General features: G+C 71.7%; 39 protein-coding genes and 1 tRNA gene (1 of these 40 cut by a window edge). 15 read left to right on the top strand and 25 right to left on the bottom strand.

All coding sequences use genetic code 11. The annotated features are described in order from the left end of the window. Positions 1-1112, top strand: partial view of an amidohydrolase family protein gene (locus LUM46_RS21995; protein WP_274997004.1) — the 3' portion only. It extends 538 nt beyond the left edge of the window; only the last 1112 of its 1650 coding nucleotides appear in the window; the start codon falls outside the window, past its left edge; it ends in the stop codon at positions 1110-1112. A 75-nt stretch (positions 1113-1187) separates the two neighbouring features. Here the strand turns inward: LUM46_RS21995 and pth are convergent, their stop codons facing one another. The 6 genes from pth to LUM46_RS22025 all read right to left on the bottom strand — a co-directional run bounded on the left by pth (position 1188) and on the right by LUM46_RS22025 (position 6871). After that, a complete protein-coding gene (gene pth, locus LUM46_RS22000) occupies positions 1188-1796 on the bottom strand; it encodes an aminoacyl-tRNA hydrolase (RefSeq protein ID WP_274997008.1) in 609 nt (202 codons plus the stop codon). 205 nt (positions 1797-2001) lie between these two features. Next, entirely contained in the window at positions 2002-2607 is a 606-nt protein-coding gene (locus tag LUM46_RS22005; protein ID WP_274997012.1) for a 50S ribosomal protein L25/general stress protein Ctc, read from the bottom strand. Between the two features lie 220 nt (positions 2608-2827). Next, a complete protein-coding gene (locus LUM46_RS22010) occupies positions 2828-4033 on the bottom strand; it encodes a glycosyltransferase (protein ID WP_274997015.1) in 1206 nt (401 codons plus the stop codon). Positions 4034-4138: 105 nt separating this feature from the next. After that, complete coding sequence (locus tag LUM46_RS22015; protein ID WP_274997017.1) at positions 4139-5122, bottom strand: ribose-phosphate diphosphokinase; 984 nt, start codon at positions 5120-5122, stop codon at positions 4139-4141. Then, positions 5122-6702 carry a bifunctional UDP-N-acetylglucosamine diphosphorylase/glucosamine-1-phosphate N-acetyltransferase GlmU gene (gene glmU, locus LUM46_RS22020; RefSeq protein ID WP_374727017.1) on the bottom strand — a complete coding sequence of 527 codons (1581 nt, stop codon included), beginning with the start codon at positions 6700-6702 and terminating at the stop codon, positions 5122-5124. The genes LUM46_RS22015 and glmU overlap by 1 nt, the downstream gene beginning before the upstream one ends. A gap of 94 nt (positions 6703-6796) precedes the next feature. Further along, a tRNA-Gln gene (locus LUM46_RS22025) sits at positions 6797-6871 on the bottom strand. Between the two features lie 277 nt (positions 6872-7148). Between LUM46_RS22025 and LUM46_RS22030 the strand changes: the two genes are divergently transcribed. Next, complete coding sequence (locus LUM46_RS22030) at positions 7149-7751, top strand: TetR/AcrR family transcriptional regulator (RefSeq protein WP_274997022.1); 603 nt, start codon at positions 7149-7151, stop codon at positions 7749-7751. A gap of 590 nt (positions 7752-8341) precedes the next feature. Continuing rightward, a complete protein-coding gene (locus LUM46_RS22035; protein WP_274997025.1) occupies positions 8342-8995 on the top strand; it encodes a class I SAM-dependent DNA methyltransferase in 654 nt (217 codons plus the stop codon). Positions 8996-9007: 12 nt separating this feature from the next. Here the strand turns inward: LUM46_RS22035 and LUM46_RS22040 are convergent, their stop codons facing one another. Continuing rightward, on the bottom strand, positions 9008-10051 hold the full coding sequence (locus LUM46_RS22040) for a maleylacetate reductase (protein ID WP_274997028.1): 1044 nt from the start codon (positions 10049-10051) through the stop codon (positions 9008-9010). A 103-nt stretch (positions 10052-10154) separates the two neighbouring features. Here LUM46_RS22040 and LUM46_RS22045 point away from each other — a divergent pair, with 103 nt between their 5' ends. Next, a complete protein-coding gene (locus LUM46_RS22045) occupies positions 10155-10658 on the top strand; it encodes a MarR family winged helix-turn-helix transcriptional regulator (RefSeq protein WP_274997031.1) in 504 nt (167 codons plus the stop codon). A gap of 22 nt (positions 10659-10680) precedes the next feature. Here LUM46_RS22045 and LUM46_RS22050 read toward each other — a convergent pair whose 3' ends face one another. Then, a complete protein-coding gene (locus LUM46_RS22050; RefSeq protein ID WP_274997036.1) occupies positions 10681-11121 on the bottom strand; it encodes a hypothetical protein in 441 nt (146 codons plus the stop codon). A 159-nt stretch (positions 11122-11280) separates the two neighbouring features. Between LUM46_RS22050 and LUM46_RS22055 the strand changes: the two genes are divergently transcribed. Both LUM46_RS22055 and lat read left to right on the top strand, forming a co-directional pair. Further along, complete coding sequence (locus LUM46_RS22055; protein ID WP_274997038.1) at positions 11281-12585, top strand: MFS transporter; 1305 nt, start codon at positions 11281-11283, stop codon at positions 12583-12585. A gap of 56 nt (positions 12586-12641) precedes the next feature. Further along, complete coding sequence (gene lat, locus LUM46_RS22060; RefSeq protein ID WP_274997041.1) at positions 12642-13949, top strand: L-lysine 6-transaminase; 1308 nt, start codon at positions 12642-12644, stop codon at positions 13947-13949. An 82-nt stretch (positions 13950-14031) separates the two neighbouring features. On the opposite strand, the gene LUM46_RS22065 is transcribed toward lat, so the two are convergent. After that, positions 14032-14715 (bottom strand): hypothetical protein, encoded by a 684-nt coding sequence (locus tag LUM46_RS22065; protein ID WP_274997044.1) that lies wholly within the window; start codon positions 14713-14715, stop codon positions 14032-14034. A gap of 1 nt (position 14716) precedes the next feature. Then, positions 14717-15247, bottom strand: a complete 531-nt coding sequence (locus LUM46_RS22070; protein ID WP_274997046.1) for a peptidoglycan-binding domain-containing protein — start codon at positions 15245-15247, stop codon at positions 14717-14719. A 282-nt stretch (positions 15248-15529) separates the two neighbouring features. On the opposite strand from LUM46_RS22070, the gene LUM46_RS22075 reads away from it, so the two are divergent. Further along, positions 15530-16441, top strand: coding sequence for a S66 peptidase family protein (locus tag LUM46_RS22075; RefSeq protein ID WP_274997047.1), 912 nt, complete (start codon positions 15530-15532; stop codon positions 16439-16441). Between the two features lie 36 nt (positions 16442-16477). Here LUM46_RS22075 and LUM46_RS22080 read toward each other — a convergent pair whose 3' ends face one another. Continuing rightward, on the bottom strand, positions 16478-16945 hold the full coding sequence (locus LUM46_RS22080) for an Lrp/AsnC family transcriptional regulator (protein ID WP_274997050.1): 468 nt from the start codon (positions 16943-16945) through the stop codon (positions 16478-16480). Beyond that, the gene (locus LUM46_RS22085; RefSeq protein WP_274997053.1) at positions 16942-18813 is read right to left on the bottom strand and encodes an ABC-F family ATP-binding cassette domain-containing protein; all 1872 of its coding nucleotides are present in this window, start codon (positions 18811-18813) and stop codon (positions 16942-16944) included. The genes LUM46_RS22080 and LUM46_RS22085 overlap by 4 nt, the downstream gene beginning before the upstream one ends. A gap of 214 nt (positions 18814-19027) precedes the next feature. Here LUM46_RS22085 and LUM46_RS22090 point away from each other — a divergent pair, with 214 nt between their 5' ends. Next, positions 19028-20017, top strand: coding sequence for an acetylxylan esterase (locus LUM46_RS22090; RefSeq protein WP_274997055.1), 990 nt, complete (start codon positions 19028-19030; stop codon positions 20015-20017). Positions 20018-20105: 88 nt separating this feature from the next. Then, positions 20106-20915 (top strand): acetylxylan esterase, encoded by an 810-nt coding sequence (locus LUM46_RS22095; protein ID WP_274997058.1) that lies wholly within the window; start codon positions 20106-20108, stop codon positions 20913-20915. Between the two features lie 54 nt (positions 20916-20969). Here the strand turns inward: LUM46_RS22095 and LUM46_RS22100 are convergent, their stop codons facing one another. From LUM46_RS22100 to metG, 7 genes are all read right to left on the bottom strand, one after another. Beyond that, a complete protein-coding gene (locus LUM46_RS22100; protein WP_274997059.1) occupies positions 20970-21923 on the bottom strand; it encodes a 4-(cytidine 5'-diphospho)-2-C-methyl-D-erythritol kinase in 954 nt (317 codons plus the stop codon). After that, entirely contained in the window at positions 21920-22789 is an 870-nt protein-coding gene (gene rsmA / locus LUM46_RS22105) for a 16S rRNA (adenine(1518)-N(6)/adenine(1519)-N(6))-dimethyltransferase RsmA (protein ID WP_274997062.1), read from the bottom strand. Before rsmA ends, LUM46_RS22100 begins: the two co-directional genes overlap by 4 nt. A 197-nt stretch (positions 22790-22986) precedes the next feature. Then, positions 22987-24348, bottom strand: coding sequence for an aggregation-promoting factor C-terminal-like domain-containing protein (locus LUM46_RS22110; protein WP_274997064.1), 1362 nt, complete (start codon positions 24346-24348; stop codon positions 22987-22989). A 370-nt stretch (positions 24349-24718) separates the two neighbouring features. Then, positions 24719-26161, bottom strand: coding sequence for a resuscitation-promoting factor (locus LUM46_RS22115; protein ID WP_274997066.1), 1443 nt, complete (start codon positions 26159-26161; stop codon positions 24719-24721). Between the two features lie 344 nt (positions 26162-26505). Next, positions 26506-27675 carry an aggregation-promoting factor C-terminal-like domain-containing protein gene (locus tag LUM46_RS22120; protein ID WP_274997068.1) on the bottom strand — a complete coding sequence of 390 codons (1170 nt, stop codon included), beginning with the start codon at positions 27673-27675 and terminating at the stop codon, positions 26506-26508. A 90-nt stretch (positions 27676-27765) separates the two neighbouring features. Then, positions 27766-28728 carry a TatD family hydrolase gene (locus tag LUM46_RS22125; RefSeq protein ID WP_274997070.1) on the bottom strand — a complete coding sequence of 321 codons (963 nt, stop codon included), beginning with the start codon at positions 28726-28728 and terminating at the stop codon, positions 27766-27768. A gap of 11 nt (positions 28729-28739) precedes the next feature. Next, the gene (metG, locus tag LUM46_RS22130) at positions 28740-30365 is read right to left on the bottom strand and encodes a methionine--tRNA ligase (RefSeq protein ID WP_274997072.1); all 1626 of its coding nucleotides are present in this window, start codon (positions 30363-30365) and stop codon (positions 28740-28742) included. A 160-nt stretch (positions 30366-30525) separates the two neighbouring features. Between metG and LUM46_RS22135 the strand changes: the two genes are divergently transcribed. Further along, positions 30526-31128 carry an isochorismatase family protein gene (locus LUM46_RS22135; protein ID WP_274997073.1) on the top strand — a complete coding sequence of 201 codons (603 nt, stop codon included), beginning with the start codon at positions 30526-30528 and terminating at the stop codon, positions 31126-31128. A 6-nt stretch (positions 31129-31134) separates the two neighbouring features. Here the strand turns inward: LUM46_RS22135 and LUM46_RS22140 are convergent, their stop codons facing one another. Continuing rightward, positions 31135-32916 carry a dolichyl-phosphate-mannose--protein mannosyltransferase gene (locus LUM46_RS22140; protein ID WP_274997075.1) on the bottom strand — a complete coding sequence of 594 codons (1782 nt, stop codon included), beginning with the start codon at positions 32914-32916 and terminating at the stop codon, positions 31135-31137. 33 nt (positions 32917-32949) lie between these two features. On the opposite strand from LUM46_RS22140, the gene rsmI reads away from it, so the two are divergent. Beyond that, positions 32950-33825: a 16S rRNA (cytidine(1402)-2'-O)-methyltransferase gene (gene rsmI / locus LUM46_RS22145; RefSeq protein ID WP_274997077.1), complete on the top strand. Its 876-nt coding sequence runs from the start codon at positions 32950-32952 to the stop codon at positions 33823-33825. A 70-nt stretch (positions 33826-33895) separates the two neighbouring features. Here rsmI and LUM46_RS22150 read toward each other — a convergent pair whose 3' ends face one another. After that, positions 33896-35479 (bottom strand): family 20 glycosylhydrolase, encoded by a 1584-nt coding sequence (locus LUM46_RS22150; RefSeq protein WP_274997079.1) that lies wholly within the window; start codon positions 35477-35479, stop codon positions 33896-33898. 48 nt (positions 35480-35527) lie between these two features. Then, entirely contained in the window at positions 35528-37147 is a 1620-nt protein-coding gene (locus LUM46_RS22155) for a hypothetical protein (protein WP_274997080.1), read from the bottom strand. A gap of 184 nt (positions 37148-37331) precedes the next feature. Here LUM46_RS22155 and LUM46_RS22160 point away from each other — a divergent pair, with 184 nt between their 5' ends. The 3 genes from LUM46_RS22160 to LUM46_RS22170 all read left to right on the top strand — a co-directional run bounded on the left by LUM46_RS22160 (position 37332) and on the right by LUM46_RS22170 (position 39856). Then, positions 37332-37922: a TetR/AcrR family transcriptional regulator gene (locus LUM46_RS22160; protein WP_274997082.1), complete on the top strand. Its 591-nt coding sequence runs from the start codon at positions 37332-37334 to the stop codon at positions 37920-37922. Between the two features lie 211 nt (positions 37923-38133). Beyond that, on the top strand, positions 38134-38562 hold the full coding sequence (locus tag LUM46_RS22165; protein WP_274997084.1) for an organic hydroperoxide resistance protein: 429 nt from the start codon (positions 38134-38136) through the stop codon (positions 38560-38562). A 181-nt stretch (positions 38563-38743) separates the two neighbouring features. Beyond that, positions 38744-39856 carry a DNA alkylation repair protein gene (locus LUM46_RS22170; RefSeq protein ID WP_274997086.1) on the top strand — a complete coding sequence of 371 codons (1113 nt, stop codon included), beginning with the start codon at positions 38744-38746 and terminating at the stop codon, positions 39854-39856. 42 nt (positions 39857-39898) lie between these two features. Here the strand turns inward: LUM46_RS22170 and LUM46_RS22175 are convergent, their stop codons facing one another. After that, a complete protein-coding gene (locus LUM46_RS22175; RefSeq protein WP_274997088.1) occupies positions 39899-41707 on the bottom strand; it encodes a cytochrome c biogenesis protein CcdA in 1809 nt (602 codons plus the stop codon). Between the two features lie 186 nt (positions 41708-41893). On the opposite strand from LUM46_RS22175, the gene LUM46_RS22180 reads away from it, so the two are divergent. After that, positions 41894-42571, top strand: a complete 678-nt coding sequence (locus LUM46_RS22180) for a fasciclin domain-containing protein (protein WP_274997089.1) — start codon at positions 41894-41896, stop codon at positions 42569-42571. 218 nt (positions 42572-42789) lie between these two features. Here the strand turns inward: LUM46_RS22180 and LUM46_RS22185 are convergent, their stop codons facing one another. Then, entirely contained in the window at positions 42790-43617 is an 828-nt protein-coding gene (locus tag LUM46_RS22185; RefSeq protein ID WP_274997092.1) for an anti-sigma factor, read from the bottom strand. Then, a partial coding sequence (sigK, locus tag LUM46_RS22190; protein ID WP_274997094.1) for an ECF RNA polymerase sigma factor SigK occupies positions 43610-44160 on the bottom strand: 551 nt, incomplete at its 5' end. The genes sigK and LUM46_RS22185, both read right to left, overlap by 8 nt.

Raw genomic sequence — 44160 nt, forward strand, 5'->3', positions numbered from 1 at the left:
AGAGCTGTGACGAGATGACGGCGATCCGGCGCCAGGCGCAGGACACCTACGACCTGCAGGCCTACGTCGACGCACAGTACGGCGGGCCGGGCAGGGGCTGGTTCCGGATCGTGACGAGCAGCGAGCAGGCACGCCAGGTGATCGAGGAGGGCAAGCTCGCCGTCGTGCTCGGCGTCGAGACGTCGGAGCCGTTCGGGTGCAAGCAGACCCTGCGGATCCCACGGTGCTCCCGGGCCGACATCGACGCCGGCCTCGACGAGCTGTACGACCTGGGTGTCCGCTCGATGTACCTGTGCCACAAGTTCGACAACGCGCTGTGCGGCGTGCGGTTCGACGAGGGGTCCATGGGCGCGATCATCAACGCCGGCCAGTTCCTCTCCACGGGCACGTGGTGGGACGCGCGCTCCTGCCCCGCGGACCAGCCGCACGACCACAACCCGGGCAACGGGGAGCTCCCGCCGGAGCTGGAGGACGACCTCCCGCCGGTCCTGCCCCTCTACCCGCCGGGAACGCTCTGCAACACGCGTGGCCTGACGGGGCTGGGCGCGTACGCGGTCCGCGGCCTGGTCGAGCGCAACATGATGATCGAGATCGACCACATGAGCGCCAAGGCCGCCGACCAGACGCTCGACATCCTGGAGGCGGAGGACTACCCGGGCGTCCTGTCCACGCACTCCTGGATGGACGAGCGGTATCTCGACCGGCTCTACGCCCTCGGCGGGTTCGCCACGATCTACGGGCATGCCGCCCACGAGTTCGTCGCGGAGTACGAGCGCACGGCGCCCGTCCGCGACCGGTACGGCGCGGGCATCGGGTTCGGCTTCGACATGAACGGGTTCGGCGGTACCCCACCGCCCCGGGGTGACGCGGCGGCGAACCCGGTCACGTACCCGTTCCGGTCGTTCGACGGCGGGACGGTGCTCGACCGCCAGACCACCGGCGAGCGCACCTGGGACGTCAACGTGGACGGCGTCGCGCACTACGGTCTGGTGCCCGACTACGTCGAGGACCTGCGCCTCGTGGGCGGGCAGGAGGTCGTCGACGACCTGGCGCGGGGCCCGGAGAGCTACCTGACGACATGGGCAGGAGCAGAAGCCGCCACGCCGAGGTAGTCATCTGGCGAGGTAGTCATGCAGCGGGTAGTCAACTGGGTGACTGTCTCGCTGCATGACTACCTCGCCGGATGACTACCTCGGCGTAGCCGTGTGGAACTTTCCCTGGGCGGCGAGCAGACCCTCGGTGACCAGCAGCTCGACGGCGTCGGCGGCGTCGTCCACCAGGATCGGCAGGTCCTTCTTCTCCGTGGCGGAGAAGTCCTTGAGCACGTGGTCCGCGGTGTCCATCCGGCCCGGCGGGCGACCGACGCCGACCCGCACCCGGTGGTAGTCCTTGGTCCCCAGCGCCTTGGTGGTGTCGCGCAGCCCGTTGTGACCGCCCTCGCCCCCGCCGATCTTGAGCTTGATCGTGTCGAAGGGGATGTCCACCTCGTCGTGCACCATGACCACCTGCTCGGGGGCGATGTCGTAGTACTTCGCGAGCGCGCTGACCGGGCCGCCCGACGTGTTCATGTACGTGGTCGGCTTCGCGAGGACCACCCGTGGCCCCGGCGCCCCGCCGGGGAGCACCCCGAGCCGCGCCTCGGCGACGACGGCCTGCGCGCGGGGGTGCTTGGAGAAGCGCGCGCCCGTGCGCTCGGCGAGCAGGTCGAGCACCATCTGCCCCACGTTGTGCCGGTTGCCGGCGTACTTGGGGCCCGGATTGCCGAGCCCGACGACGAGCCAGGGCCGGTCACTCATGTCGCGTCCTTTCAAGACAACGGACTTGCCAACAGCAGACGTCTCACGGCAGAGGTTCTCCTGCCGCAGCCGCTACGAGCGGAAACAGGTCGGGCCGAGGCAGAACCCGCGCCGCGCACGATCTTCTCGTGCGCGCGCCTGAAGGCTCTACCTCGGCCCGGTGCGCTCCGGCTCACGCCGGGTCGCTCTGGGTGCTGCCGGGGACTCAGCCCACCGAGGAGGCCTCGGCGGGCGACTCGGCGGACGCGGCGGACTCCTCGTCGTCGCCGGCCTCGCCGCGCGGCTCGGTGACGAGCACGACGACGGCCTTCGGGTCGGTGAGCAGCGTCGAGCCCTCGGGCAGGGGGACGTCCTCGGCGTGGATCTGCGCGCCGGACTCGAGACCCTCGATGGAGACGTCGACGAACTCGGGCAGGTGCGTGGCCTCGGCCTCGACCGAGAGCGTCTGCTCCTCGACCAGGTGGATGGTACCGGGGGCCGACTCGCCCACGATGTTCACGGAGATGTCGACGGTGATCTTCTCGCCGGCGCGCACGACCTGGAGGTCGATGTGCTCGATGGTGTTCTTCACCGGGTCGCGCTGGACGTCCTTGGCGACGGCCAGCTGGCCCTTGCCGTCCACGTCGATGTTGAGCAGCACGTTGGTCTGGCGCAGCGCCAGCATCGACTCGTGGCCGGGCAGCGTGACGTGCACCGGGTCGCCGCCGTGCCCGTAGAGGACGGCGGGGATCTTGTTGTCGCGGCGGATGCGGCGGGCCGCACCCTTGCCGAACTCGGTACGGGGCTCAGCGGCGAGCTTGATCTCGGCCATGGGAATTCACTCCTGGAAGGTCTGTGTGTGCAACTCGGTCGGCGGCTGCGTCGGCGCGGGACACGTGACGGGCGCGGAGCGGGCACGTGGGACGGAGTGCTGGAGGGAACTCCACCCAGGGGCCGCCGACGGCCGCCCAGTCGATCACGGACGCCGTCCGGGTGCTAGCGGGATCGAGTCCCGCCGCGGCCGTCAAGCGTCCCTCGCCGAGGCAACCTGACTACTGTACCCGCTCGTCGAGGCGGTCCGCACCGATAGGCGGTGTGACGCCGATCGGCGGCTGCGTGCGGCGCGGCCGGTAGACCACCTGGACGTGGAACACGAACCGCAGCAGGAACGCCACGACGAGCGTCACCGCCTGCACGAGCACCGGCCACATGCCCGTGAACTCGACCAGCCACCACAGCACGGGCAGGCGGATCGCCGCCTCGGTGCCGTTGAACGCGAACGAGTGCGCGAACCTCGACCAGACGCCGCGGCCCTCGCTCCGCAGGTCCCGGAACACGAACCGCTCCTGCAGCAGGAAGTTCGTCAGGATCGTCACGACGGCGGAGATCACCGCGCCCGCCACGTAGTGGACGCCCAGCCCGGTCAGGGCCCACAGGATGAGGATGTTGAGCACCGCGCCGAAGCCGCCGATGATCGCGAACCGCGACATCCGCCCGAACCGCAGGGCCGCGAGCTGCTCGAGGTAGCGCAGGCCCGTCGTGAAGGTCGCCTTGGAGTGTCCGGCGTACCGCTCGCCGAACACGAACGGCTCCTCCCCCACGGCCAGCGTGTTGCGGGTGAGGAGCTCCAGCAGGATCTTGAAGCCGCGCGGGTGCAGCGAGTCCAGGTCCAGCCGGTCCACCCGCGTGGCGAAGAACCCGGTCAGCGGGTCGGTCACGTTGCGCAGCCGCACCGGGAACATCGACCGCGCGAGCAGCGCCGAGGCGATCGACACACCGTGCCGCCACCAGCCGTCCAGGCCCCCGGCGTCGCCGTCGCCCGTGTACCGGGAGGCGACGACGAGGTCCAGCCCCGACTCCCGTCCGCGCGTGACGAGCGCGGGCACGAGCTCCGGCGGGTGCTGCAGGTCGCCGTCCATGACCACTGCCCACTCGGTGGTCACGGTCCGCAGCCCGTCCACGACGGCACCGCTGAGCCCGCCCTGCGGCGTCTCGCGGTGCAGCAGGCGCACCGGGACGGGCGCGGTGGCCGCGACCTCACGGATCAGGTCGGGGGTGTCGTCCGTCGAGTCGTCGACGAAGAGGATCTCCGACAGACCGGGCGCCCCGACGGGAGCCGGGCCGCCCTCGGGGCCGTGCACGGCGCCCGAGGTGCGACCGTCGTCGGGCAGCACACCGAAGGCGGCGCACAGCCGCTCCGTGAGCACCCGGACGTTGGGCCCCTCGTTGAACGTGGGCACCACGACGGTGACGGTCACTGACCCTCCCAGATCGTTGTCAAGACACGGTCCTCCGTTGACCGTATCTGAGTCAAGAGTCAGACCGTATACCCAGACGGGTGCCCGGACGGACGCCCCGGCAGATCAGGAGTTGCCGTCGAAGAGCGACGTCACCGAGCCGTCCGAGTGGACCTCGTTGATCGCGGACGCGAGCAGCGGTGCGATGGAGAGCACCTTGAGGTTCGGGAACCGGCGGTCGTCCTCGATCGGGAGGGTGTCGGTCACGACGACCTCGCGCGCCCCGCACTCCGTGAGCCGCTGCGCGGCCGGGCCGGACAGCACGCCGTGCGTCGCCGCGACGGTCACGGACTTGGCCCCGGCGGCCATGATGACCTTGACCGCCTCGGCGATGGTGCCGCCGGTGTCGATCAGGTCGTCCACCAGCACGCAGTCGCGGCCCTCGACGTCGCCCACCACGCGGTTGGCCACCGACTGGTTGGGCCGCGTGACGTCGCGCGTCTTGTGCACGAACGCCAGCGGGCCGCCGCCCAGCTTGGAGGCCCAGATCTCGGCGACGCGGATGCGGCCGGCGTCCGGCGAGACGACGGTGACGTTCTCGACGTCCACGCGGGTGCGCACGTAGTCGACGAGGATCGGCATGGCCCACAGGTGGTCCACCGGCCCGTCGAAGAAGCCCTGGATCTGCGCGGTGTGCAGGTCCACGCTCATCAGGCGGTCCGCACCCGCCGTCTTGAACATGTCGGCGATGAGGCGGGCCGAGATCGGCTCACGGCCACGGCTCTTCTTGTCCTGCCGCGCGTAGCCGAAGAACGGCGCGACGACGGTGACGGAGTGCGCCGAGGCCCGCTTGGCGGCGTCGACCATGAGCAGCTGCTCCATGATCCACTGGTTGACCGGCATCGTGTGCGACTGCAGCAGGAACAGGTCCATGCCGCGCACCGAGTCGCTGAAGCGGACGTAGGTCTCGCTGTTCGCGAAGTCGTACGCGGACACGCCGAGCAGATCGATGCCCAGCTCCTTCGCGACGTTCCGCGCCAGCTCGGGGTGTGCCCGTCCCGATGCGAGGACGAGCGGATGACGGTTCGGGCCGGGAGCGATGCTGGACATCAGTGGGACTTTCCTTCCTTGTCGGCCCCGGGTACGGGGGCCAGGTCGGCCGGCTCGGCCTGGGTGGCCGCGGCCTGCGGGGCCACAGGGGCCCCGGCAGCATTCTGCTGGGCAAGCTGACGCTGTGCCTGATCACCGAGACCGGCCACCCGTCCGTGGGCGTTCGCTGCGGCGTCCGCCGCGGCCGTCCCCGGCCGACGACGAGCGACCCAGCCCTCGATGTTCCGCTGCTGCCCGGCCGTGACGCCGAGGGCGCCCGCGGGCACGTCCCGACGGATCACGGAGCCGGCGGCGGTGTACGCGCCGTCGCCCACCGTCACGGGTGCCACGAACATGTTGTCCGCACCCGTGCGAGCGTGCGAGCCGATCACCGTACGGTGCTTGTGCACGCCGTCGTAGTTGACGGTCACCGACGCGGCACCGATGTTGGAGTGCTCGCCGATCGTGGCGTCACCCACGTAGGACAGGTGCGGCACCTTGCTGCCCGCACCGATCTCGGCGTTCTTCGTCTCGACGAACGTGCCGATCTTGCCCTTGCGGCCCAGGCTGGTCCCGGGACGCAGGTACGCGAACGGGCCGACGGACGCGCCCTCACCGATGACCGCGAGCGAGCCGTGCGTGCGGACGACCGTCGCGCCCACGCCCACCTCGACGTCGGTCAGCGTGGTGTCCGGGCCGATGGTGGCGCCCGTGCCGACCACGGTGGCGCCCTGGAGCTGCGTGTTCGGCAGGAGCGTGACGTCGGGAGCGAGCTCGACGTCGACGTCGATCCACGTCGTCGCCGGGTCCTGCACCGTCACGCCCGCGCGCTGCCACTCCTCGACGATGCGCCGGTTCATCTCGCGTGCCAGGACCGAGAGGGCCACCCGGTCGTTGACGCCCTCGACCAGCATCGGGTCGTCGGCGAGCAGCGCCCGCACGTGCAGGCCCTCGGTACGCGCGAACGCGATGACGTCGGTCAGGTAGACCTCGCCCTGCGCGTTGCGGCTGTCGAGACCACCCAGACCGCGGCGCAGCGTGGCGGCGTCGAACACGTAGACCGACGAGTTGATCTCGCGGATCTCGAGCTGGTCCGCGCTCGCGTCCTTGTGCTCCACGATCTCGAGCACGTCGCCGCTGTCCGGCTCGCGGACGATCCGGCCGTACCCGGTGGCGTCGGCGACCTCGGTGGTGAGGACGGTCACCGCGTTGCCGTCGGCGTGGTGCGCCGCGAGCAGCTGGCCGAGGGTGGCGCCGTCGAGCAGCGGGACGTCGCCCGCCACCACGACGACGGCGCCGTCGACGCCGTCGCCCACGGTCTCGCCGTCAGCGATGCCCGCGGCGGCCACGGCCGCCTGCGCCTTGGAGTCGAGCGCCGCGAGGGCGCACTGCACCGCTCGGCCGGTGCCGGGGATGTCGTCCTGGTCCACGAGGACCGCCCCGGGGTCGAGCTGCCCGACCGCCTCGGCGACCAGCTGACGCTCGTGCCGGACCACCACGGCCACCTGCAACGGCTCGAGCTCACGAGCGGCCGTCAGCGCGTGCCCGACCATCGGCTTGCCGCCGAGCGGGTGCAGGATCTTCGGCAACGCTGACTTCATGCGGGTGCCCTGGCCAGCGGCAAGAACGATGACTGCTGCCGGCTGAGGTGTCTCGGTCACGAGTGCTCCGATCGGTGGGTTCGTCAGATCCGGATGGCTCCGCCCCCAGGATTCGAACCTGGACTAAAGGCACCAAAAACCTCTGTGCTGCCGATTACACCAAGGCGGACCGGGCGCGCGGGGGGCTCCGTCGTGACCCGAAGCGGGCGTGTGCCACCGTCGCACGTCCGTGAACAGTCTGCCAGGTCCCGGGGCATGCCCTCGCCCGCGCCCCGCGAGTCGTCAGCCACATCCGCGTCCGGCCGAGCGCACCGCACCGACGCGTTCCGGACATGTCCCGAGCCGACCCGGACCCGTCCGGAACTGCCCCTCGGGCACTCCGGAACTGCCCCTCGGGCACAATGAACACCATGGCCGCCGACAACCGACGCACCCACCGACCTCGCATGACGGCCAGTCAGCGCCGTGAGCAGCTCCTCGCGGTGAGCCGCGGGCTGTTCGCCGGGAAAGGCTTCGAAGGCACGAGCGTCGAGGAGATCGCGGCGCGTGCCGAGGTCTCCAAGCCCGTCGTCTACGAGCACTTCGGCGGCAAGGAGGGCATCTACGCCGTCGTCGTGGACCGCGAGGTGCAGGCACTGACCACGGCGCTGACCGGGGCGCTCGGTTCGGGTGGCCACCCGAAGGTGCTCCTGGAGCGCACGGCGCTCGCCCTCCTGGACTACATCGAGTCGTCCGAGGACGGTTTCCGCATCCTCGTGCGCGACTCCCCCGTGGCGCAGGCGACCGGCACGTTCTCGAGCCTGATCGGAGACGTCGCCACCCAGGTCGAGGCGATCCTGGAGCCGCAGCTCCGGCAGAACGGCCTCGAGACCAAGGCCGCCCCGCTCTACGCGCAGATGCTGGTCGGCATGATCGCGCTCACCGGCCAGTACTGGCTGGACGCGCGCAGCCCCCGGAAGACCGAGGTAGCGGCTCACCTCGTCAACCTGGCGTGGAACGGCCTGCACAACATGGAAAAGAAGCCGGCGCTGACCAAGCACTCGCGCTGAGGCGGAGAGCGCGAACAGGCTGATGTGCCGTCAATACCGGCACCACTGCCACCCCGCGCCCGAAATGTCCTTGCAAGAGCATGCAAGTGTGCGTGGGGCGCATCTATTCTTGCGTGAGAGCAAAAAGAGTGCGCTCTGCATTTATATAACGAACACCCCTCGCGAAAAGTCGCGAGGGGTGTTCGTTCAGCTGGGGATGCTACTTGTGCCGCTGCGGCATATCGCTAACGGCGTTGCTGCAGGTCAGAGACCCAGCAGGCAGAGGATCTGCTCGACGGTGTAGCCAAGGTTGTGCAGCAGGTCCGAGAGAATGTCGACAACAGTCATGGTGCTATTCCTTCCAGAAAACGGGAATCACAGGATGATCACCTGCGAGCGGAACAGTGTTCGCGTTCCATACATTAAGCACACGACACGGACTCTGCAACGGGAAATGGATATTCACCTTTAATGCGCGCCTTGTTTCACCCTGTGATAGTGGGTCAGGAATCGAAGCACGGTTCGCCCCAAAGCGGACATATCCTTGAACGGAGGTCAGCCCGGGAGGACGCCGGCCGAGGTTCCCCGACGTCGCACCTAGGCTGCGCCACGTGACGTCTTCCGAACATCTCGCGATCGTCCGCACCGACTACGACGACATGGCCGACGCCTATACGGCGTTCGTCGGGGAAGCGTTCGCCAGCCGGCCGCTGAACCACGTCATGGTCCAGGCCTTCGCCGACCTGGTCCGGCAGGCCGGCGGCGGAGCGGTCGCCGACGTCGGCTGCGGGCCCGGGCACGTCACCGCGTACCTGCGGGACCGCGGCGTCGACGCGTTCGGCATCGACCTCTCGCCGCAGCTCGTGGCGATCGCTCGTGCGGCCCACCCCGGTATCCGCTTCGACGTCGGCGACATGGGTGCGCTCGAGGCCGCCCCGGGAAGTCTCGCCGGGGTGCTGGCGAACTACTCGATCATCCACACGCCGCCCGCCGTGCTGCCGACGACGCTGGCCGGGCTGAGCCGGGTCCTGGCGCCCGGCGGTCATCTCCTGGTGTCGTTCCAGGCGCTGGTCGGTGCCGGACCGGCTGCCGAGGCGTTCGACCACAAGGTGTCGCCCGCCTGGCGGTACTCGCCCGACCACGTCGCCGGGCTGTTGCGGGAGAACGGCGCGGACGAGGTGGCCCGCCTCGTGATCGCGCCGGACGAGGACCCGGTGCGCGGCTTCCCGCAGACGCATCTCCTCGCCCGCACGGCGGGCGGCTGACGCTCGCCAGGCTCACCAGGCGGCGACCAGCAGCTCCTCCACGCCGTCGGCCGTCACGGGCCGGGGGTTCGGGTACGGGTCGTCCGCCACCCGCTCCGCCACCTCGCGCAGGGCGGTGCGCGGCACGCCGAGCGCGCCGAGCGTCGTCGGGCCCTCGTGCCTCGCGGCGAGGGAGGCGACGGCGAGCGTCGGGTCGCCACCGGCGACGCGCGCCAGTCGCGCGGCGGTGTCCGGCGTCGCGACCAGGTTGAACCGCATGACGTGCGCCAGGAGCAGCGCGTGCAGCTCCGCGTGCGGCAGGCCGAAGGTCCCGCCGAGCGCGTGCGCGAGCTGGTGGTGCAGGCCCATCTGGGCCTGCGCCAGGCAGGCGCCCCCCAGCCACGCCGCCTCCTGCAACCGGCCACGGGCGACGACGTCGGACGGGCGGTCCAGCACCACGGGGAGCGCCGCCAGGATGCCGTCGGCGGACTCGACCGCGTACGCCCGGGTCGCCGCGCTCGCCCCGGTGTCCCACAGGGCCTCGACGGCGTGCGCCAGGGCATTGAGGGCCGAGGTCAGCGTCAGGCCGCGCGGCAGCGACAGCGTGAGCTCCGGGTCGTACACGACGGTGCCGGGAGCGAAGGCCGGGTCGCGCCGCGTCGTCTTGACGCCGTTCTCCGTCTCGCCGAGCACCGGCGTGGCCTCCGAGCCCGCGTAGGTGGTCGGTACCGCCACCTGGGGCATGCCGGTCCGGATGGCCAGCGCCTTCGACAGCCCGATGGCGGAGCCGCCGCCGATCGCGACGATCGCGTCGGCCCGGACCTCCCCGGCCAGTGCGAGCGCCTCGGCGGTCACCTCGACCGGCGTGTGCTGGGCCGGGCGCCCGAAGGTCGCGGCGTACCGCTCCCCCAGGGCTGCGGCCAGGTCCCGGGCCACCTCGGCCGACGACGGCGCCGCCACCAGCAGCACCCGCTGCGACCCGAGCCGCTCGACCTCGTCGGGCACGAGGAACCGTGCGCCCGGACCGTGCAGCACTCGACCGGCGAAGACCTGGTGCACCCTGATATCTGTTCCCACGAGGGCTGAGCCTACGGTCGCCGCGGCCCCGCTGATCACGAACGACATCGGACGGACCTGCTATCGAGATTCTTGATGTCGAGACATCCGGTAGCCTCTCGTCATGGAGCACACAGGTCCCGCCGACGAGGTCGACCGCATCGTCGCCGCGTGGCACCACGTGCGCCCGGACCTCGCGCTCGAACCTCTCACGGTGTTCAGCCGCGTCTCCCGGCTCGCCCGGCACCTCGATCTCGCGCGGCGCACGGCCTTCGCGCGGCACAGCCTCGAGACCTGGGAGTTCGACGTGCTCTCCGCGCTGCGCCGCGCAGGTGAGCCGTTCCGGCTCTCGCCCGGCACGCTCGTCACGCAGACCCTGGTCACCAGCGGCACCATGACGAACCGGATAGACCGCCTGGAGTCGCGCGGGTTCGTGCAGCGGCACCGCTCCCCCGACGACCGCCGGGGGGTGCTGGTCCAGCTCACCGAGGAAGGGCTGGCACGGGTCGATGCGGCGATGAGCGACCTGCTGGACATCGAGGCCAAGGTACTGGCCGCCCTGTCCCCCGCGGAGCGCCCGCAGCTCGCGAACCTGCTGCGCACGGTCACGGCCCAGTTCGACGAGTGACCTCGACGGCTGCCGCTCGCGCTCAGCGGCTCCGGCTCCGGCTCCGGCTCACCACGATCTTCTCGCGCCCGAGCTGGTCGGGCAGGAAGAAGAGGTCGTCGGCGTCGGCGACGTAGAGGGGTAGCTCGCCCAGCTTCGCCGGCATGCCGTCGGCGTCGGTGACGGTCAGCTCGACGTGGTCGGCGGAGCTCTTCGAGTCGTACTTCCAGGTGCCCTCGATCTCGGCCGGGGCTTCGTCGACCGCGCCGCCCGCCACGTTGTCGAGCACCTCGTCCGGGACCCCGACGGCCGTGAACGTCCTGTCCTCACCGAGCGCGACGACGGTCGCTGCGCCGTCGCCCACGTACGAACCGACGAACTCGGGCTCCGTGTAGTCGAGCTTCCCGATGTCCAACCCGCATCCCGACAGCATGAGTACGCCGACGAGTGCTCCGACACCGCGGAAGACCTGCCGCTGCTTCATTCGCACCTCTGTTGTTCCAGATCTGCTGATCGGTCGCCCAATCTAACGGGAAAGCCGCAATCCCTCCTGGGGAGCGGAGCCGAGGACCAGCACGCCGTGTGGGGATGCGATGGACGCCCGGCACAACCAACTGACCCCGTCACGCACAATGACAGCATCATGAGCAACATCCGCACAGCGGCCGGCGGCTCCGCGCTGCTCGTCGCGGTCCTTGTCTTCGCCCTGAACCTGCGCACCCCCATCACATCCCTCCCGCCGGTCATGGCCGACGTCGCGACAGGACTCGGGCTGGACCAGACCCTGGCCGGCCTGCTGGTGGGGATCCCCGCGCTCTGCTTCAGCGTGGTGGCGCCGGCGGCCTCGGCCCTGATCGCGCGGGTGGGGCCGTACTCCGCGGTCACCGTCGCCCTGGTCGGGGTGATCGTCGGGACGCTCGTCCGGTCGGCCGGTACCGGAACCGCAGGCGTGGTCGCGGCCTTCACGGGCACGGTGGTGCTGGGGTGCGCGATCACCGTGGGCAACGTGGTGGTGCCGGTCATCATCGCGCGGGACTTCCCGACGCGGACGGCCCTGGCGACCGGCCTGTACTCGTCGACGATGAACCTCGGCTCCGTCTTCGCGACGTCGCTCACGGCGCCGTTCGCCGCCCTCATGGGCTGGCAGGGCGCCATCGCCTCCTGGTCGGTCGTCGCGATGGTGGCCCTGGTCGTGTGGCTCGTCACCACCAGGAGGCTGAGCAGACGGACGCCCGACGGCGGCGGGCACGCGGGAACCCCCACCGGTACGCCCGTCCAGACCCAGGTCGACGGCCCCACCGGGGTGCCCGCGGACGCTCCCGCCGGACCGGTCCCCGCGCCGCGCACCGAGCGGCCCGACGAGACGTGGGGCGGCGTCCTGCGCCGCCCGATCACCTGGGCGCTGACGGTGGCGTTCGCCGGGCAGTCCTTCTCGTACTTCGCGGTCACCGGCTGGCTGCCCGAGCTGCTGCGCGAGCTGCTGGACGTGTCGGTGACCACCGCGGGCAACGCGGCGGCGCCCTTCCAGGGCCTTGCGATCGCGGGCAGCGTGCTGGTGCCGCTCGCGCTCGCCGCCCGGGTGCCGATGCGCGGCGCCGCGGTGACGATGGGCCTGCTGTGGGCCTCGCTGCCGGCGGGTCTCCTGCTCATGCCGCAGTGGTGGCTGCTGTGGGTGAGCCTCGCCGGGATAGCCCAGGGCGGGAACTTCGTCGTGATCTTCACCATCGTCGCGCAGCGGTGCCGCACGGTGGCCCAGACGCGGCGGACGGTGGCGGCCGTGCAGGCGTTCGGCTACGCCGTGGCGGCCACCGCGCCCGCCGTGATCGGCGCGGTGCACGCGGCGTCAGGCGGCTGGACGGCGGCACTCCTGGTGCTGCTCGGGTCCACGCTCGCGCTCGGCACCGCCGAGCTGCTGGCCACCCGACGACCCAAGGATATGCGCCCCTGACAGGAAGTTTTCCATAGTCATTGAAACTTGGCAGGATCATTGCCTACCTTTCCAGCATGACGACACACCTTGAGCCCACCGCAGTGCTCCCCACCCTTCGCGAGCACCTCCTGGTCGACGGGTTCGACCTCGTCCTCGACCTCACCCGGTCGCACGGGTCCACGCTGGTCGACGCGCGCGACGGTCGCGAGTGGCTCGACCTGTTCACCTTCTTCGCCTCCTCACCGCTGGGCATGAACCATCCCGCCCTTGCCGACGACGCGGCGTTCCGCGAGGAGCTCGCCACCGCCGCGATCAACAAGCCGTCCAACTCCGACATCTACACCGTCGAGATGGCGCGCTTCGCCGACACGTTCGCGCGCGTCCTCGGCGACCCCGCGCTGCCGCACCTGTTCTTCATCGACGGCGGCGCGCTCGCCGTGGAGAACGCGCTCAAGGTCGCGTTCGACTGGAAGTCCCGCCACAACGAGGCGAACGGCCGCTCGCCCGAGCTCGGCACCCAGGTGATGCACCTGGAGCACGCGTTCCACGGCCGTTCCGGGTACACGATGTCGCTCACCAACACCGAGCCGGGCAAGGTGGCGCGGTTCCCCAAGTTCGGCTGGCCCCGCATCCCCTCCCCGTACATCGCCGAGGGCAAGGACATGGACGCGGCGGAGGCGGCCGCGCTCGGCGCCGCACGTGCGGCGTTCGAGGCCGACCCGCACGACATCGCCGCGTTCATCATGGAGCCCATCCAGGGCGAGGGCGGCGACCACCACTTCCGCACCTCGTTCCTGCAGGGCATGCAGGACCTGTGCCGGGAGTTCGACGCGCTGTTCATCGTGGACGAGGTCCAGACCGGCGCGGGGATCACCGGGACGACCTGGGCGTACCAGCAGCTCGGTATCACTCCCGACGTCGTCGCCTTCGGCAAGAAGACGCAGGTCTGCGGCATCATGGCCGGCGGGCGCGTCGACGAGGTCCCGGACAACGCGTTCGCCGTCTCCTCACGCATCAACTCCACGTGGGGCGGCAACCTCACCGACATGGTGCGCTCGCGCCGGATCCTCGAGACCTACGAGGCAGAGGGCCTGGTGGACCGGGCACGCGCCATGGGCAAGCGGCTCAACGACGAGCTGGTCGCGCTCGCGGGGCGGCACGACGGCGTGACCGACGTCCGCGGCCGGGGCCTCATGTGCGCGCTGACGCTCCCCTCGCGCGAGGTCCGCGACCGCGTGCTGGCCGCGCTCACCGAGCGGAGCGTGCTCCTGCTGGGCTGCGGCGAGCGGTCGGTCCGGTTCCGTCCGGCGCTGACTGTGCCGGCCGAGGCCCTGGAGGCCGGCGTCAAGGCACTGGACGAGGTCCTGACGGAAACCCTCTGACTCTCTCCGCCGGTCACTCGCGCTGGTCGAGCGTGTCGGGACCCGGGTCTCGCCACGCTCGACCGGCGCGCCGCCGCTCCGCTCACTCGTCCTCGGCCGCGACGCTGTCCGCGATCCTGACGAGCTCGGCCACCGTCGGCCCCGAACCGCCCGTGGGCGTGCGGCCCATGGTGCCGAGCAGCAGGTAGGAGCCGGCGTCGTCGGACCACTCGACCCGGACGGGGCCGAACCCGTTGTTGTCCACGCGGGTGACCCGGGCCTCCAGGCCCGACTCCGCGAGGTCCATCCACTCGACCATCACGTTGTCGCCGGACAGCTCGTCGGACAGCTCCGCAGAACCCGGGTACGCCACGTAGGTGATGGCCGAAGCCGGATGGTAGGCACCGGAGCGGACCTCGTCCTCGGGCCAGGCCAGGCCAGGGCCACCCCGGAACGTCTCGCTGTTCTCCTCGCCGTCCAGCGGGTAGACGATCCACGTGCCGAGGTGGTCCTCCGCCGTCGTGCGGCCGATGCCTGCCGAGATGTCCGCCGGGCACTCGACCACCGCGCTCCGGACGGACTCCGGCACCCAGTGCGGCTGGCGCAGGTCCTCGGCGCAGGTGCCGGCGGTGAGCTCCGTGGCATCGGCGGGCGTGACGACAGGCTCCTCCTCGCCCGATCCCAGCACGAGCGTGACCACGATGATGACGATCGCACCGAGCAGCGTCACCGCCCCGCCGAGCAACCACTCCAGCCGGATCCTCGGCTCCTCGATGGAAGTGACCACGTCAGCCCTCGCACTCGATCTCGACGACCGCGTCCCGCGAGAGAGCCATGATCTTGGTGGACGTGACCGGGGTGTGCGCCACGCCCGGCAGCACGTAGGAGCCCCAGTCGCAGTCGTTGTCGGCGAAGTAGGCCTCCCGGGCGCCGCGCGGCGCGGCCCAGCGCACGCGGTGGTCGGGACCGCGGCAGTCGAACTCCGGGTCGCACAGGGAGACGACGTACGCGCGCATGGTGACCCAGGTGCCGGTGTCGACGCAGCCGTTGACCGGCAGACCGTTGTAGGCCTGGAACGCCTTGGTCGCGACCTCCGACTCGGCGTCCCACGACCCGTCGACGGGCTGCAGCCCGGTGCTCGCCGACAGCACGTTCTGAGCCGCGACCACCGCGCCGCCCGACGTCTGGCCGCACTCGCCGACCGGCTCGTTGGACACCCACATCGCGCTCGAGTTCATCGCCTGCACCACGGCGGCGAAGATCAGGGCGGCGGCCACCGTGCCACCGCCCGCCTGCAGCCAGGTTCGGGTGGTGGGCATTCCCTCGGCGCTCCTTCGTCTGCCCGACCTGGGAGCCGGGCAATGTACTGGCGAGCGCGAGCGTAACAATCTGCCCTTACAAGACGGAAGCGACGCACCGGACCAAACACACTCGTACCGGCCCGCTGAGCTCGGTCGGACGTCCGACCGAGCTCCTCTCGACCGCCCGTGCTCCTCACCGCAGCACGGGAGGCGCCAGATTTCGCCTGAGTGCAAAGCCTGCGGTCCCGACGGGCGGCCCCTCGTCCGAGAGGTAATCTCGGCCGCATGCTGCGGCCCCTGATGAGTCCGCCGCGACTGCGTCCGGGGGACACCGTCGCCGTGGTCGCCCCGTCCGGACCGGTACCCGCCGACCGGCTCGACGCCGGCGTCGCCCGTCTCCAGGAGTGGGGCCTCGACGTGCAGGTGATGCCGCACGTGCTGGACACGCACCGCGACCTCGGCTACCTGGCCGGCTCCGACGAGGCCCGCGCCGCCGACTTCCAGGAGGCCTGGCTCGATCCCGACGTCCGGGCGGTCATCACGGCGCGCGGCGGGTACGGGGCGGCGCGGATGATCGATCTCGTCGACTGGGACGACCTCGCGGCCACCGACCCCAAGGTGCTCGTCGGCTACAGCGACTGCACGGTGCTGCACCAGGCGGTGGCCGCCCACCTCGGGCTGGTCTCCCTGCACGGTCCGATGCCGGGGACGACGTCGTTCCTCACGTCCGGGCCGGCCCGCGAGCACCTGCGGCGCAGCCTGTTCGAGCCGGAGACCACGCAGCGGATCACCGGTCCGCTGGCACGGACCCTGGTGGGCGGCACGGCCCGTGGCATCACCACCGGCGGCTGCCTCTCGCTCCTGGCGGCGTCCGTCGGGTTCGGCGTGACGCCGCCGTCCGCCGCGGGCGGGATAGTCCTGCTGGAGGACGTCGCCGAGCGGGCCTATCAGATCGACGCGCACCTCACGTACCTGCTGCGCTCGGGCTGGTTCGACGGTGCGCTCGGCATCGTGCTGGGCTCGTGGGAGGGCTGCGACCCCGCGGAGCCGGTGGTCCGGGACGTGCTGGGCTCGCTCGCCATCCCGATCGTCGGCGAGCTCGGGTTCGGCCACGGACCCGACCCGCGCACCGTGCCCCTGGGGGTGCCCGTCGAGCTGGACGCCGACGCCGGCACGCTCACGCTCGACCAGCCGGCTCTCGCGCAGCGTTGAGGCGCGGGCCGCGTCGTCGGGGTCAGGTCGTCCGGGTCAGGACGGGTCTGTCGACTGCCCCTCGAAGTAGGTCTGCAGCACCACTGTCGTACGCGTCGAGACCTTCGCCGTGCGACGGATCCGCCCGAGCAGCTCCTCCAGTGCCCTCGGCGAGGCCACCCGGGCGGTGAGCAGGTAGTTCGCGTTGCCCGCCACGGAGTAGCAGGACTCGATGCCCGGCATACCGCGCAGGCGTTCGGGCGCGTCGTCCTCCTGTGCCTGGTCGAGCGGCGTGATCTCGATGAACGCGGACAGCGGCAGCCCCACCGCCTCCGGGTTCACCACCGCCCGATAGCCCGTGATGACGCCACGCGCCTCCAGCTTGCGCACCCGCACCTGCACCGCGGACAGGGACAGTCCCGAGATCTCGGACAGCACCGCGAGCGTGGTGCGCCCGTCCTTGCGCAGTGCGTCGACGAGCGCTCGGTCCACCCCGTCGAGCGGTGTCAGATCGTTGTCGGTCATCCCGCCACCTCCGCCGCTTCCAGCCAGGCCGCCTCGAGCTCGTCGCGCTCGCTCGCCAGGTCGCGGAGCTCCGCGTCCAGCCGGGCGACAGCCTGGTAGTCCGTGGCCTGCTGTGCGATGGTCTCGTGCAGCTCGGCCTCCTTCTGGGCAATCTTCGCAAGACGGCGCTCGATGCGGGAAGCCTCCTTCTTGGCGGCACGGATGTCGCGCTGCGTGACCGCCTCGCCCCCGGCATCACCGCCCGACGCCGGGGCAGCGCCCGACGTCGTCCCACCGGCGCCCGAGCCGCCCGCCGAGCCGGTGCCCGCGCCCGCCGGGGTGCCCGAGGCGGAGGCACCCGCTGCCTTGGCGGCGGCTCGCAGCCGCAGGTATTCCTCGACGCCGCCGGGCAGGTCGCGGATGGTCCCGTCACCGAGCAGCGCGACCTGCCGGTCCGCCACCCGCTCCAGCAGGTACCGGTCGTGGGAGACGACGATCAGCGTGCCCAGCCAGCCGTCGAGCAGGTCCTCGACGGCTGCGAGCGTGTCGGTGTCGAGGTCGTTGGTGGGCTCGTCGAGCAGCAGCACGTTGGGCTCGGCCACGAGCAGCCGCAGCAGCTGGAGCCGACGCCGCTCGCCACCGGACAGGTCGCGCACCGGCGTGTAGGCCCGCTCCCGCGTGAAGCCGAGCTTCTCGGTGAGCTGCGACGCCGTGAGCTCCTTGCCGCCGACGACCACCCGCCCCTTCTCCTGCTCGATCACCTCGACCGCCTTGAGGCCGCCGAGCTCGTCCAGCTCCGCGACGTCCTGCGACAGCTCCTTGACGTGGATCGTCTTGCCTCGCTTCACCCGACCCGAGTCGGGCTCGCGACGGCCCGCGAGCAGCGCGAGCAGCGTCGTCTTGCCCGCGCCGTTGACGCCCACCACCCCGTACCGGTCGCCCGGGCCCAGGCGCCACGTCACGTCGTCGAACAGCACCTTGCCCGGGACGGTCACGCTGACCGACTCCAGATCGAGCACGTCCTTGCCGAGCCGCCGCGTCGCCATGCGGGTCAGCTCCATCGAGTCGCGCGGCGGCGGCTCGTCGTCGATGAGCGCGGAGGCGGCGTCGAGCCGGAACTTCGGCTTGGAGGTACGGGCCGGGGCGCCGCGGCGCAGCCAGGCGAGCTCCTTGCGCAGCAGGTTGTCCCGCTTCTCCGCGGCCGTCGCGGCCTGCCGCGCGCGCTCGGCGCGCGCCAGGATGTAGGCCGCATAACCGCCCTCGTACCCGTCGATGGCGCCGGTGCCGTCGCCACGCACCTCCCACATGCGGGAGCAGACCTCGTCGAGGAACCAGCGGTCGTGCGTCACGACCACCAGCGCACCCGTCGCGCCGGGACGCCCGTACCGCTCACGGAGGTGGGCGGCGAGCCAGGCCACGCCCTCGACGTCGAGGTGGTTGGTGGGCTCGTCGAGCAGCAGCAGGTCCGGGTCCTGCACGAGCAGGGCGGCGAGCGCCACGCGGCGGCGCTGGCCGCCGGAGAGCTTGGCGACCGGGGCGTCCCAGCCGAGGTCGGCGAGGAGGCCGTCCTGCACCTGCCGGACCCGGGCGTCGGAGGCCCAGACGTGCGTCTCCGCGTCGCCGTGCACGATGTCGAGCACCGTGGCGCCCTCCGCCAGCTCGTCCCGCTGGTCGAGCATGCCGAGGGTGGTGCCGCCGACCTTGGTGACCCGCCCGCCGTCGGGCTGCGTGGTCCCCGCGAGGATGCGCAGCAGCGTGGACTTGCCCGCGCCGTTGGGACCCACGACGCCGATGCGGTCGCCGTCGTCGAGGCCGAGGGAGACGTCGGACAGGAGGGTGCGAGTACCGATGGTCAGCGCGATGCCGTCCGCGCCGAGAAGATGTGCCACCTCAGAAGACTACGGCGTGTTTCGTCAGTCCTCAGACGTCGGGCACCGCCCTTCGCGGCATGCTCCGACCGGTTTCCGTGCGTCTCCGGCCCGCTCTCCGGCAGGTGTCTGTCCGATGTCGGACGCCGCGGCTACGCTGTCCACCGTCGACGGCGACCGTGCCCGCAGGCACCCACCGTCGACCCTGCTGACGACTACGCCGAGGAGCACCCACGTGGCCCAGTTCGACATGCCGCTGTCCGATCTCGAGGCGTATGCGCCCGAGATCGACGAGCCCGCCGACTTCGACGAGTTCTGGTCCACGACCCTCGCCGAGGCGCGTACGTTCGACGAGGCGCCGAGGGTGGAGCGCATCGACGTCGGGCTCACCGAGGTGGTCGTCGACGACGTGACGTTCCCCGGTTTCGGCGGCCACCCGGTCAAGGCGTGGCTCACCCGCCCCGCGCACGTCGACGGCGACCTGCCCGTCGTCGTCGAGTACGAGGGCTACGGCGGCGGGCGGGGCCTGCCGCACGAGAAGATCCACTGGGCGGCAGCCGGGTACGCGCACCTCCGGATGGACACGCGGGGGCAGGGCTCGGGCTGGGGCACCGGCGGGGACACGCCGGACCCGGTGGGCTCCGGGCCGGCGACCCCCGGGTTCATGACCCGCGGCGTGCTCGACCCGCACGACCACTACTACCGCCGGGTCTTCACCGACGGCGCCCGCGCCGTCGACGCGGTGCGTGCCGTCCCCGGTCTGGACCCGCAGCGCGTCGCGGTGAGCGGCGGCAGCCAGGGCGGCGGCATCACCATCGCGGTCGCCGGCCTCGTGCCCGACGTCGTGGCCGCGATGCCCGACGTGCCGTTCCTGAGCCACTACCGTCGCGCGGTGTCGATCACGGACAACCTCCCGTACGGCGAGATCACGCGGTTCCTGTCGGTGTATCGCGACCCGGCGGTCGAGGCGCAGGTCTGGCGCACGTTCTCGTACCTGGACGGGGTGTCGTTCGCGCGGCGGGCACGGTCGGCAGGCCTGTTCTCGGTCGCCCTCATGGACGCCACCTGCCCGCCGTCCACCGTGTACGCGGCGTTCAACAACTGGGCTCCTGACCAGGCGGAACCGGTGGTCAAGGAGATGGACGTCTACCCGTACAACAACCACGAGGGCGGCGGCGACTACCGGTTCCCCCGCAAGCTCGCGTGGCTGGGCAAGATCATCTGACCGCGCGGAGGGGACGGACCGGAAGTTTGCCTGCTGCATCCTGGCGGTAGGCTCCCCCAGCGCACGCCCATCCCCGGAGGTCTCCCCCGTGCCTGAGTACGACCTGCCGCTCGTCGCGGTGGCGCCCGCGGCGCCGCCGGCCACCGACGAGCCCGCCGACTTCGACCTGTTCTGGGCGCACACGCTCGCCGCGCACCGTGACATCGAGGTCGCGCCCGTGCTGACCGCTGCCTCCGCCCGGGCCCGGGACCTCACGGCCGAGGCCGTGACGTTCGCGGGGTTCGAAGGTAGCCCGGTGACCGGCCGGCTCCTGACCCCGGCCGGTGCGGGCGCCACGCTGCCCGGCCTGGTCGAGCTGCGGCCGGCCGGCCGGGCCACCGGCCGCGACCTCGAGTGGCTCGCGTCCGGCGGGTTCGCGCACCTCGTGGTCGAGCTGCCACCGGACGACCTCGACGACCCCTACAACCGGATCGTCTTCACCAACGCCGTGCGGGCCGTGCAGGCGCTGCGGACCCTCGCGAGCGTCGACCCGTCACGTGTCTCGGTGCTCGGCACCGGTCCGGTGGCGGCAGCCGTCGTCGCGGCCGCCGGGCTGCTCCCCGACCTCGCGTGCGCCATGGTCGAGGGCGACATCCCCGCCGCGCACAAGGACTCGCTGGTCGCGTTCGCCCGGCGGGCGAGCACGCCGCTCCAGCTCACCCAGGGCGCCGGCGCACAGGTGCTGCTGGAGGAGTGGGGCTTCAACGCCGCGCTCGCGCTGGCCGCCATGACCGGCTCCGTCGAGCGCGTGGTCGAGTGCGTGCTGACCACGGAGAGCAACCCCGCGACACGACGCACCCGCTGGATCGCTTCCCACACGCACCTGACGGACGTCTTCGTCCCGCAGATCGCCTACTGACCCCCCTCCCGCCGGGCCCGCCGAGGTAGAACCGGGGCGAACCAGGGCGAGGGGTCAGCGGGTGATCGAGGTGATGATCTGCGTACCCGGCGCGGGGCCCGTCGCGCACCAGACGGCGTCGACGACGTCGGCAGCGGTCCACGCGGCACCCAGCGCCAGCGCGTGCTGCCGGGAGCGGCCCAGAGCGGCGACCGTGGGGCCGGACCCGGACACGACCACGCCCAGCGCCCCGGAGTCGGTGGCGACGTCGAGCACGGCGGCGAGCTCGGGTCGCAGGTCCACGGCAGGGCCCTGCAGGTCGTTGTGCAGCGCCTCGCCCAGCGCCACCGCGTCCCCGGCCCGGAGCGCGTGCATGAGCTCGGTGTCGTCGGCGGCAGGCGCGACGTCCGGCGTCGACGGGCCCGCCAGCTCGTCGAACCGCCGGAACACGCTCGGTGTCGACAGGCCGAGCCGCTGCGTGCCGAAGCACCAGTGGAACTCGCCGCGCGTCATCGCCGGTGTCAGCAGGTCACCGCGCCGCGTGCCGACGGCGGTGTGCCCCAGGAGCGAGAACGGCACGTCGGCCCCGAGCTCCGCGGCCATCTCCACCAGCTCCGGGCGCGGCACCCCGGCCTCCCAGAGCGCGTCGCAGGCCACGAGCGCGGCAGCGGCGTCGGCGGACCCCCCGGCCATCCCCCCGGCGACCGGCACGCCCTTGGTGATGTGCAGCGCGACGTCGGCCGCCAGCCCCGTGCGGTCGGCGAGCAGCGCGGCGGCGCGCCAGGCGAGGTTGGTCTCGTCGGTCGGGACGGCGTCCGCCTGCGGGCCCGAGACGGTCAGCGAGATGCCGGACCCCGGCGCAGCCTGCGTGGCCGTGACCTCCTCGAAGAGGGACACCGCCTGGAAGATGGTCGCCAGCGGGTGGTAGCCGTCGCTCCCGACCGGCCCGACCCGCAGGGCGAGGTTGACCTTTCCGGGTGCGCGCACGCGGACCGACGGCGGCGGCGCCGCGCTGAGGCGCGCGTTCACTCGGCACCCTCCGCCCGCTGGTCGAGCTGTTCCGCGATGCGCGCGAACTGCTCGACGACGAGCGTCTCTCCGCGCGCGCTCGGGTCCACGCCTGCGGCGCGCAGTGCCGTCTCGGCGGCGGCTCCCGAGCCGAACAGACCCGACAACGCGGCGCGCAGCGTCTTGCGCCGCTGGGCGAACGCGGCATCGATGACCGCGAAGACCCGCTCGCGCGGAGCGCTGGTCGACGGCGGCTCCCGGCGCTCCAGGTACACGAGCGCGGAGTCGACGTTCGGCGCGGGCCAGAAGACGTTGCGGCCGATGGTCCCGGCCCGGCGGGCCGACGCGTACCAGGCGGCCTTCACCGACGGGATGCCGTAGATCTTGGAGCCGGGCACCGCGGCGACCCGGTCGGCCACCTCGGCCTGGACCATGACGAGCACCCGCTCCAGCGAGTCGAACCGCTGCAGCATCGTGAGCAGCACCGGGACGGCCACGTTGTACGGGAGGTTCGCCACGAGCGCCGTCGGCGGCTCACCGGGCAGGGCGGTGACGTCCAGCGCGTCGGAGAGCACCACCTCGAAGTCGGCGTCCGGGAACCGCGCCTTGACGGTGTCGGTGATCTGCCCGGCCAGGACCGGGTCGATCTCGATGGCTACCACCGAGGCGCCGGCCTCGACCAGGCCGAGCGTGAGGGAGCCCAGCCCGGGCCCCACCTCGACCACCCGCTCGCCGGGCTGCAGGCCGGCGATCCGCACGATCTTGCGGACCGTTCCGCCGTCGTGCAGGAAGTTCTGACCCAGCGTCTTGGTGGGCCGAACGCCCAAACGCCCTGCCAGGTCGCGGATCTCCGCGGGACCGAGCAGGGCGCTTGAGGTTTCGTTCATGCGGGGAGCCTATCTGGAGCGTTCGTGCGGAGCGCACTCGGAGGTGGGACGCAGCGAAGCAAGTTCCGCCGGAGAGTGCGCGCAGCACGAGAGCGACCATAAGTCAGTGCGTTCGTGCGGAGCGCACTCGGAGGTGGGACGCAGCGAAGCACGTCCCGCCGGAGAGTGCGCTCCGCACAAGAGCGACCGGGGTCGGATCAGTACCAGCCCACCGACTCCGAGTGGCCCCACGCGCCGCACGGCGTGCCGTAGCGGTCAGCGATGTAGCCGAGGCCCCACTTGATCTGGGTGGCCGGGTTGGTCGCCCAGTCCGAGCCTGCCGAGCCCATCTTGGAGCCGGGCAGCGCCTGCGGGATGCCGTAGGCACCCGACGACGGGTTGGCCGCCTGGTGGTTCCAGCCGGACTCGCGCTCCCAGAGCATCTCGAGGCAGGTCCACTCCTGGCCGGTCCAGCCACGGGCGGCGGCCATCTGCTGGCCGATCTCCTTGACGGAGCCCGACGGCACCGGGGCGCTCGGCTCGCTGGAGCCGCTGGACTCGCTGGACGCCGGGGTCTCGACCTCTACCGAGGTCTCCTCCACGACCGGGCGCTCCTTGGTGCCCTCGACGATGACGCGGTCGACCGGCTTCTTCGTGACCTTGTCGGAGAGCTCCTTGCGGAACACGACCTCGCCGTCGACCGTACGCACCTGGATGACCCGCGTGCGGACACCCTTCTCGCCGTCGGTCCGGACGAGCTTGCCCTCGTCCGCGTAGCGGTCGTCGTCCTGGACCGTCTTCGTGTCGAAGGCCACGTGGGACTTCTTCGTGACCTTCTTGCTCTCGACGCGCTGGACCTGGACGGCGACGTCGGCACCGGCCTCCCGGGCCGACTTCGCCGACTTGACGTTGATCGTCTTGTCCTTGGCCAGCGTGGCGACCGGGACGACGCTCACGAGGTCGTTCTTGTCGACATCGACCTTGGCGTCGTCCAGCACGCTGTCGACGCTCTCCGAGTGGTCCTCGACCACTCGGGCCGAGCCGTCCGCGACGACGGCGACGGGGCCGTCGTCGTTCAGGCGGAGCGGGAGGGACACGCGGTCGCCGGAGCGGGACGCCACGAGCGCGACGTCGCCGCCACGCTCGGCGAGGGTGGTCAGCGCCTCGTGCGCGTCGGTGACGGTGACCCAGACGTCGCGCTCCGCCTTGCCGTCGGTCATGGTGACCTGGCGTGCGTAGCGGACGACGATCTCGTCGCCGTCGGAGAGCTCGGCGTCGGCACCGGGGGCGACGAGGTCGCGCTCGCCCAGACGGACGCCCTGCGACTCGAGCATGCCCGCGACGGAGCCGGAGTAGGTGGTGATGGTCTTCGATGTGCCGTCGACGTCGAGCGTGACGGTCTTCTGTGCCTCCGCGAAGGCGACCGATCCGGACGCGACGATCGCGACGGCCGAGAGGCCGGCGACGAGCGGCCAGCGACGGCGACGCTTCGAGGGGGCGTCCTGAGGTGCTACAGCCTCGGACTCTGAGTTGATGCTGGGGATGGAGCCAGAACTCTGCTGCTCAAAACGGGGATTCACTCGTGTCCAGTCGTCGGACGTCCCGGGCACGGGCGGCGAGACGGGTCCCGTTTGGGGCGGGAATCCCTACCACGATTCGGCCTGGGGGCCTGGCGGCTCTTGCGAGTCGTCGCGGTCTCGACCGGCCGATCCGGCGGTCTCGCACTGCCCGCGAGGTTCCGCGTCCAGTGCTGTCCCTGCTGCCGCTGGAGTGCAGTGGTCTACACCACTTGGCACCCCCGCGCCAGCGAGGACAACCGAACGTAACTGATTTGTTACCGCTCGGCCAACCCTCTCCGTGGGTTGCAACTGTGTTCTCGGTCACTTGTCTTGGACAAGCGTCCAAGTTCTGGTGGGGCCTGTAGGGGGTCGGTGGTGGGGTGGTAGCGGATCAGCGCAGGCCGAGCGAGGCGGAGCACGCGGGCCACTGACCCCAGCCGGACCGCTGCTGGAGGGCCTGCGCCCGCATGGTCTGCTCGGCGGCAGAGGCGTCGGACGGGCGGCCGGAGCCGCCCACCGCCTCCCAGGTGCCCTGCGAGAACTGGTAGAGCCCGTAGTACCCGTTGCCGGTGTCGGCCGCGGGGTCACCGCCGGACTCGCACTCGGCGAGACCGGTCCAGACATCGCCCGCCGGTGCGGACATGGTCGCCGCCTTCGTCTCCTCCACGGGCTTGTCCGCCCGCTGCTTCGAGTCGGGCTCGGCACCCCCCTTCGAGTCGCCGGTCGAGTCCTCCTTCGAGTCGTCCTTCGAGTCGGAACCTGCATCGGACCTCGAGCCCGGCTTCGGCTTGTCGTCCGCCTTCGCGTCGGACTTCGGTTTCGGGTCCGGCGCGGGCTTGGGGCGCTCCTTGGTGCCGTACATGATCACCCGGTCGACGGGCGCCTTCCCGACCCAGGTGTTCAGCTGCTCCTTGCTCATGACCTTGCCGTCGACCTTGGTGACGTCCCACGACGTGACCCGCTCGCCGGCGGCTCCCTCGGACGCCACGTACGGACCCAGGTCCTCGTAGCGGTCCGGGTCCGTCGCCGTCACCGTGTCGAACGGCATGGGGCGGACGGTCTCCACGATGGAGGCCTGGACGTCCCTGACGATGACGCTCACCGCGGGCGCGCCCTGACCGTGCCGGTGCCCGACGGCGATCCGGTCGTCCCCGTCGACGTCGACGCCGTTCGCGGCGAGCAGCTCGTCGAGGTGCACGGAGCCGTCGGCCACCCGCTGCGTCTTCCCGCCGGCCACCAGGTACACCGGGCCGTCGGCGTCGAGCCGCATCGGGAGGGTCACCCGGCCCTCGGCGCGCGAGGGGATCAGGAGCACGCGTCCGGACTCCTGCGAGAGCTGGCTCAGCGCCTGGTCGGCGTCGAGCGCGGCCACCCAGGCGGTCCGCCGCTCGCCGTCGGTCCGCACCGTGACCTCGTGGCCGTAGCGGACGACCACGGTGCTGCCCTCCCGCAGCGCACCGTCCAGGCCGGGCGTCACGACGTCGTGGCCGGCGATCTCGACGCTCTCGTTCGCCAGGAGGTCGGCGACGTCACCCTCGAAGGTCTCGACAGAGGTCACCTCGCCGTCCACGTCGAGCGTGACCGTCTTGTGGGCCGCGGCGTAGGCCGCGACACCGCCGGCACCGGACAGTGCGACGACCACGCACGTCACGAGGAGCACCACGCCTCGGCGACGTCTGCGTGGTTCCGGCTCGGGTGGTGGCGGTGGTGGTGGCGGGTTCGTCATGACACCCGCCTCACCGGTCGCCACGACCGGCGTCGGCCCGGAGGGATGGCCGGGCGGAAGACTGTCCATCACCTCGGACGGGGTGTTGATCACGTCCGCGACAGTCATCGCCGCGGGAAACACCTCGTCCGCAGGTGGCGGTGGGCCGAAAGGCTCGGTGACGCCGACGTCACCGTCGGCCGCAGGGTTGAGGAAGAGTCGTCTGGGGCTGCCCTGAGCCGGATGCGGAAGTGTCACGCGGGTCCAGTCCTCGAGCGGTCCGGGCACGGGAGCCGGGTGCGGCGCGGCTCCCACGCACCTCCCGCGTGGGACGCGGGCCCGGCTGTCCGATCCGGCGGTCTCAGAGACCGTAACTCTGTCGTTACCAAATGCAAGCCCAAAGGGGTAATTCATTCAGCAAAGGGCCCGGAACGCTGAGCAATATCCTAAATGTCTGTTAGCGAAAGGGCTGGTCAGTACCAACCCACCTCGACGGAGTGTGCCCATGCGGTGCACGGAGTGCCGTAGCGCCCGGAGATGTAGCCGAGGCCCCACTCGATCTGGGTCGCCGGGTTCGTCAGCCAGTCGCTGCCGACGGTCGCCATCTTGGAGCCCGGGAGCGCCTGCGGGATGCCGTAGGCGGAGCTGCTCGGGTTGTCCGCGTTCCAGCGCCAGCCGCTCTCCTTCTCCCAGAGCCGGTCCAGGCACGAGAACTCGCCGGCACCCCAGCCGCGCTCGGCGGCCATCGCCTGGCCCAGCGCCCTGGCCGAGCCCGGATCCACGGGAGCCGTGGCGACGTCCATGGTCCCGACCACCACCACCTCGTCGACGGGCTTCCGGGTGACCCTCCGCTCCGCCACCGTGCGCTCGACGACGGCCCCGCCGACCGTCTTCACCGCGTACGTCACCGTGGCCTCACCGGGCACGCCCACGGTGCGGATCGACTCATAGCCCTCCGGAAGGCTCGAGTCCTCGACGGTCTCGGTCTTGAACGGCAGCACCTCGGTCACCGTGCGTGACGAGGAGACGTCGCGGCTGACCACGATGACCATCCCGTCCACGGCCGCGGCATCGAGCGGCACGGAGGTGACGTCGCCGTCCTGCAACGAGATGCCCGCCTCCCGGAACAGACCACGAACCGTCGACTGCGTGGTGTGGAACTCGAGCACGGAGCCGTCCACCGCGATGTTCACCTGCTTGACCGTGGAGAACCGGATCGGGTCGCGGTCCAGCCGCGTGGTCCGGGAAGCCGTGGCGAGCGCACCGTCTCCACGCGGCCCCAGGGCTGCCATCAGCTCACCGACGGTGCCCGCGGTGGTGCGGAGCGTCATGACCTGACCGTCGAGCTCGACGGTGACCTCGCGGCTGGTCCGGACCACCACGGTGCCGCCCGGGGCGACGTCGGAGGTGGCGGCGGGCTGCACGACGTCGTCGCGCCCCAGCCGGATGCGCTGCGACGCGAGCGCGTCCCCCACCGTGTCGCCGTAGACGCCGACCGTACGGACGTCGCCGTTGTAGTCGATCGTCAGGGTGCTCGCGTTCGCGACGTAGACGCCGCACACAGCAGCGAGCGTGCCGACGACGGCGCCACGGACCACCCAGCGGGCCGGTCTGCTCGCGAGCCACGGCCGTGCGTACCTCACCACGAGCACCAGACCGTAACGGAACAAACCGCGCAGGAAAAGCCATCCGGGCATGAAATGAAATGCCGCATTCTTCGCCTCAATGCGGCATTACCACCAGGCGCCGTAGACGCGTTCCGAGTTCGCGGCGAGGTCGGTACACAGCGTTCTGAGGTCTTCTTCCAGGTGAGCTGCCATGGCTCTGGCCGTGTGGGCGGCCGCGAACGGGGCGTTCGGCTGGCCCCGGTAGGGGTGCGGGGTGAGATACGGGGCGTCGGTCTCCAGCAGGATCAGTTCCCGCGGTGCCGCCGTCAGCGCCTCCCGCAAGTGATGGTTCGCCTTGAAGGTGACCGGTCCGGCGAACGACAGGTACCAGCCGTTCTCGGCGCAGACGCGGGCCATCTCGGCGTCGCCGCTGAAGCAGTGGAAGACGGTGCGCTCGGGGGCGCCGTCCGCCAGCAGGACCTCGACGACCTGGGCGTGCGCGTCCCGGTCGTGGATCTGCAGGGCGAGGCCCAGCTCCTTGGCCAGGGCGATGTGCGCGCGGAAGCTCTCCCGTTGGGCCTGCTCACCGCGCGAACCCGTACGGAACAGGTCCATACCGGTCTCACCGATCGCCCGGATGCGCTCGTTGCCCTGGGCCAGGTCCGCGATCTCGGCGATCGCGGCGCCGAGCCCGACGGCGTGGTGCGCCTCGGGCTCGGGTGCGAGCCCGTCCGGCCCGACCTCGAGCACGCCGGCGTGCAAGGTGGCCTCGTTGGGATGGATGGCGACGGCCCCCACGACCCCCGCCACCCACTGCGCACCGGCACCCGACGACGTGAGGAGGGCGTCGGTCCAGCGGGCCGACGGGAGGTCACAGCCGACCTGGACCACGCGGTCCACACCGGCGCGCGCGGCGCGCGCCAGGTGGTCGGTGACCGACGGCGGCCAGGCGTCGCCCGGCTCGCCGTCGGGCGCCGTGTCAGGGAGGACCGCACCGATGTGGTCGAGGTGGGTGTGGTTGTCCACGACGGGGACGGGCAGCGGCTCCGGGTCGGCCGGGAATCCGCGCTCGCGCGTGCGCTTCGCCATCGCCGGGCCGCTCAGGCCGTCTGCTCCTCGAGGCGCGGGAAGAGGGAAGCGCCCTTCGTCACCGTGGTGCCGGCGGGCAGGACGCCGAAGGTAGCCGCGCTGTCGAGAGGCTGCGCATCGAGCGCCCCGAGGGGAGCCTCCGCGCCGAGCAGCTCCCACAGCGCGGCCGCCGCCTTGGGCGTGATGGGGTTGAGCAGCACCGCGAGCGACCGCAGCGCTTCCGTGGCGGTGACGAGCGTCGTGGCGAGACGGCCGCCGTCGACCCCCGCGCCGGCCTCGTCGAGCTCACCCGGCTCCTTCGCGAGCTTCCACGGCTGGGTGTCGGCCAGATAGCCGTTCGTGGCGTCCACGAGCGTCCACACCGCCGACACGGCCTCGTGGATGGCGAGCCGGTCGATCGCCGCCTCGGCGTCGGCCACGGCCTTGGTCGCGACCTGAGCCAGGGCGGTCTCGGCCTCGGTGGGCTCACCAGGAGTCGGCAGCGAACCGCCGAAGTACTTGCCGATCATCGCCGCGGTCCGGGACGCGAGGTTTCCGAACCCGTTCGCGAGCTCGCCGTTGTACCGGGCGGACATGTCCTCCCAGGAGAACGAGCCGTCGCCGCCGAACGCGATGGTCCGCATGAAGTAGTAGCGGAACGCGTCCGACCCGAAGGTGTCGATGATGTCCGACGGCGCGATGCCGGTGAGCTTCGACTTGCTCATCTTCTCGCCGCCCACCAGCAGCCAGCCGTGCGCGAAGACCGTCTTCGGCAGCGGCAGGCCCGCGGCCATGAGCATCGCCGGCCAGATCACGGCATGGAACCGCAGGATGTCCTTGCCGACGAGGTGCACGTCGGCGGGCCAGGTCCGTGCGAACTGCTCCTTGCGCTCGGGGTCGCTGCTGTCCAGGCCCACGGCCGTGGCGTAGTTGAGCAGGGCGTCGAACCACACGTACAGCACGTGCGACGAGTTCCACGGGATCGGGACACCCCAGTCGAACGTGGAGCGCGAGATCGACAGGTCCTGCAAGCCCTGCTTCACGAAGCTGACGACCTCGTTGCGGGCCGACGCCGGCTGGACGAACTCGGGGTGCTCCTCGTACAGGGCGATCAGCCGGTCGGCGTACGCGCTCATCTTGAAGAAGTAGTTCTGCTCGGAGAGCATCTCGACGGGCGTTCCGTGAATGGGGCAGAGCTTCAGGCCCTCGTGGTCGCCCGTCCCGTCGACGAGGTCGCCCGGGAGCTTGTACTCCTCGCAGCCCACGCAGTACGGCCCCTCGTAGGAGCCCTCGTAGATCTCGCCCTTGTCGTACAGGTCCTGGAGAAACGCCTGCACCGAGGTCTCGTGCCGCTCCTGCGTGGTGCGGATGAAGTCGTCGTTGCGCACGTCGAGGGTCTTGAGCACAGGCTTCCACGCCGTCTCGACGAGCCGGTCCGCCCAGTCCTGCGGGGTCACGCCGTTCGCCTCTGCGGTACGAAGCACCTTCTGGCCGTGCTCGTCCGTCCCGGTGAGGAACCAGACGCTCTCCTGCCGCTGACGGTGCCAACGCGTCAGGACGTCGGCGGCGACCGTCGTGTACGCGTGCCCGATGTGGGGGGCATCGTTCACGTAGTAGATCGGCGTCGTGAGGTAGAAGGACTTCTCGGCTTCCGGCATGACCTCAATGGTAGTTGGGTCACGGCGCAGAGCAGCGCGCGAATGGTCGGTATCTCGTCAGGTGGTCGGCATTCCGGGGTACCGATCATGTGACGGACTGCCGACCGCTCGAACGCCGGTTGGGCGCCGGTTGGGCGCCGGGCGGTGGCAGAGTGGGGGTATGAGCATCAGCGAGTCCGGGACCAGGTCCGAGCGCCGGGCGCTCGTCGTGGTCGATGTGCAGCCCACGTTCTGCGAGGGCGGCGAGCTCGCCACCGAGGGCGGGAACGAGATAGCGCACCGCGTCGCGGCCTACGCCGCCGCGCACCGCGACCGGTACACCACCGTGGTGACCACGCAAGACTGGCACATCGACCCGGGAGAGCACTTCAGCGACACCCCCGACTTCGTCGACTCCTGGCCGCCGCACGGCGTCGCCGGCACCCCCAACGCGGAGCTGCACCCCGCGCTGGCCGACCTCGACCCGGACGCCCGGCTCAAGAAGGGCCAGTACTCGCACGGGTACTCCGGCTTCGACGGCGCGGACGACGACGGCCGCCCGCTCGCGACCGTCCTGGAGGAGGCCGGGGTCACCGCTGTCGACGTCGTGGGCCTCGTCGAGTCGCACTGCGTGAAGCACACCGCACTCGACGCGCGCCGTGCAGGCCTCGCGGCACGGGTGCTGACCGACCTGACGATCCCGGTGTCATCCGCGCAGGGCGAGGCGGCCGAGCGGGAACTCACGGCCGCGGGCGTGGAGCTCCGCGACTCGTCGGCGATCTGAGGGCCGTCAGATCCAGCTCGGGAGCAGCATCAGCCGCTGCCAGTACTCGTACGGCACCGGCATCGCCGTCCAGATCGGGTAGTAGAGCACGCTCACGCCCACGATGAGCACCACCACCACGGCGGCCAGCCAGCACACGATGCGCCGGTCCCCGCTCCGGCGCGAGGTGCGTTCGATCCCGACGGCCAGCAGGTACACGAGGGTCAGGATCACGAACGGCGTGAACACGATCGTGTAGAAGGTGAAGATGGTCCGGTCGGCCAGCGGCCACGAGTACTGGAACCAGGGCAGCCAGCCGGCCGCGATCCCCGTCAGGGCGGCAGCGCCGCGCCAGTCGCGGAACCGGATGGCGAGCACCAGCACCACGGGGATCGCCAGCGCGCCCAGCCACCACAGCAGCGGGTTGCCGAGCGACGTCACGGCGGTCGCGCAGTCACCGACGGCGTCCGCGGGGCACGGCCCCTGACCAGGGGTGTACTTCTCCCAGAAGAACGACGTCGGGCGCCACTGCACGATCCAGCCCAGCGGGTGCGACGCGTAGTTGTGGTCCGAGTCCAGGCCCGTGTGGAAGTCCCACATCATGTGGTGGTACTCCCACAGCGACCGCCCGGCCTCCCACGCACCCTGCGCCCAGCCCCAGTCGGGCCACCAGCCCGGCGGCGTCACGCCGTTCACCGCCGCCCAGTCGCGCAGGTACGACTTCGGGTGGGCGAACCAGGCGGACCACGACGCGATGTAGACGGCGGCCACGGTGGGCAGCATGATCAGCGCGGCCGGGACGGCGTCGACCACCAGGGCGTCCTCCCACCAGCGCTCGACGCCGGCCGTGCGGCGCGCCGTCATGTCCCAGACGACCGTGAGCAGGCAGAACGCCGCGACGAAGTAGAGACCCGACCACTTGACGCCGCACGCGAGACCCAGCGACACCGCCGCAGCGAGCCGCCACCAACGGAACCCGAGGCGCGGCCCGTACTTCCCGATCGCCCCGCCCGCCTCGACGATCTGCGCCACGCGGTCCGCGAGCCGCCGTCGGGCCCACTCCCGGTCCATCACCAGGCAGCCGAACGCGACGAGCACCCAGAACATGAGGAACTGGTCCAGCAGGCCGGTGCGCGAGTGCACGATCGCCTCGCCGTCGACCGCCAGCAGCAGACCTGCGACCAGGCCCAGCGTGGTGGACGAGAAGAGCCGCCGGGCGATCCGCACCATGAGCAGGACGGCGAGAACCCCGATGACCGCGCTCGCGATGCGCCACGCCATGGGGTTGTCGGCGCCGCCCATGAGGCGCATCCCGATGGCGATCATCCACTTGCCGACGGGCGGGTGGACGACGTACTCCGCCTCGTCGGTCTTGTACGAGCTGACGTCACCGGCCTCGAACGCCGGGTTCGGGTCGTCGGGCCAGGCTGCCTCGAACCCGAGGCTGGCCAGCGACCAGCCCTCCTTGACGTAGTAGGTCTCGTCGAAGACCAGCTTGCCCGGGCGGCCCAGCTCCCAGAGCCGCGCGCCCGCGGCGATCGCCGTCACGAGCAGCGCGCCGAACACGCCCCAGAACCGGTCGGCGGCGGTCCGCCCCAGCGCGAGACGACGCTCGCCCAGCAGGTCGCGCAGGAGTCGCTCCCGCACGGGAGGCGCGGGCCGCGGAGGCTGCGCGACGGCGGGGAACGACCCGGTCCGCGTCATCCGGCCCGCGACGGCTTCACGCCGCATGTGCGCGCCGTACGTTCCGGGCAGAGCCTGCTGCGTGGCGGCGAGATGCGCTCCTGTGGCGTCAGGCTGCTGAGACACCGGGCCAGCATAGAGCGTGGGACCCTGTGGTCCATGACCGAACCGTCCCTGGTTCCCGGGCCCGCGCCCGAGGCCGGCTCCCTCGTCCTGGCCGCCACCCCGATCGGCAACACGGAGGATGCCTCGCCGCGCCTGGTCCGCCTGCTGGCCGAGGCCGACGTCGTGGCCGCCGAGGACACCCGCCGCCTGCACGGGCTGGTCGCGCGGCTCGGGGTCGAGGTCCGCGGCCGGGTGACCAGCTACCACGAGCACAACGAGACGGCGAGGGCCGACGAGCTGCTCGACGTCGTCGCCGGCGGAGGCACCGTGGTGGTCGTGACCGATGCCGGGATGCCGTCCGTCTCCGACCCGGGCTACCGCATCGTGGAGCGCGCCGTCGAACGCGACCTGCGCGTCACCGCGGCCCCCGGGCCGAGCGCCGTGCTGACGGCGCTGGCGCTCTCCGGCATGCCCACCGACCGGTTCACGTTCGAGGGCTTCCTGCCGCGCAAGGCGGGCGACCGTGCCAGGACGCTCTCCGCGCTGGCCGCCGAGCCGCGCACCATGGTGTTCTTCGAGGCACCGCACCGGATCGCGGAGACCCTGGCCGCCATGGCCACCGCGTTCGGGGAGGCCCGGCCGGCCGCCGTCGCGCGCGAGCTCACCAAGACCTACGAGGAGGTGCTGCGCGGCCCGCTCGCCGACCTCGCCGAGCGGGCGGCGGCAGAGCAGCTGCGCGGCGAGATCTGCGTGGTGGTCAGCGGCGCGCCCGCGGTGCGGGTCAGCGTGGAGGACGTCGTGGGCGAGGTCCTCGAGCGGGTCGCCGCGGGCGAACGGCTCAAGGCCGCGGTCGCCGAGGTCGCGGAGACCGCGGGCGTGCCGAAGCGGGACCTCTACGCGGCCGCTCTTGCGGCCCGTCCCGCCAAGTAGCCCGTTGAGTGCTGGCTATTTGTTGAGATCGGGCCTTCTTCTCAACAAATAGCCAGCACTCAACGAAGGGTTACCAGTCGATCTGGGGGGTCGGGTGGTAGGTGGCGCCCTCGCGGCGCCAGGTGGCCGCCTCGAGTGCCACCCGGCTGCGGAACGACTCCCAGTCCTTCGCGCCCGGCTGCGACCAGGCGGTCTCGGCCACCGCGGCGAGCCGGGGCAGCAGCATCGAGAACAGGTCGTCGCGGCTCAGCAGGGTCTCGGTCCAGACGGCGGCCGAGACACCCTCGATCGCCGACTCGGGCAGGCCCTCGATGAGGGCCGCCGGGTCCCAGTCGTAGGAGTCGTGCAGCTCGACGAAAGCGGCCCACTGCTGGCCCAGCGGGTGCTCGGGCGTGTACTTCATGTCGAGGTAGGCCCGGTCGGCCGGGGACATCACGAACCGCGCGCCGGCCTCGGCGGCACGCAGGAACGGCGCGGGGTCCGGCCGGGTGTCCCAGTACTGCAGCACCGTGCCGGGCCGGACGAGCGCCGGCTCCTCGTCGTCCGGCACCGCGTCGTCCGGAGCCGCGTCGTCCGGAGCCGCGTGGTCGGGCGTCGCCTCCCCCGCCAGCGCCGCCACCGCCGACTGGTCACCGTGCGCGGATCCGGCGGCCTCCTGCCACGCGACGGGCGTCTTGCCCGCACCCGTGACGATCTCCTGGCACAGGGCGACGAACCGGCCGAACTCGTCGGGCTGCATGGTCAGCACCTCATCGCCGCCGAAGTGCACCCAGGGCCCCAGCGTCATGCGCGCGACGTCGGTGAACACGTCCCGCAAGAACGGCTCGGTGGCCGGCAGGTCGATGTGCAGCTTCGAGAAGCCGACCTCGATGCCGTCGTAGGTGTCGGTCGGCTCGCCCGAGGGCGTGAGCTCGCCATAGGCGTGGGTCGCCGCGTTGACGTGCCCGGGCACGTCGATCTCGGGCACGACGACGATCTCCCGCTCGGCCGCGTACTCCTGCAGCTCGCGGTACTCGTCGACGCCGAGGAACCCGCCGGCGGCACCCGACACCGCACCCTGCGACGACTTCTCCGTCAGCGCCGGCCGGGACGGGATCTCCAGCCGCCAGCCCTGGTCGTCGCTCAGGTGCAGGTGCAGCCGGTTCATCTTGTACGAGCCCACGAGATCCACGACGGCCCGTAGGTCGGCCGGCCCGAACCAGTGGCGCACCACGTCCAGCGACAGCCCGCGCCACGCGTACCGCGGCTCGTCCCGCACGACGACGGCGCCCACCTCCAGCGGTCCGTCCGTCTCCCGGCGGCCCGCGTTGACGAGCTGCCGCAGCGTCCGCACGCCGTGCAGCAGGCCTGCGCGCTCGGGCGCCGCGACGGTCACGCCGGCCGCGGTCACGGTCAGCGTGTAGCGCTCCGGGCTGCTGGAGCCGGCAGGACCGGCGGTGGCGTCCAGGGTCAGGGCGACGGGCGTCCCGCCGTCCGGCACGACGGACGCCCCGGTGGTGGCGAGGAGCTCGCCCGCGAGGCGCACGACCACGGCGTCGGCCGCGTCGACGGTGACCGTCGTGAGGTCCAGCACCCCCTCGGCGGGAACCAGCTCAACGGGTGCTGGGATGACTGCGTCGGCGACGATGCCCGCGCCGCTGCTCACGGTGGTCACGATTGTTAGGGCCCCTTCGCTCCGATGGTTGCCCGCAGTTTCGCAGGTTCAGCCTGCGGAGACCAGACCTAGGAGCGGTTCGGTGGGCATGATGCTCGTGGGGTCCGCCGGGACCTCGCTGGGCGCGGACCAGCCGAGGAACGTGTGCGCGGGGATCTCGCCGGCGACGTCGGCCCACACGCCGGCCGCCGTGGCCTGCCCCTCGCCCGGGCCCGCGGCGGTGAAGACCACCGCGACCTGGGGCGGGACCCGGAGCTGAGCCCGGTCCACCACCGACGCCGCCGTCGACTGGTGCACCTCCAGCATGATCTGCGGCAGCTCTCGCTCCGTCGCGATCTCGGCGAGCCGGTCCACGACGGCCTGCAGCTCCGCGAGGGGCACCGCGCCCGCCTCCGCGCCGTTGCCCGCCACCCGGAACTCCGGGTGCACCGACAGGCCGACGCCCGGCTTCGACAGCAGCGGCTCCACCTCGTCGAGCTGCGCGGCCAGCGGCTCGTTGCCGGGTGCGACGTCGAGCAGCACGAGCTGTCCGGCCGCACGGATCGCGTCGACGGCAGGAGTGAGCAGCTCCAGCGGCTGCTCGTCGACGTAGTCGCCGTCCTCCCCCGCCGCGCCGGACCGCACGCTGGCGGTGACGGCGACCAGGGGGGAGCCGCCCAGTGCCGCGCCGTTGGTCGTGGCGGCCGTCACCGCACGAGCGGCGTCGGCAGCCGGGTCGGCGATGCCGGCCGGCACGGTGTACGACGTCGACACGTACCGGCCGGGGAACAGCCGCAGCGAGCCGTCGGGCAGCGTGGCCCCCGACGTGGCCACGGCCACCTGCCAGCCCAGGTCGTCGGCCGAGCCGAACTGGGCGCCGATCCCCACCACACCGAGCGGCTTGAGGGTGCGGATGGTCTCCACCGTCTTCGGCCCGGAGGCGATGCTGCCGTCCGGGACCACCACGGGGACGGCACCGGCGGCGAGCGCCGTGCCGATCGCCGCCTCCTGCCCGAGCTGAGGGTCGACCGCCACGAGGATCTCCTGCAGCAGCTCCGGGTCCGCGACGTCGGGGATCTTCGAGCGCAGCCCGTCCACGTCGGTGGTGTCGAGGCGGTCGGGGGTCGGCATCTGAACCTTGGCGACGTCCTGCTTCTTGTCACCACCGCCGCCCCGGCCCGCGGAGGCGGCGGCCTCCGCGGCCGCGCTCAGCGCGCCCGGGTCGAACCGGACCGCCTCGGCGTCACCGGTGGCCTCCCCGACAGCCGCGAGCGCCTCCTCGTCGCCGATGACGACGACGGTGCTCGCGCCGAGCCGTTCGAGCTCCGTGACGAGATTCTTGTCCGAGACACCGCCGTCGGTGAGCAGCACGGGCGCGGTGACGGCGGCGCCGGTGGCCGCGGCGGTGGAGCGCGCGTCGTCGTCGTCGGCCGACGCGAGCACGGCGACCGGAGAGGCGTGGAAGAAGGCCTGGCTCGCGGTGAGCGCGAGCTCTGCGGGGTCGGTCGAGTCGAGCACGAGTGCCGGCCCGGACGGTTCACGGACCTGAAAGTTCTCCCCCGTCCTCCCGTCGACGCCCTCGGCCGTCGGCACCGTACAGCCGGCGAGAACGAGGGCGGCTGCCGCGAGCAGAGCCGCAGCGGACGCAGAACGGTGGTGCGGGACGAATCGGGCGTTCCGGATGACCACGGGTGACATTGTCCCCCACCCGGCGGTGAAGTGGAAACCCCGGGGTGGCCGTGAACCCAACGTGGGCCGGCCGGCGGGTGAACAGCCCGCGGCGGCGGGAGCGAGGTAGACGAACCCGTCAGTCCACCGCCGCGTAGACTGGTCGTTCGGATCATCCGGGACGAGCACGGAAGCAGATGGCGCGATGAGCACCCCGACAGCGGGCGGCCCGACGACCCGGGACCGCATCCTCGACGCGGCGACCGACCTGTTCTACGCCCTGGGGATCCGCGCGGTCAGCGCGGACCGGATCATCGAGCGTGCCGGGATCACGAAGGTCACGTTCTACCGCCACTTCCGCACCAAGGACACGCTGGTGGTGGCCTACCTCGAACGGCAGGCGGCCTGGGAGCGCCAGGCGCTGGACGGCGTGCGTGCGACCGCCGGTGACGACGCCGAGGCCCTCCGCCGCTTCGCCCACGCCGTCGGCACCGAGACGTGCCGCCCGGGCTTTCGCGGCTGCGCGTTCATCAACGCGGCGGCCGAGTACGCCGACCCGGACAGCCCGGTCCGGCAGGTCGTCGCGGAGCACCGCGCCTGGTATCGGCAGACCTTCGCCGCGATGGCCGGACAGCTGGGGATGACCGACCCCGGGCAGGCGGCCGACGAGCTGATGATGCTGCGGGACGGCGCCATGCTGACCGGCTATCTCGACGACCCCTCCCGGGTGGGCGCTGCGCTGGAGCGCGCCATCTTCGCGGTGGTCGACGCCGCCCGGACCGCCCAGCCCGCCTAGCAGCGCCCAGCAGCGCCGCTGCGACCGTACGAGCCCGCCGTCACTTCCTGTGGCGGCGGGCTCGCGCTTTCCCCTGTGCTCCGCACGCCGACCGCTCGCTCGTGCCCGGCCCGTCGCTTGTGCCCTGCCAGGTTCGGGCCTACGGTAGACGTACTAGTTCGTCTACCTACCGGGTCTCTCGTACGCCGGGTCCCTCGAGAAGGAGCAGAACATGGCTGACAGCATCTACACGGCGGTCGCGACGTCCACGGGCGACGGCCGCGCCGGAGGCCACGTCGTGACCGACGACGGCGTGCTCGACGTCGGCCTGGCGATCCCGCGGGAGATGGGCGGCCCGGGTGGGGCCACCAACCCCGAGCAGATGTTCGCCGCGGGCTGGGCCTCGTGCTTCCACAGCGCGCTCAAGGCCGTCGCCGCGTCGCAGAAGGTGCAGATCAACGACTCCGCCGTCATCGCGGAGGTGGGCCTGAGCCCGCTCGACGGAGGCGGGTTCGGCCTGAGCGCCGCGCTGCACGTGGAACTCTCCGGAGTGGACCAGCAGACCGCCGACAAGCTCGCCGAGGGCGCGCACGCCATGTGCCCGTACTCGAACGCCACGCGCGGCAACATCCCCGTGACGGTCGACACGACCGTCGCCTGAGCCGGAGGTGCAGCGGAGGGTGCGGGCCGAGGAACGAGGCACGCGCCCGCAGCGGAACCGCAGGCTCGGGCGACCGAAGACAGAGCCTGAGTCTGAGCTCGCCGAGCGCCGATGTCAGAGGCTCAGGTCACCCTGGTGACCTGAGCCTCTGTCATACCCGCCCGCGTCGAGAAGGAACCGCATGCCGTTCGCCGACCAGCTCATCAGTGACCACACGGCCACCACTCTCACCGAGGCCGTGGGCGCCGCCGCCCCGGACGTCGCCCTGCGCGCGCTGCCCGCGGCGGTCGGCCGGCTGGGCGAGCTCCCGCTCCGCGAGCGGGCGGACCTCCTGCGCGACGCCCTGCTGACCGACGTGCCCGGCGGGTACGCGGACCTCGCGCGGGTGGTGCGCACCGCACGCGACGGCGAGCTGCCGTTCACCGGCTGGCTGATCTGGCCGGTCACGAGTGCCGTCGCGGTACGGGCGGTCGAGGAGCAGACGGACTCCGCCTTCGACGACGCGATGGACCTGCTCGCCGAGCTCACCGGGCGCCTCACCGCCGAGTTCGCGGTGCGCACCCTCCTGCGCCACGACCTGGACCGGGCCCTCGGCATCGCCACGACCTGGTCCCAGTCCGACGACGCCGACGTGCGGCGGCTGGCCAGCGAGGGCACCCGCCCGTACCTGCCCTGGGCCGTGCGGGTGCCGCAGATCCTGGCCCGGCAGGGGGTGACCGTGCCCGTCCTCGATGCCCTGTACCGGGACGAGAGCGAGTACGTGCGCCGGTCCGTCGCCAACCACCTCAACGACCTCAGCCGCGACCACCCCGAGCTGGTGGTCGCCACGGCCGGCCGCTGGCTCGCCGAGCCCGCGGCGACGACGCAGGGGCTCGTGCGGCACGCGCTCCGCACGCTGGTCAAGCGCGGCGATCCGGGCGCCCTGGGGCTGCTCGGGTTCGGCCCCGCCTCCCTCGAGATCGACGGCCCGGTGCTCGACGGTGCCCGCGTACCGTTCGGCGGCACGCTCCGGTTCACGGCCGAGGTCCGCAACGTCGGGGCGGAGAAGGCCCGGCTGTCCATCGACTACGTGGTGCACCACCAGAAGGCCAACGGCTCCCGGACCGCCAAGACGTTCAAGCTGACCACCAGCACCCTCGCACCCGGCGAGCGGGTACGGCTCAGCCGAGAGCACTCGTTCCGGCCGATCACCACACGGCGCTATTACCCGGGACCGCACGCCGTCGCCCTCCAGGTCAACGGCGTGGCCACCGACCCGGCTCCGTTCGAGCTGGACGCCCCGGTCGGTGCCTGAGCGCCCGGACTCCTGCGCAGCGGCGTACCCACGGGCTCGGCATCACCCGAACGTCATGGTGAAGACCTGGACGCCCTCCGGCACCTTCAGGTCCACGAGCCCCTCGGTCCGGTCGTCGCCCTCGAGCACCGGGTACAGCCGCGGGTTCCCCGAGACGTCGATCTTCAGGCTCTCCTGGACTTCCCCGTCGGTGTCGGTGACCGTCGCCTCGACCGTTCCCTCGCCGCCGAGGACCACGAAGACGTCGGCCGACCGGTACGCGACACGCACCTGTGCGTCGTCGGACAGCGCCCGAGCGCCCTGGAAGTCGACCTCCCAGCTACCGCCGAGCGAGAACGTGTCCTGCTGCTGCTCGTCCGCGAGGACGAACTCCTGAGCGCCGGCCGCGTAGTCGGGCTCACCCGCGTAGTTGATGACGCGCTTGATGGAGAAGTAGGTCTCGGGCGTGATCTCGTCGAGCGGTGACGCGTCCTGCACGGTGGTGGCCGCCGGCAGCTGCACGCCGGGGTTGGCGTCCGTCAGGAGCTCACGGATCAGCTTCTCGGTGTTCTCGTACCCACCTTCGCCCAGCCGGATGTGCCGGACGGCGCCGTCGGAGTCGATCAGGTACTGGGCGGGCCAGTAGCGGTTCCGGTACGCCGTCCAGGTGGAGTACGAGTTGTCCTGGGCGATCGGGTAGGTCACGTCGAGGTCCTCCGCACCCTTGATCACGTTCCGTGTCTCGCGCTCGAACGCGAACTCGGGAGTGTGCACCCCGATCACCTCGAACCCCTCGCCGACGTCGGCATACGCGTCGTACCAGGCGTTGAGGTGCGGGATCGCCCGCTGGCAGTTGATGCAGGAGTAGGTCCAGAAGTCGACCAGCACGACCTGGCCGCGCAAGGCCTCGAGGCGGAGCGCCTCGCCCTCCGGGGTGTTGAGCCACGTGTCGATGCCGCGGATCTCGGGCGCGGTGCCGCACTCCTCGAGCACCGGTGCGCCGTTCGAGCAGTTGGACAGCTCACGGTTCTCGTCCGTGACGAGGCCGCCGAGGTCGAGTGCCTGGCGCACGGTCTCCGAGGAGTCGACACGCTCCTGCAGCGCGCCCGTGTAGTCGGGGAGCTGCCGCTGGATCGCGGCGGGCAGGTTGAGCGCGAGGGCGATGGCCAGCAGGATGACGACCACACCGCCGCCGGTCCGGATGGCCTTCGTGTGCCGCTGGAAGGCCTGGACGCGCTCGGCGATCCGTCGTCCGGCGAGCGCGAAGACGAGGAGCGGGAGCGCCGCGCCGACGGCGAACGACACCGTCAGGGCGACCGCTCCGGGCCCGATGTTGCCCGTGGCGCCCGCGACGGTGATCGCGGCGAGCACCGGCCCCGCGCACGGGACGTAGAGGACGCCGAGTCCCATCCCGAGGACGAACGCCCCGCGGTCCTGCCGGGCCGCGCCCCGCTTCGCCCCGAAGGCGGCGATGCGCTGGAAGGGGCGTTCGAGGATGGTCTCGAACCGGGGCACGATCATGCCGATGCCCAGCAGGATGAGCAGGGTGATCCCGGCCCAGCGCAGCAGGTCCTGGGGCAGGCCCAGCACGGTGAGCAGCAGGGAGCCGAGCAGCGTGAAGACGGTGAAGCTCACGACCAGCCCGGCGATGACGATGTAAGGGCGCAGCGAGCGCCGGGTCCGCACTGTGGTGGCGGTGGCGGTGGCTGTTGCGGTGCCGCCGGTGCCAGTGCCCCCGGTGTCGTCGGCGCCCCGTGGCCGCGCACCCTGCACACCGCCCGCGAAGAAGATCACGGGCAGCATCGGCAGGATGCATGGCGATATTCCCGTGATGAGGCCTCCCAGGAGGCCGATGACGATGAGCGTTCCCATGGAGGCGGTTCGGTACGGCAGCCGTCCCGGATGGGTGGAGCCGCGGTCCCGGACGCATGCGTCCCCGTTCCGGGCGCCGGAAAAAAACTCGTACCCATCCGGTCCCATCCGGGTGGCCGCCGGCTCCGAACCCCGGTCAAGACGCCCCGTGAGACCGCGGGGTGACGACACACCGAGGAGAGACCGATGAACGTTCGAACCCGCAAGTCTTATGCAGCAGTCGGCATCGTCGCCCTGACCATGATCGGCCTCACCGCCTGCGGCTCTGGCACCGAGGACGAGGCCGGCGCCAGCGAGACCACGGCGACCGAGGAGGCCCCCGCGGAGGAGCCCACGGACGAGATGACCGAGGACATGGCAGCCGACCCGGCCGCCAACCTCGTGGGCCCCGGCTGCGCGGCCTACGCCGAGCAGGTGCCGGACGGCGCCGGTTCCGTCACGGGCATGTCCACCGACCCGGTCGCGGTCGCGGCCTCCAACAACCCGCTGCTGACGACCCTGGTCGCGGCGGTGAGCGGCGAGGTGAACCCCGACGTGAACCTGGTCGACACCCTGAACGGCGACGAGTTCACCGTGTTCGCGCCGGTGGACGACGCGTTCGCCGAGATCGACGACAAGACGATGGAGAGCCTGCAGACGGACGCCGACCTGCTGAGCACGATCCTGACCTACCACGTGGTCCCCGGGCAGCTCACGCCCGACCAGGTGATGGGTGAGCAGACCACCGTCCAGGGCGAGACCCTCGAGGTCACCGGCAGCGGCGACGAGCTCAAGGTCAACGACGCCAACGTGATCTGCGGCGGCGTCATGACCCAGAACGCGACCGTCTACCTGGTCGACTCGGTGCTCATGCCCCCGATGTGAACATCGTCTGAAGGATGACCGCTGAGCGGGCCCTCCGGGTCTCGACAGGTTCCACCACCGGTGGTGGAACCTGTCGAGAACCGGAGGGCCCGCTCTTCTGTGCGCACACGACAAGGACAGCTCCAGCCGCACACGACAAGGGCGGATCCGTCCGCACAACACAGAGCGGGGAACACAGAGCGGGCAACCCGTCGTACGGGTTGCCCGCTCACAGGCCGTCAGGCTCCGAGGACCACGACCGGGTCGGTGGTCGGCTGCTCGGAGCCGGCCTCGGGCTCGACGGTCACGGCCATCCCGATGCCTTCGACACCCTGGATCAGCGACGCCGTCTCGCCGTCCCGCACGGAGAGGACGCCCGCCGAGGACACGCTGCCGTCCTCCGCCACCACCCAGAGCTGGTAGGCGCGGCCCGGGGCCGGCTCCGGCAGGTCGTCGGCGCGGAAGAACATGTCGTCGTCGGCCACGAGCACGGACGCTTGTCCCCCGCCCTCGACGGTGCCGCGGAGGATCGAGGCGTCGGGGTCGACCAGCATCTCCGACACGATCTCGCTCTGCTCCCGCAGGCGGTCACGTTCCGCCGTCGCCTGCACGGCGATGGTCGTCGGGACGGCGACGGCCGCCGCCGCGGCGACCGCGGTGAGCGCGACACCCCAGCGGCGTGTCCGCCGACGCGCGGAGAGGTCGACGATGTCGCCGCCGCCGCCCGCCGCCGGTCCGTCCGCCGGCGGAACGGCCGCAGCCGACGACGACTCGACCGTGCCCGACGACCCGGACGGGGCGCTCGTGCTGGAGACCTGCGGTGTGTTCCGCACGCGGTCGAGCACGCTCGCGCGCAGCCCGGCCGGGGGTTCGGTGTCGACGGTGAACGACGCGACGACCTCGTGGTACTCGTCGAGGGCGCGACGCGCGTCGGCATCCGACTCGAGGAGCCGGTCCACGGACCGGCGTTCGAGGTCGTCGAGGGCGTGCAGCGCGTAGCCGGGCAACAGGTCACGGGCGTCGCCCTGTGCGTCGCCCCTGGTTCCGCCGTCGGATCGGTCAGACATGGCGCGCCACCCCCAGGCAGTCCCGCAAGCGGATGAGTCCGTCGCGGATGCGGCTCTTGACGGTCGGGAGGGCCGCGCCGATCTGCTCGGCGACCTCGCGATAGGTGAGGCCGCCGTAGTACGCGACCACCACCGCCTCGCGCTGGGTCGGGGTGAGTCCTTCGATGCAGCGGCGCACGGCGGAGCCTTCGAGACTGCGCTCGACGTCCTCGGCGACCACGTCGCGCGCGGACTCGCCGTTGCGCAGGTCGGTGTCCCGCTGGTCCCGGTCACGGCGAGACTGCTCCGAACGGACGCGGTCGACCGCACGCCGTCGGGCGAGCGTCGCGACCCAGGTGCGGGCAGAGCCGCGAGCCGCGTCGAACCGTGCCGCTGTCTGCCACACCTCCACCATTACCTCCTGGGTCACTTCGGCCGCGTGGTCGGGGTCCCGCAGGACGCCGATCGACGCGCCGTACGCTACCGGGGCGAGCGCGTCGTACACAGGAGTGAACGACGCCGGGTCACCGCCGGCGCACGCCGTGAGGAGCGCGTCGACGGAAT

This window comes from Promicromonospora iranensis (assembly GCF_028994805.1).
Lineage (GTDB): Bacteria > Actinomycetota > Actinomycetes > Actinomycetales > Cellulomonadaceae > Promicromonospora > Promicromonospora iranensis.

Bases quoted from the DNA above. Each gene is read 5' to 3' on its own strand.
- pth (WP_274997008.1), bottom strand. From the start codon at position 1,796: ATGAGTGACCGGCCCTGGCTCGTCGTCGGGCTCGGCAATCCGGGCCCC.
- LUM46_RS22005 (WP_274997012.1), bottom strand. From the start codon at position 2,607: ATGGCCGAGATCAAGCTCGCCGCTGAGCCCCGTACCGAGTTCGGCAAG.
- LUM46_RS22015 (WP_274997017.1), bottom strand. From the start codon at position 5,122: ATGTCCAGCATCGCTCCCGGCCCGAACCGTCATCCGCTCGTCCTCGCA.
- glmU (WP_374727017.1), bottom strand. From the start codon at position 6,702: ATGAAGTCAGCGTTGCCGAAGATCCTGCACCCGCTCGGCGGCAAGCCG.
- LUM46_RS22030 (WP_274997022.1), top strand. From the start codon at position 7,149: ATGACGGCCAGTCAGCGCCGTGAGCAGCTCCTCGCGGTGAGCCGCGGG.
- LUM46_RS22045 (WP_274997031.1), top strand. From the start codon at position 10,155: ATGGAGCACACAGGTCCCGCCGACGAGGTCGACCGCATCGTCGCCGCG.
- LUM46_RS22050 (WP_274997036.1), bottom strand. From the start codon at position 11,121: ATGAAGCAGCGGCAGGTCTTCCGCGGTGTCGGAGCACTCGTCGGCGTA.
- LUM46_RS22055 (WP_274997038.1), top strand. From the start codon at position 11,281: ATGAGCAACATCCGCACAGCGGCCGGCGGCTCCGCGCTGCTCGTCGCG.
- lat (WP_274997041.1), top strand. From the start codon at position 12,642: ATGACGACACACCTTGAGCCCACCGCAGTGCTCCCCACCCTTCGCGAG.
- LUM46_RS22070 (WP_274997046.1), bottom strand. From the start codon at position 15,247: ATGCCCACCACCCGAACCTGGCTGCAGGCGGGCGGTGGCACGGTGGCC.
- LUM46_RS22075 (WP_274997047.1), top strand. From the start codon at position 15,530: ATGAGTCCGCCGCGACTGCGTCCGGGGGACACCGTCGCCGTGGTCGCC.
- LUM46_RS22080 (WP_274997050.1), bottom strand. From the start codon at position 16,945: ATGACCGACAACGATCTGACACCGCTCGACGGGGTGGACCGAGCGCTC.
- rsmA (WP_274997062.1), bottom strand. From the start codon at position 22,789: ATGAACGAAACCTCAAGCGCCCTGCTCGGTCCCGCGGAGATCCGCGAC.
- LUM46_RS22115 (WP_274997066.1), bottom strand. From the start codon at position 26,161: ATGACTGTCGCGGACGTGATCAACACCCCGTCCGAGGTGATGGACAGT.
- LUM46_RS22125 (WP_274997070.1), bottom strand. From the start codon at position 28,728: ATGGCGAAGCGCACGCGCGAGCGCGGATTCCCGGCCGACCCGGAGCCG.
- metG (WP_274997072.1), bottom strand. From the start codon at position 30,365: ATGCCGGAAGCCGAGAAGTCCTTCTACCTCACGACGCCGATCTACTAC.
- LUM46_RS22135 (WP_274997073.1), top strand. From the start codon at position 30,526: ATGAGCATCAGCGAGTCCGGGACCAGGTCCGAGCGCCGGGCGCTCGTC.
- rsmI (WP_274997077.1), top strand. From the start codon at position 32,950: ATGACCGAACCGTCCCTGGTTCCCGGGCCCGCGCCCGAGGCCGGCTCC.
- LUM46_RS22160 (WP_274997082.1), top strand. From the start codon at position 37,332: ATGAGCACCCCGACAGCGGGCGGCCCGACGACCCGGGACCGCATCCTC.
- LUM46_RS22165 (WP_274997084.1), top strand. From the start codon at position 38,134: ATGGCTGACAGCATCTACACGGCGGTCGCGACGTCCACGGGCGACGGC.
- LUM46_RS22170 (WP_274997086.1), top strand. From the start codon at position 38,744: ATGCCGTTCGCCGACCAGCTCATCAGTGACCACACGGCCACCACTCTC.
- LUM46_RS22175 (WP_274997088.1), bottom strand. From the start codon at position 41,707: ATGGGAACGCTCATCGTCATCGGCCTCCTGGGAGGCCTCATCACGGGA.
- LUM46_RS22180 (WP_274997089.1), top strand. From the start codon at position 41,894: ATGAACGTTCGAACCCGCAAGTCTTATGCAGCAGTCGGCATCGTCGCC.
- LUM46_RS22185 (WP_274997092.1), bottom strand. From the start codon at position 43,617: ATGTCTGACCGATCCGACGGCGGAACCAGGGGCGACGCACAGGGCGAC.